The sequence below is a fragment of the Candidatus Planktophila sp. genome, assembly GCA_030681675.1.
Lineage (GTDB): Bacteria > Actinomycetota > Actinomycetes > Nanopelagicales > Nanopelagicaceae > Planktophila.
On the sequence record JAUXRP010000040.1, the window covers coordinates 230,687 to 288,357 of the forward strand.

At 45.2% G+C, this 57,671-nt stretch carries 60 protein-coding genes (2 of these 60 running past the window's edge); 48 read left to right on the forward strand and 12 right to left on the reverse strand.

Going from position 1 to position 57,671, the window contains the following annotated elements:
• The 10 genes from purL to Q8K48_08280 form a co-directional block, all read left to right on the forward strand.
• A protein-coding gene (purL, locus tag Q8K48_08235) for a phosphoribosylformylglycinamidine synthase subunit PurL (protein MDP1852381.1) crosses the window boundary here: on the forward strand, positions 1-308 show its end. Its footprint begins 1,924 nt before the window's first position; the window shows 308 of its 2,232 coding nt (coding positions 1,925-2,232); its start codon lies beyond the left edge, outside the window; the stop codon is at positions 306-308.
• A 5-nt stretch (positions 309-313) separates the two neighbouring features.
• Positions 314-610, forward strand: coding sequence for a sterol carrier family protein (locus tag Q8K48_08240; protein ID MDP1852382.1), 297 nt, complete (start codon positions 314-316; stop codon positions 608-610).
• Complete coding sequence (purF, locus tag Q8K48_08245) at positions 607-2,079, forward strand: amidophosphoribosyltransferase (GenBank protein MDP1852383.1); 1,473 nt, start codon at positions 607-609, stop codon at positions 2,077-2,079. Before Q8K48_08240 ends, purF begins: the two co-directional genes overlap by 4 nt.
• The gene (gene purM / locus Q8K48_08250) at positions 2,080-3,138 is read left to right on the forward strand and encodes a phosphoribosylformylglycinamidine cyclo-ligase (GenBank protein ID MDP1852384.1); all 1,059 of its coding nucleotides are present in this window, start codon (positions 2,080-2,082) and stop codon (positions 3,136-3,138) included.
• A 5-nt stretch (positions 3,139-3,143) separates the two neighbouring features.
• A complete protein-coding gene (locus Q8K48_08255) occupies positions 3,144-4,514 on the forward strand; it encodes a hypothetical protein (protein MDP1852385.1) in 1,371 nt (456 codons plus the stop codon).
• Between the two features lie 42 nt (positions 4,515-4,556).
• A complete protein-coding gene (locus tag Q8K48_08260; GenBank protein MDP1852386.1) occupies positions 4,557-4,733 on the forward strand; it encodes a DUF3073 family protein in 177 nt (58 codons plus the stop codon).
• Complete coding sequence (locus Q8K48_08265; GenBank protein MDP1852387.1) at positions 4,730-5,545, forward strand: hypothetical protein; 816 nt, start codon at positions 4,730-4,732, stop codon at positions 5,543-5,545. Before Q8K48_08260 ends, Q8K48_08265 begins: the two co-directional genes overlap by 4 nt.
• A 97-nt stretch (positions 5,546-5,642) precedes the next feature.
• Positions 5,643-5,846 (forward strand): BldC family transcriptional regulator, encoded by a 204-nt coding sequence (locus Q8K48_08270; protein ID MDP1852388.1) that lies wholly within the window; start codon positions 5,643-5,645, stop codon positions 5,844-5,846.
• 15 nt (positions 5,847-5,861) lie between these two features.
• Complete coding sequence (locus Q8K48_08275; protein MDP1852389.1) at positions 5,862-6,056, forward strand: DUF5302 domain-containing protein; 195 nt, start codon at positions 5,862-5,864, stop codon at positions 6,054-6,056.
• A complete protein-coding gene (locus Q8K48_08280) occupies positions 6,057-6,368 on the forward strand; it encodes a DUF167 domain-containing protein (GenBank protein ID MDP1852390.1) in 312 nt (103 codons plus the stop codon).
• On the opposite strand, the gene Q8K48_08285 is transcribed toward Q8K48_08280, so the two are convergent.
• Both Q8K48_08285 and Q8K48_08290 read right to left on the reverse strand, forming a co-directional pair.
• On the reverse strand, positions 6,327-8,366 hold the full coding sequence (locus Q8K48_08285) for a M3 family metallopeptidase (GenBank protein MDP1852391.1): 2,040 nt from the start codon (positions 8,364-8,366) through the stop codon (positions 6,327-6,329). The two genes, Q8K48_08280 and Q8K48_08285, sit on opposite strands and share 42 nt — an antisense overlap.
• Before the next feature lie 42 nt (positions 8,367-8,408).
• Positions 8,409-10,490 carry a DEAD/DEAH box helicase gene (locus Q8K48_08290; protein ID MDP1852392.1) on the reverse strand — a complete coding sequence of 694 codons (2,082 nt, stop codon included), beginning with the start codon at positions 10,488-10,490 and terminating at the stop codon, positions 8,409-8,411.
• A gap of 201 nt (positions 10,491-10,691) precedes the next feature.
• Between Q8K48_08290 and Q8K48_08295 the strand changes: the two genes are divergently transcribed.
• On the forward strand, positions 10,692-11,603 hold the full coding sequence (locus Q8K48_08295; GenBank protein ID MDP1852393.1) for an EamA family transporter: 912 nt from the start codon (positions 10,692-10,694) through the stop codon (positions 11,601-11,603).
• Here the strand turns inward: Q8K48_08295 and Q8K48_08300 are convergent.
• Positions 11,590-12,777, reverse strand: coding sequence for a HoxN/HupN/NixA family nickel/cobalt transporter (locus tag Q8K48_08300; GenBank protein MDP1852394.1), 1,188 nt, complete (start codon positions 12,775-12,777; stop codon positions 11,590-11,592). The genes Q8K48_08295 and Q8K48_08300 overlap by 14 nt on opposite strands.
• A 174-nt stretch (positions 12,778-12,951) precedes the next feature.
• Between Q8K48_08300 and Q8K48_08305 the strand changes: the two genes are divergently transcribed.
• Both Q8K48_08305 and Q8K48_08310 read left to right on the forward strand, forming a co-directional pair.
• Entirely contained in the window at positions 12,952-13,890 is a 939-nt protein-coding gene (locus Q8K48_08305) for a tetratricopeptide repeat protein (protein MDP1852395.1), read from the forward strand.
• A complete protein-coding gene (locus Q8K48_08310; GenBank protein MDP1852396.1) occupies positions 13,887-14,408 on the forward strand; it encodes a low molecular weight protein-tyrosine-phosphatase in 522 nt (173 codons plus the stop codon). The genes Q8K48_08305 and Q8K48_08310 overlap by 4 nt, the downstream gene beginning before the upstream one ends.
• Here Q8K48_08310 and Q8K48_08315 read toward each other — a convergent pair.
• A complete protein-coding gene (locus Q8K48_08315) occupies positions 14,356-15,519 on the reverse strand; it encodes an MFS transporter (protein MDP1852397.1) in 1,164 nt (387 codons plus the stop codon). The two genes, Q8K48_08310 and Q8K48_08315, sit on opposite strands and share 53 nt — an antisense overlap.
• On the reverse strand, positions 15,516-16,163 hold the full coding sequence (locus tag Q8K48_08320) for an RNA methyltransferase (protein ID MDP1852398.1): 648 nt from the start codon (positions 16,161-16,163) through the stop codon (positions 15,516-15,518). The genes Q8K48_08315 and Q8K48_08320 overlap by 4 nt, the downstream gene beginning before the upstream one ends.
• A gap of 22 nt (positions 16,164-16,185) precedes the next feature.
• On the opposite strand from Q8K48_08320, the gene Q8K48_08325 reads away from it, so the two are divergent.
• Both Q8K48_08325 and Q8K48_08330 read left to right on the forward strand, forming a co-directional pair.
• Positions 16,186-16,533 carry a hypothetical protein gene (locus Q8K48_08325; protein ID MDP1852399.1) on the forward strand — a complete coding sequence of 116 codons (348 nt, stop codon included), beginning with the start codon at positions 16,186-16,188 and terminating at the stop codon, positions 16,531-16,533.
• The gene (locus Q8K48_08330) at positions 16,527-17,720 is read left to right on the forward strand and encodes a D-alanyl-D-alanine carboxypeptidase (protein MDP1852400.1); all 1,194 of its coding nucleotides are present in this window, start codon (positions 16,527-16,529) and stop codon (positions 17,718-17,720) included. The genes Q8K48_08325 and Q8K48_08330 overlap by 7 nt, the downstream gene beginning before the upstream one ends.
• Here the strand turns inward: Q8K48_08330 and Q8K48_08335 are convergent, their stop codons facing one another.
• Complete coding sequence (locus Q8K48_08335) at positions 17,721-18,800, reverse strand: YncE family protein (GenBank protein ID MDP1852401.1); 1,080 nt, start codon at positions 18,798-18,800, stop codon at positions 17,721-17,723.
• A gap of 23 nt (positions 18,801-18,823) precedes the next feature.
• A complete protein-coding gene (locus Q8K48_08340; protein ID MDP1852402.1) occupies positions 18,824-19,240 on the reverse strand; it encodes a hypothetical protein in 417 nt (138 codons plus the stop codon).
• Positions 19,241-19,332: 92 nt separating this feature from the next.
• Between Q8K48_08340 and Q8K48_08345 the strand changes: the two genes are divergently transcribed.
• Entirely contained in the window at positions 19,333-20,199 is an 867-nt protein-coding gene (locus Q8K48_08345) for a heme o synthase (GenBank protein ID MDP1852403.1), read from the forward strand.
• On the opposite strand, the gene metZ is transcribed toward Q8K48_08345, so the two are convergent.
• A complete protein-coding gene (gene metZ, locus Q8K48_08350; protein MDP1852404.1) occupies positions 20,184-21,401 on the reverse strand; it encodes an O-succinylhomoserine sulfhydrylase in 1,218 nt (405 codons plus the stop codon). The two genes, Q8K48_08345 and metZ, sit on opposite strands and share 16 nt — an antisense overlap.
• A gap of 25 nt (positions 21,402-21,426) precedes the next feature.
• On the opposite strand from metZ, the gene Q8K48_08355 reads away from it, so the two are divergent.
• From Q8K48_08355 to Q8K48_08455, 21 genes are all read left to right on the forward strand, one after another.
• A complete protein-coding gene (locus tag Q8K48_08355) occupies positions 21,427-22,332 on the forward strand; it encodes an ABC transporter ATP-binding protein (GenBank protein ID MDP1852405.1) in 906 nt (301 codons plus the stop codon).
• Entirely contained in the window at positions 22,332-23,138 is an 807-nt protein-coding gene (locus Q8K48_08360) for an ABC transporter permease (protein ID MDP1852406.1), read from the forward strand. The genes Q8K48_08355 and Q8K48_08360 overlap by 1 nt, the downstream gene beginning before the upstream one ends.
• Positions 23,139-23,213: 75 nt before the next feature.
• Positions 23,214-24,416 (forward strand): NlpC/P60 family protein, encoded by a 1,203-nt coding sequence (locus Q8K48_08365; protein ID MDP1852407.1) that lies wholly within the window; start codon positions 23,214-23,216, stop codon positions 24,414-24,416.
• Positions 24,417-24,425: 9 nt separating this feature from the next.
• Positions 24,426-25,382, forward strand: coding sequence for a tRNA lysidine(34) synthetase TilS (tilS, locus tag Q8K48_08370; protein MDP1852408.1), 957 nt, complete (start codon positions 24,426-24,428; stop codon positions 25,380-25,382).
• 16 nt (positions 25,383-25,398) lie between these two features.
• Positions 25,399-25,950, forward strand: coding sequence for a hypoxanthine phosphoribosyltransferase (gene hpt / locus Q8K48_08375; protein MDP1852409.1), 552 nt, complete (start codon positions 25,399-25,401; stop codon positions 25,948-25,950).
• A 27-nt stretch (positions 25,951-25,977) separates the two neighbouring features.
• Positions 25,978-28,044, forward strand: a complete 2,067-nt coding sequence (gene ftsH, locus Q8K48_08380; protein MDP1852410.1) for an ATP-dependent zinc metalloprotease FtsH — start codon at positions 25,978-25,980, stop codon at positions 28,042-28,044.
• A complete protein-coding gene (gene folE, locus Q8K48_08385; protein ID MDP1852411.1) occupies positions 28,031-28,633 on the forward strand; it encodes a GTP cyclohydrolase I FolE in 603 nt (200 codons plus the stop codon). The genes ftsH and folE overlap by 14 nt, the downstream gene beginning before the upstream one ends.
• A 14-nt stretch (positions 28,634-28,647) precedes the next feature.
• The gene (gene folP, locus Q8K48_08390) at positions 28,648-29,394 is read left to right on the forward strand and encodes a dihydropteroate synthase (protein MDP1852412.1); all 747 of its coding nucleotides are present in this window, start codon (positions 28,648-28,650) and stop codon (positions 29,392-29,394) included.
• Positions 29,391-29,753, forward strand: a complete 363-nt coding sequence (folB, locus tag Q8K48_08395) for a dihydroneopterin aldolase (GenBank protein MDP1852413.1) — start codon at positions 29,391-29,393, stop codon at positions 29,751-29,753. Before folP ends, folB begins: the two co-directional genes overlap by 4 nt.
• On the forward strand, positions 29,750-30,205 hold the full coding sequence (gene folK / locus Q8K48_08400; GenBank protein ID MDP1852414.1) for a 2-amino-4-hydroxy-6-hydroxymethyldihydropteridine diphosphokinase: 456 nt from the start codon (positions 29,750-29,752) through the stop codon (positions 30,203-30,205). Before folB ends, folK begins: the two co-directional genes overlap by 4 nt.
• Positions 30,206-30,247: 42 nt before the next feature.
• A complete protein-coding gene (gene panC, locus Q8K48_08405; protein ID MDP1852415.1) occupies positions 30,248-30,997 on the forward strand; it encodes a pantoate--beta-alanine ligase in 750 nt (249 codons plus the stop codon).
• The gene (locus Q8K48_08410; protein MDP1852416.1) at positions 30,997-31,758 is read left to right on the forward strand and encodes a type III pantothenate kinase; all 762 of its coding nucleotides are present in this window, start codon (positions 30,997-30,999) and stop codon (positions 31,756-31,758) included. The genes panC and Q8K48_08410 overlap by 1 nt, the downstream gene beginning before the upstream one ends.
• A gap of 21 nt (positions 31,759-31,779) precedes the next feature.
• A complete protein-coding gene (gene lysS / locus Q8K48_08415) occupies positions 31,780-33,285 on the forward strand; it encodes a lysine--tRNA ligase (GenBank protein ID MDP1852417.1) in 1,506 nt (501 codons plus the stop codon).
• Between the two features lie 2 nt (positions 33,286-33,287).
• Positions 33,288-33,785: an amino-acid N-acetyltransferase gene (locus Q8K48_08420; protein MDP1852418.1), complete on the forward strand. Its 498-nt coding sequence runs from the start codon at positions 33,288-33,290 to the stop codon at positions 33,783-33,785.
• Positions 33,786-33,916: 131 nt separating this feature from the next.
• Positions 33,917-36,421 carry an ATP-dependent Clp protease ATP-binding subunit gene (locus Q8K48_08425; protein ID MDP1852419.1) on the forward strand — a complete coding sequence of 835 codons (2,505 nt, stop codon included), beginning with the start codon at positions 33,917-33,919 and terminating at the stop codon, positions 36,419-36,421.
• A gap of 251 nt (positions 36,422-36,672) precedes the next feature.
• Positions 36,673-37,773 (forward strand): methyltransferase domain-containing protein, encoded by a 1,101-nt coding sequence (locus Q8K48_08430; protein ID MDP1852420.1) that lies wholly within the window; start codon positions 36,673-36,675, stop codon positions 37,771-37,773.
• Entirely contained in the window at positions 37,770-38,048 is a 279-nt protein-coding gene (locus Q8K48_08435; protein MDP1852421.1) for a hypothetical protein, read from the forward strand. The genes Q8K48_08430 and Q8K48_08435 overlap by 4 nt, the downstream gene beginning before the upstream one ends.
• Before the next feature lie 33 nt (positions 38,049-38,081).
• Positions 38,082-38,831, forward strand: coding sequence for a hypothetical protein (locus tag Q8K48_08440; protein MDP1852422.1), 750 nt, complete (start codon positions 38,082-38,084; stop codon positions 38,829-38,831).
• The gene (locus Q8K48_08445) at positions 38,831-40,054 is read left to right on the forward strand and encodes an NAD(P)/FAD-dependent oxidoreductase (protein ID MDP1852423.1); all 1,224 of its coding nucleotides are present in this window, start codon (positions 38,831-38,833) and stop codon (positions 40,052-40,054) included. Before Q8K48_08440 ends, Q8K48_08445 begins: the two co-directional genes overlap by 1 nt.
• 11 nt (positions 40,055-40,065) lie before the next feature.
• Positions 40,066-41,475 carry an aldehyde dehydrogenase family protein gene (locus Q8K48_08450; protein MDP1852424.1) on the forward strand — a complete coding sequence of 470 codons (1,410 nt, stop codon included), beginning with the start codon at positions 40,066-40,068 and terminating at the stop codon, positions 41,473-41,475.
• A complete protein-coding gene (locus tag Q8K48_08455; GenBank protein MDP1852425.1) occupies positions 41,475-42,968 on the forward strand; it encodes an aldehyde dehydrogenase family protein in 1,494 nt (497 codons plus the stop codon). Before Q8K48_08450 ends, Q8K48_08455 begins: the two co-directional genes overlap by 1 nt.
• A gap of 15 nt (positions 42,969-42,983) precedes the next feature.
• On the opposite strand, the gene Q8K48_08460 is transcribed toward Q8K48_08455, so the two are convergent.
• The gene (locus Q8K48_08460) at positions 42,984-43,745 is read right to left on the reverse strand and encodes a hypothetical protein (protein MDP1852426.1); all 762 of its coding nucleotides are present in this window, start codon (positions 43,743-43,745) and stop codon (positions 42,984-42,986) included.
• Positions 43,746-43,986: 241 nt separating this feature from the next.
• Here Q8K48_08460 and Q8K48_08465 point away from each other — a divergent pair, with 241 nt between their 5' ends.
• From Q8K48_08465 to Q8K48_08515, 11 genes are all read left to right on the forward strand, one after another.
• The gene (locus tag Q8K48_08465; GenBank protein MDP1852427.1) at positions 43,987-45,510 is read left to right on the forward strand and encodes an ABC transporter substrate-binding protein; all 1,524 of its coding nucleotides are present in this window, start codon (positions 43,987-43,989) and stop codon (positions 45,508-45,510) included.
• A gap of 100 nt (positions 45,511-45,610) precedes the next feature.
• Positions 45,611-46,543: an ABC transporter permease gene (locus tag Q8K48_08470; protein ID MDP1852428.1), complete on the forward strand. Its 933-nt coding sequence runs from the start codon at positions 45,611-45,613 to the stop codon at positions 46,541-46,543.
• Positions 46,540-47,424: an ABC transporter permease gene (locus Q8K48_08475; GenBank protein MDP1852429.1), complete on the forward strand. Its 885-nt coding sequence runs from the start codon at positions 46,540-46,542 to the stop codon at positions 47,422-47,424. Before Q8K48_08470 ends, Q8K48_08475 begins: the two co-directional genes overlap by 4 nt.
• Complete coding sequence (locus Q8K48_08480) at positions 47,421-48,374, forward strand: ABC transporter ATP-binding protein (GenBank protein MDP1852430.1); 954 nt, start codon at positions 47,421-47,423, stop codon at positions 48,372-48,374. The genes Q8K48_08475 and Q8K48_08480 overlap by 4 nt, the downstream gene beginning before the upstream one ends.
• Positions 48,371-49,360 carry an ATP-binding cassette domain-containing protein gene (locus Q8K48_08485; GenBank protein MDP1852431.1) on the forward strand — a complete coding sequence of 330 codons (990 nt, stop codon included), beginning with the start codon at positions 48,371-48,373 and terminating at the stop codon, positions 49,358-49,360. The genes Q8K48_08480 and Q8K48_08485 overlap by 4 nt, the downstream gene beginning before the upstream one ends.
• Positions 49,361-49,381: 21 nt before the next feature.
• Positions 49,382-50,218 (forward strand): DUF4437 domain-containing protein, encoded by an 837-nt coding sequence (locus tag Q8K48_08490; protein ID MDP1852432.1) that lies wholly within the window; start codon positions 49,382-49,384, stop codon positions 50,216-50,218.
• A 35-nt stretch (positions 50,219-50,253) separates the two neighbouring features.
• Positions 50,254-51,327, forward strand: coding sequence for a class I SAM-dependent methyltransferase (locus Q8K48_08495; protein ID MDP1852433.1), 1,074 nt, complete (start codon positions 50,254-50,256; stop codon positions 51,325-51,327).
• Positions 51,327-51,653 (forward strand): hypothetical protein, encoded by a 327-nt coding sequence (locus tag Q8K48_08500; protein ID MDP1852434.1) that lies wholly within the window; start codon positions 51,327-51,329, stop codon positions 51,651-51,653. The genes Q8K48_08495 and Q8K48_08500 overlap by 1 nt, the downstream gene beginning before the upstream one ends.
• Positions 51,654-51,690: 37 nt before the next feature.
• Complete coding sequence (locus tag Q8K48_08505) at positions 51,691-53,052, forward strand: amidohydrolase family protein (GenBank protein MDP1852435.1); 1,362 nt, start codon at positions 51,691-51,693, stop codon at positions 53,050-53,052.
• Positions 53,053-53,084: 32 nt separating this feature from the next.
• Entirely contained in the window at positions 53,085-53,510 is a 426-nt protein-coding gene (locus tag Q8K48_08510) for a heme-binding protein (GenBank protein MDP1852436.1), read from the forward strand.
• A 107-nt stretch (positions 53,511-53,617) separates the two neighbouring features.
• Entirely contained in the window at positions 53,618-54,457 is an 840-nt protein-coding gene (locus Q8K48_08515) for a CoA ester lyase (GenBank protein MDP1852437.1), read from the forward strand.
• Between the two features lie 48 nt (positions 54,458-54,505).
• On the opposite strand, the gene Q8K48_08520 is transcribed toward Q8K48_08515, so the two are convergent.
• The 3 genes in view from Q8K48_08520 to Q8K48_08530 are tightly spaced (at most 4 nt apart) and all read right to left on the reverse strand, a layout consistent with a single transcriptional unit that may run on beyond the window.
• Complete coding sequence (locus Q8K48_08520; GenBank protein ID MDP1852438.1) at positions 54,506-55,939, reverse strand: MmgE/PrpD family protein; 1,434 nt, start codon at positions 55,937-55,939, stop codon at positions 54,506-54,508.
• Positions 55,939-56,742 (reverse strand): cyclase family protein, encoded by an 804-nt coding sequence (locus Q8K48_08525; GenBank protein ID MDP1852439.1) that lies wholly within the window; start codon positions 56,740-56,742, stop codon positions 55,939-55,941. The genes Q8K48_08520 and Q8K48_08525 overlap by 1 nt, the downstream gene beginning before the upstream one ends.
• Before the next feature lie 4 nt (positions 56,743-56,746).
• A protein-coding gene (locus Q8K48_08530) for a CoA transferase (GenBank protein MDP1852440.1) crosses the window boundary here: on the reverse strand, positions 56,747-57,671 show its 3' portion. Its footprint extends 305 nt past the window's final position; 925 of the gene's 1,230 nt are visible here — the last part of the coding sequence; its start codon lies beyond the right edge, outside the window; its stop codon occupies positions 56,747-56,749.

Here is a 57,671-nt window from a genome sequence, read left to right on the forward strand (position 1 = left end):
CTCATGATTTGAGTCAGGGTGGATTATCGGCTGGCTTAACAGAAATGGTTTTGCGCAACTTCGTTGGTGCAACAATCACATTGGGTAATGTTGGGATTGAATTACTAAGTGAATCACCAGGGCGAGTTGTCGTCGCGATAGATTCCAACACCGCTCTAGCGCTGAATGGATTGGCGGAAAAATATTCGATAACTCTTTCAAAATTAGGTACTACCGGTGGTGATTCGCTAATTATCAATGAGTGCATCATCCCTCTTAGTGAACTTCGCACTGCACATACCTCTACTTTTCCAACCTTGTTTGGGTGATGCAGATGCGAGATCCTAAAATATTAGACGAGGTAAAGAGCACTTTGGCGCTTCTTGCGGCTAAAGCACCTGGTCGTGCGATTGAAGTTCGAATCCCACCCTATGCAGCGATTCAATGTGGAGAAGGTCCAACACATACACGCGGTACACCAGCAAATGTCATCGAAATGGCAGCAGCGACGTGGATTGCCTTAGCTTCCGGTGAAATCTCGTGGAGCGAGGCTTTAAACAGCGGCGCAGTAACTGCTTCCGGCCTTCGTGCCGATTTAACACCGTACTTACCACTTAAGATGACGACATGAGCCGGCGCCCTGATGGGTTACTAAATCACGATATTTTAGATTCAGATAAAGGTCCACAAGATGCCTGTGGTGTATTTGGAGTGTGGGCACCCGGAGAAGAAGTTGCGAACTTAGCTTTTTACGGTTTATATGCGTTGCAACATCGAGGACAAGAGTCTGCAGGAATTGCAACAAGTGATGGAGAACGAATTCTTGTCTATAAAGATATGGGCTTAGTCTCACAGGTTTTTACCGAAAGCGATCTTGCGACATTACCGGGTGATTTAGCAATTGGACACTGTCGTTACAGTACGACCGGATCCAGTACATGGGTCAATGCTCAACCAACGCTACGCCCAACTAAGTACGGAACACTGGCTTTGGCACACAATGGTAATTTGACTAATACGGGAGAGCTCGCTGAGTTAGTCCAAAAACTAGAGCCAAGTACAGGCCGCGACCGCGGAGCAACTACAGATACAGAAATAATGACAGCGCTTATTTCACTTCAAAATGAAAAGAATGTTGAGGCAAGTGCGATTTCTGTTCTACCTCAATTAGAAGGCGCATTCTCAATAGTCTTTATGGATGAGCACACTTTATATGCAGCGCGAGATCGACATGGTGTGCGCCCGTTAGTTCTTGGCAAACTAGAAACCGGTTGGGTAGTTGCATCAGAGAGCGCTGCACTTGACATTGTCGGTGCCGCCTTTGTCCGTGAAATTGAACCTGGAGAATTTATTGCAATCGATATAAATGGTGTCCGCTCGCAACGTTGGGCGGTAGCAGAACCTAAAGGTTGCCTCTTCGAATACGTCTACTTAGCGCGACCAGATACATTGATCGCAGGACAAGGAATTCACGCAACTCGTGTTGCGATTGGAGTGCGTCTGGCTCAAGAGGCACCAGTAGAGGCGGATTTGGTAATTCCAGTTCCTGAATCTGGCACTCCGGCGGCAATTGGATATGCAAAAGGTTCAGGTATTCCATTTGGAATTGGTCTGGTTAAGAATTCATATGTAGGTCGCACATTTATTCAACCATCTCAAACTATTCGCCAACTTGGCATTCGTTTGAAACTCAACCCTTTACGCGAAATCATTGAAGGCAAACGTATTGTTGTTGTTGACGATTCAATCGTGCGTGGAAATACTCAACGCGCGATTGTTCGAATGCTTCGTGAAGCTGGTGCCCGCGAAATTCATGTGCGTATCTCATCGCCGCCAGTTAAATGGCCATGCTTTTATGGAATCGATTTTGCTACGCGGGCTGAACTCATTGCTAGCGGCTTAGAGATCGAAGAGATTCGACGTTCGATTGGTGCCGATTCTCTTGGATATGTCTCTCTCGAAGGACTCATTGAGTCGACACAAATTGATGAAAACAAGCTATGTTCTGCCTGCTTTACTGGCACATATCCGATTCGCATCCCTGCAGATATGTCTGAAGGAAAGATGCGCCTTGAAATTACCGAGGTACATGGTCACTAGATGAGTACATATAAAGATTCCGGTGTAGATATTGACGCGGGTGCTCGCGCAGTTGAGCTTATGAAGGCATCGATCGCAAAAGCTTCGCGGCCAGAGGCGATGGGTGGAATTGGCGGATTCGCCGGCCTCTTTGATGCAAGTGCGCTCAAGAGCATGAAGAAGCCTTTGCTGGCGACATCAACCGACGGAGTGGGAACTAAAACTGAGATTGCTCGCGCATTGGGTAAGTACGACACAATCGGAGAAGATTTAGTTGCCATGGTTGTCGATGATTTAGTTGTGTGTGGTGCAGAGCCTCTATTTATGACCGACTACATTGCTGTCGGCAAAGTTATACCCGAGCGCATTGCAGAAATTGTTGCAGGTATTGCGCGCGGTTGTGGGAAAGCAAATACCGCTCTCATAGGGGGAGAAACTGCTGAACATCCAGGCTTACTGGGCGAGGATGAGTTTGATATCGCAGGAGCTGCTACCGGAGTAGTTGATGCAGACAATCAACTTGGTGCACATCTAGTGCAAGCCGGGGATGTACTGATTGCAATGCCATCAAGTGGTTTTCACGCAAATGGTTTTTCACTTGTCCGCCAAATTATTAAAACTCAAAAACTGTCATTGGAAGCACATGTAAGTGAGTACGGCAAAACTTCAGGAGAAGTATTTTTAACTCCTACTGAAATCTATACTCTCGATTGCTTAGCTCTTATTAAATCCATGTCTGGTTCATTGCGTGGATTCACACACATCACCGGAGGTGGAATCGCAGAAAACACCGCACGCGTTATTCCTTCCCACCTCACCGCAATTTATGATCGCTCAACATGGTCCTTGCCGGTTGAAATGGAGTTCATGGCAAAAATTGGTGGAGTGCCGCAATCCGACATGGAGCGCACATGGAATGCAGGCATCGGCATGGTGGCTATCGTTTCGGCCGATGCGGCCGATTTAGCCCTAGCCTCGTTGGCTGCGCGAGGGATGAAAGCCTGGGTCGCAGGCCTTGTGGAGCCTTCTGGTAATAATGAAAATCGACGCTCATACTTGGTCTCTGACTTTAGGAGATAGGTCGTATGGCTAGTAAATCGAAGTTAGTTCGGCAGCAGGCAATAAAGAAGAGCAATAAAGATAATTTTTACCTAGTTGCCATTCCACTTTTAGCTTTTGCAATCAAATTGATCACGATGACAAACATCAGTGGTGGAGGATGGCTGGGATCTGATGGCGAAAGTTGGCTTGCTGGCGCTGATGGGCTTCTTAAGCAGGGTTATTACTCTGATGCAAGTGTACTTTCGTACATGCCCGCGGGTTATCCAATTTTAATTTGGTTGATTGCGAAAATTTCAGTAGTTCATGGAGTATGGCTACTCTCATTCGTGCAGAGCGCGTTTTATGCCTATGCAAGTTACTTCTTTGTGAAACAACTTCGCGATACAAAACTTCGTCCCTATATCTTTCTCATTGGAATTGCGATCGCTTTTAATCCGACGCTTTCTCTGAGCACGCTTGTGGTTGGATACGAAAGTTTGCTTTCTACAAGTATGTTGCTGATTGTTGGTTTTATTATTAAATCAAAAAATTTAGCGGGAGACGTTAAAATTGGAAAGTTCATTTTTGGAGTGGGAGCAATTTCAGCGCTTGCCACTTTTATACAACCTCGATGGATTTTAACAACAATAATAATTGCTATTACATGGGCACTCATGTTTAAGAATCATAAGGTTCAAGCTGCAATTCTTGTTGGCGTAATCGGAATTATGTCTATTGCGCCAGCCCTAATAGTTCAACGAAATATTCAATCTGTGAATAAGGCAGTGGTTGCATCCATTCTTGGCGGAAATATGGCCGTTGGCGCAGGCGATGAAACCTCTGGCGGATATCCTCATACAGGTGCGGTTGTGCCGTGTGAACCAACTCCTCCTGCGACTGCCGTATCTGATAGCGATATGTTTAAATGTGTAATTAAGTGGTATGCGGGACATCCAGTCAAGGGAGTTCGCTTATTCTTGAATAAAGGTTTTTTCTTCTGGTCCCCATGGTCTGGTCCTCTAGGAGAGGGAACGATGGCGCGTAACCCTTGGCTGAAAATAAATCCCTTAACCAGTATTGCCAAGGGAAGCCAAGAGGGAAGTGATTTAATTAATAAATTGCCAGGAAAAATAATCTCCTTCGCCTGGGTATTGGGCTGCATTTCAATGATGTTTATCGGCTTCTTCTGGCTCCGCTCCATGAAGGGGCTTTATGCCAATATTGCCTACCTGACACTCATTCCGGTCGCCATCTCGTGGTTAGTTACTTTAGGAACGGTGGGGGATCACAGATATCGCATCCCCACAATGCCGTTGAGCCTGTTTCTTCAAGTAATGGGCTATTTTGCCCTACGCCACAAGGCAAAAACTCGCTCATTTGCTATCACTTTGGAGCCTAGCGCCAAGGCACGGTAACCTACCTCTCTGGCAAACATATACAAGTAAGGAGGTCGCACTATGGGTCGCGGCCGATCAAAAGCTAAGCAGACAAAAGTTGCACGAGACTTAAAGTACAACGCCCAAGATATGGATCTCGATCGTCTTACGAAAGAGCTTCATGGCGAAATCGATACGTCGAATAAAAAAGAGGATGACGATCCCTTTGCTGAGGGCAATTACATCCCACGTGCGTGAGACCAACTCCGTACGTAGCCTCTCTTCGTATCTACGAGCCACTTTCGGCCTTCGAACCTGCTGATCGTTTACGTTGGCAGAATATTGATGTTAATTCCGCGAGCTATATTTCTGAAGAAGAGTTAGCACTTCGTCGTTTAGTTTTTCCGGAACCACCAGTGGGTCGACCAGATGGAGTTCACATTCTCGAGATTGATGGTGAACGCTTTGTTTCACCATGGGCAACTGCAACTCGTTGTTGGGCAGCACTTGATAACTTTAAGGAATCTCTACCAAGTACTGTTATTCCGTTTTTTATCACTCCGGCGATGGAAGATGTCATCACAGCTGGAGTTGACTTACTCGAAGACAAAGTCCCACATATTCTCAATGAGACCTGGGTTATTCCACCCCGCTGGTTCTTACTGTTTCAACCTAGCGAGCGGCATCGAGGTGAAAATGGCGACGGAGTATTTACAACTGCACGAACAACTATTGCACGTGCTAAGTCTCGAGCGCAGTCAGCTCACGAAACGGTTGTTAGTGCATTCGGTGAGGGACCAGTCGAACAAGATTTGGAAAATCTATTGGCATGGCTTGAAATGTTTCACCCAAACTCCTATGTTGAATTAGATTACGGCGGTTTAGCCACCTATTTAGAAAAATCACTTCGTGATAATGGTGAAGATGGATTGTCTGCAGATACATCTATTGAGGATGTTTTGCACTCACTATCGGGTTTAGCCGCCTCTGATCGCATGATGGCAGGCCAAGGGTATGAGCGCTTAATGTCACGATGGCGCTATGTTCAGGCTCTGGAATCGGCAAATTAATCGGTTTTTAACTCTTGCTTTAGGCGTGGTAAATCGCAATACTTCACGGCAATAAGGAACAAAGCGGACATGGTGCGATGGGCACAGAGGGGATCCAATGGAGTTAGACCGTGCGCCAGCCCCAGAGGTTTTATTAACCCCCAAAGAGGTAGCTCTGCGCTTTCACGTGAATCCAAAGACCGTCACACGCTGGGCAAAGGCCGGCAAACTTACAGCGATTCGCACTCTTGGTGGACATCGGCGCTATCGTGAATCAGAAGTATTAGAGCGACTTCGCGAGTATAAAGAGAGCTCGAACTAAAGATAGGATAGGTTCATGGCCGATGAAAAGAAACCCGCAGATGATGCCCGTGCGAAGTTTTTAGAGGCGTTGGAAAAAAAGAAGCACAAAAACTCATCACTTCCCGGTGGCGGAAATGCATCTGGCCCAAAGGTCGGTGGAACACAGGCAGGCGGCGCACCAGCACCACGTTTTCAACGCAAGTCAGGTCCTTCGGGCTCTGCAGGTTAAGTGTCCGGGCAGCTCCTTATTGATATTCGGGTCCGCCCTAATGCTTCGCGAAACAAAGTTGGTGGAACCGCAGGTGATCCTCCACGCTTAGTTGTTGCTGTTCAAGCCCCAGCGGTCGAGGGCAAAGCTAATGAAGCGGTAATAAAAGAACTTGCGAAGGCTTTTGATATTCGCGCTCGCGACCTCACAATCGTTTTCGGCGAACTTGCACGCGACAAAAGATTATTAGTGAGTGGGGATATCGACCGACTCTCGCAAAGATATTCGGAGTTACAACAGCCCGCGACGTTTCAACAGCGGCTCGATCTTTGAATCGCGACCTCTGAAGTTTCTAAACATCTGCATCGAATCAATTGAACCGCCACGCCCAAGAAGTGAATTTTTGAAATGCTCTCCATTTTCACGTGTCAATCCACCGTTATCCTTAAACCAATCAACAGTGTCGGCATCTAGAACTTCGGACCAGATATATCCGTAATAGCCGGCAGAATAACCACCAGCAAAGATATGGCTGAAATACGTTGAACGGTATCGCGTCGGAACTGGTTCAAAATCTAAGTCGTAATCTTTAATTGCTTGCGCTTCGAAGGCTTCGACATCAGTAACTCTTTTAGCTTGTTCACTTGAAAGGGAGTGCCAGGCTAAATCTAAAATCGCCGCTGCTAAATAACTTGTAGTCGCATATCCTTCATTGAATGTAGAGGCGGCCTTTAGGTTATCAATCCAATCTTGGGGCAGCCTCTCGCCAGTTTCAAAGTGGCGGGCATAATTTTCTACCACCTCCGGCCACAATATCCACATCTCATTTACTTGTGATGGGAACTCGACAAAGTCACGCTGGACATTTGTTCCTGAGACTCGTGGATATTTAACTTGGGAGAGAAGCCCATGAATTGCATGTCCAAACTCGTGGAACAACGTTGTGGTCTCATCGTAAGTAAGTAAAGTTGGTTTGCCAGCACCAGGTTTAGGGATGTTCAAGTTATTTACAACCACAGGGAGTTGACCAAATAAGAAGTTTTGATCGACAAGGTTATTCATCCACGCTCCGCCACGTTTTGAATCACGTGTGTAGAAATCACCGATAAATAAACCAACTCTTGATCCGTCTTCATTATTTACTTCAAAAGCGCGAGCCTCAGGGTGATACGTCACCAAATCTGGTCGCTCCTTAAATGAAATTCCGAACAGCTTATTGGCGGCGAAGAAGACCCCATCATGGAGAACTCGCTCTAACTCAAAGTAGGGACGCATTTTGGTTGTATCGATGTTGTACTTTTCAAGTCGAACTTTTTCGGTGTAATAACCCCAATCCCAGCTGTGAACTTCTGTGCCCGCTGAAGATTGAAGATCTTCAGCCTCGGCCTTAGCGTTACGAAGGGCTGCGGGAGCTATTTTTCGGAGCATCGCATGGACGTTGTCAGGATGCTCGGCAGTCTGGACGGCGATCACATGTTCTGCATGTGTCTTCTTTCCAAATAATTCGGCTCGCTCTGCACTCAATTTAACCATTTCAAGGAGCACGGGCTTATTGTCATGTGCATTTGGACGGTTAGCTTTAAGTTTTGACGCCTCCATAATTTTCTTACGGAGTTCGCGATTAGTAAGCGAATCCAACACGGGGTTACCAGTAAAATTCACCATTCCAATCAACCATTTATCAACTAGCCCTCGATCACGCGCAGCCGCTGCTGCTGCCTCAATTTCATTAGTGCTAAGGCCATCCAAATCTTGCAAAGAATCTACTATTACAGCTAGGTCATTTGTATCTGCCAAAACGTTTTTTGAAAACTGAGTTTCTAATTTTGAAAGCTGCTCATTGAGCTGCATTAGGCGTTCTCGCTGAGTAGTGGTCAAGTGAGCGCCTGCATAGAGTAAATCTTTGTAGTAGCGCTCAAGTAACCATGAATCTTCGCTATTTAATCCAAGTGATTCACGGTTCTCAAAAAGATCTTTGATTCGTTGAAAAAGGGCAGGATTTAAATTAATAGCATCTTGATGTGCGGCAAGCTTGGGTGCCATTTCCTCTTCAATTGCATCTATGGCATCGTCAGTATCGCTAGAAGATTTGTTGTAGAAAACCAAAAGCATACGTGTCAACATCTGCCCACTTTTTTCAAGCGCAACGATTGTGTTTTCGAATGTTGGAACACCCGGGGTATCGAGAATCGCCTGCACTTCTGCTAACTGTCGAGTACAGCCTTCATAAAAGGCAGGCAAATAATGCCCAACTTGAATTTCAGCAAATGGGGGTAGTTCAAAATCAAGTGTGCTGCGATTGGCAAATGGATTAGCTTCAATGTTGGTCATAGAGCTAATTCTAAGCAGCTACGGCGCTAGCCGTGGTCGTGATTAGTGAGGGCGGCGACGACGCTGACTTGAGTTGGGGCGTGGACGCTTATTGCCTCCATTACGTACCGACTTTTCAACGATAGGCACGATGTACGGGACACCGGATGGCTCCTGTGCGCCAGTAATCTTCATTAATTCAGTACTAAGTGGAGTTACCCCAACGAACCTCGGTGTAACACCAGCGCGAGAAGTGATCCCACCGATTGATTTCTGCTGCCTAGTTGTAGCAATAGTTACAACAGTTCCGGCTTCCCCAGCACGTGCAGTACGACCTGCGCGGTGTAAGTAATCCTTGTGATCTGTTGGAGCATCGACGTGAACAACTAATGAAATTCCATCAACATGGATACCACGAGCTGCAACATCGGTTGCAACAAGTGCGGCATTGGAAGATTCCTTGAAGAGTGCAAGTGTGCGAGTACGTACTGCTTGTGACTTACCACCGTGCAATGCACCAACTGCAACACCTGCGTGAGCAAGTTTATCAGCTAAGCGATCTGCGCCACGTTGTGTCTTAACAAACATAATTGTCTTACCATTACGGGCAGCGATTTGATTAGTGATGTCATCCTTATCACCTGGGTTCATCACAAGAACAAAGTGATCCATTGTTGATACAGAAGCACGATCATTTTGAAGTGAGTGAGTCTTTGGGTTCTTCAAGTATTGACGAACTAAGGAATCAACTCCGCGATCAAGGGTTGCCGAGAACAATAGGCGCTGTCCATCGAGCTTAGCTTGGTCCAAAATCTCTTTAACAACCGGTAAGAATCCCATATCGGCCATTTGATCGGCTTCATCAAGAACAGTTATCTCTAACTGGTCTAGTTGAATTTCACCCTTGTTGAGCAAGTCAATCAAACGGCCAGGAGTTGCAACCAAAATTGCCGTTCCACGACGCATTGCGGTGATCTGCTTTGCATAGGACATTCCTCCAGCGACAACAACTGATTCATGACCAATTGAGCGCGCTAACGGCATCAAGACTTCATCGATCTGCTGGGCTAGTTCGCGTGTTGGTGTAAGTACAAGCGCAAGTGGCTTATGTGGCTTTGCAACACGGCCATTTAAATTATTGAGAAGGGCTAGACCGAAGGCAAGAGTTTTACCAGAACCAGTCTGCCCACGACCCAAAATGTCGTAGCCCGCTAACGCATCAGGCAAAGTAGCGATTTGAATCGGGAAGGGATGAATAATTCCCTGTTTAGCAAGGGCATTAACTAATGGTGCTGCGATTCCTAAATCACTGAAAGTTGTAGTTATCTCAGTTAATGGAGTTGCATCAATTAAATTAGCGTCAGCTAAATTTGCCGAAATATAGTTATCATCTGCTCCAAAATCGACCGCGGCATTGGTGTGCGTCTTAGATGAATGCTTGAAATCATCACGGGCATATGCCGGTGATTCATTGCGACGATCACGAACTGGACGCTCTGCGCGAAAGTTTGCCGCGCGTGTATCTGGAGCTTCAGAGCGTTTCTTCGGGCGAGTTGGATCAAATTTTTCAACTTTGCGCGGAATAAAGTTAGGGCGGCCATCATCAGTGCGCGAAACCTTTGCAATTGCTGCATCGCGGCGATTTGTTGGACGTGTATCTGATTTTTTGTATTCGGTCTTTTTGAAATCTATTTTCTTATCCAATGGACGCTTAGCACGCTCAGTGCGCTCTGCAACAAACTTCTTTGCGCGGCTTTCGGGCTTTTGTGAAAGTTCAATACGGGCTTTGCGCTCTTCAGGCGCTTCAAGTGGGCGTGGACGAGAAGCTGTTTTTTTTTGGAAGCGCTGTGCGCGCAGTTTTGAACGGTCAGTCAAGCGAACCTCTTTTTTCGAAATTGTTGATGGATCGGAATCTGAATAGCGGCGCGTGGTGGCTGCCTTCTTTGATTTAGTCACAACAGATTTACCCACAGCGGATTTATTGAGGGCAGCTGCGCCTTTGCGCGCATTCTTTTGGGCAGTTGTGTGGCGAGCTTTTGGATCTACCGCGTTAAACTCAGCGGCCTTCTTCGTGCGCTTAGGTTTTCCTACAGATGCTGCCCGACGTGCTTTTCCGGGCGCGGTTGTACGTGGTTGTAGAGACATAGAAATGCATACCAATCGAGACGACAAGCGCGTCTCGGGTTTGACTGGCGCTCAAAGGGGCCGTCAAGATAGTGATAAGACTCGCAAGTAGCGCGGCTTCTGCTGCGCTTAGGGGAAGTTCCTTGATGCGGTTGCATCAACGTGGGCAATTCTACCGTGGATTATTGTTCATCTTTACCATCGATATCGAGTGTGATTCACATGTATCTTCACGTTGTGGATGGTGAGAAGAGGTCTTGGATCGGCCTCTATCTCGCTTTAGGCGTTGTTTGGGGCTGTTCCTTTATCTTCATCAAATTAGGTCTTGAGTTTTTAACACCCATCGGAGTTGCCTTTGGTCGAGTATCAATGGGGGCGCTGACCTTAGTTTTTTGGGCTCGATTTAAAAAAATCCCACTTCCAACAGGCAAAGAGATCTGGTTTCATCTTTGGATTGTTTCGCTGCTTCTCAATGTCATTCCGGGTGTTCTCTTTGCAGTTGCTGAAACTGAAGTTACTTCGATTTTGGCAGGGATTATCAATGCAGTAACTCCGCTAATGACTTTACTTGCAATCATGATTGTTTTTCGTGAAGAAAAGCTCAAGAACTATCAAGTGCTAGGTCTGCTTCTTGGCTTCATTGGTGTACTTACTGTCCTCGGCGCATGGAAGGGTCTCGGCGAAAATCCTATAGGGGCGGTGCTCGCACTTCTACTCGCGGTGACATGCTATGGATTCTCTTTTCCTTACTCACGTAAGTTTGTATTACCTAGAAAATTACAACCTGAAGCCTTAGCGGCGATGCAAGTTTCAGCCGGCGCTCTCACACTTCTACCTTTCTATTTAATAGATGGAATAGCCAAAGATGAATATCGGCCTGGTCCGGTGTTTGCCATGATCGCCCTCGGTGTATTTGGAAGTGGCTTTGCCTATATTTGGAACTTTAAAATTATGGAAGCTGCGGGAAGTGCAATCGCTAGCACCGTAACGTATGTAACACCAGTAGTGGCTGTGATAGTCGGAATAATTTTCCTTGGCGAAAAAGTTGCATGGTACGAACCTGTTGGTGCTGGAATCGTTTTATTAGGTGCAGCCATCGGGCAACAACGTTTAAAGATTTTTAGTCGATCTTAAATCCATCTTTAATCGGTCCAAGGTCTATGCCGGCCGCAGTGTGATTGCTTTGTTCTCCACGAGCTTGTTGAGCCTCATGAGCCTTATTGTGCCATCGCTCTTCGATATTGCCGTACTTCCAAAGCAGTAAAGCCACAGCCCAGACCACTACGAATGCCCCTACGATGAAGTAGCCAGCGCTATTTAAATTAAAAGCAAGTGCATAATCCCAAAGTCCACCCTTTAGATTCAACTGTTGGGCGACAATTTGGAGAATTTGAAGCCCGCCAACAAAAAGTGCAACGGCTACAGAGAGACCAGTAATAATAATGTTGTAGTACACCTTGCGAACAGGTTTTGAAAATGCCCAACCATAAGCAAAATTCATAAACGATCCATCAATAGTGTCAAGCAAACTCATTCCACCGGCAAAGAAAAATGGTAATGAAATCATCGCCCACCATGGCAGGCCTGCAATTGTTGATGATCCCGCTAGAATAAGTAGCCCTACTTCGGTTGCAGTGTCAAAACCCAGTCCAAATAAAATTCCAAGAGGATACATCTTCCATGATGTATCGATTCGCCGGGCGATTGGCCCGAAGAAACGCATTAATAACCCACGAGAGTCAAGATGTTTCTCTAACTCTTCCTCGCTATAAGCTCCTTTGCGCATCTGAATAAAGACGCCAACTATTGAAATTAAAACTATTAAATTTAAGATTCCGATTAGCATCAAGAAAGTACCACTGACTGAAATTCCAATTAACCCCGTATAGTGCTGCAGCGCCGAATTATCATCGTTTAGCTGTGATCCCAGAGTCTTAATTCCAAAGCCAAGTAATATAGTGAGTAGGAAAACTACTGATGAGTGACCCAGTGAGAAAAAGAAACCAACCGCCAATGGACGTTGGCCTTCAGACATTAACTTTCTAGTTGTGTTATCAATGGCACTGATGTGATCGGCATCGAATGCATGGCGCATGCCTAAAATGTAGGCAAGGGCAGCCGTACCCCAACCAAAGAGTGAACCGTCCCCGAGTCTGTAGTTGCCCGTCGTGGCCTTCCACATCAATAGCGCCCCAGCAATGTGTAAGAAGAGAATGACGCCAAACATTGCGCCCATTCGGCGCCATTCATCAGCGCTGAGGAGTTGGCGTAGAGGTGTGCGCTCACTCTTTTTAATGACGGCGTTCATGATCTCTCCTCTGCTGCCCCTCTGCTGCCCCAGGTCGCCCTAAATGGCCGCTAGATGCGAATCATTTGCAAGTAGAAAGCGTAAGGCCGCTTCTACCCCTTGTCTATTCGAACGAAGAATTAAGTATTTGCGTATAGAGTCGCGTAAAGAACCTGCACGGGAGAGGCGGTCTGCGTGAGCGAAGACGATGATATGGAAGATATAGTCACAGAAGAGATGCTCTGGGATCGGATTCCTGAAGTCGATGGCGAAGAGCGGGCTAGCACATATTACGAACTCAGCGCCAGAATCTATGCACGGGGACAGTATGACGAAGCCTTAGCTCTTGCTGAAACTGCACGGGATATCTATTCAACTTTAGGAGCTAGTGCATCAAGTGAAGGGTTAGCTCAAGCATATTCAGCTATTGGATATAACCTCAATCAATTAAAGCGTATGGATGAGGCTGCATCTGCAATGAGCAAGGCCGTTGAAATTTTGAGAGAGAATAAGTCGCCCATTGCATTGGAGCTTGCATGCACGTTAGGCGAATGGTGGTACACGTCTAAACAATATGAAAAAGTTGTATTGACTATGGGTGAGTGTGCTCAAGAACATTTAGTAGATGGAAATGAAATAGGTGCAGCTAACGATCTTCACTTAATTGGCTGTGCCGAGCGCGAGTTGAAGAACTATGAAAAAGCCATTGCTGCTTTCAAAGAGGCGAGAATTTTATTTAAACACAACAAAGAAGTTATTCACGTCGCTCGCTGTGATCAAAAAATGGCTTCTTGTCTTATTGAATTGAACGACGGTGAACTCGCACTTATAACAGCCCGAAAAGCACTTGATGTTTTTGAAACGGCTCATGATCATCGACGTGAAACCTTTGCACTTTTTGAGTATGGCAAAGCGCAAATTCTCTTAGAGAAGTTCGATGATGGTCTCGCAACACTCGAGCAAGTGCTCGCAGTTGTTAGCGATGACGAACCTAAGGATTTTGAATTCATCATTGATGTGGAATCCAGGATTGCAAAAATAGTACGTATGCAAGGACGCATTGACGAAGCCAACGAAATCGAACGGCGATTGAAGTCAGTACAAGAGATGCTAGAGGATGAGCCAGAGGTTTGATTTCGCACTTAAAAAGCCTGCCAGAGGTACGAATCACAATGGTCTGCATGGGAAATATCTGTCGTTCTCCAATGGCCGCAGCAGTTCTTGCTAACCGAACTTCCGAATGGAAAAGCCCTAAAATCATTGTCGAAAGCTCTGGCACTGGGGCTTGGCATATCGGTCAAGGCCCACACCCAACTTCAAAGAAAGTTTGGGAGAGCGCGGGCTATAGTTATAGACATACTGCGCGCCAATTTCAATCTAGTGATTTCCACGCATTCGACTTGATCCTCGTTATGGATTCAAGCAATTTCAGTAATGTAATTAAGCTCGCAGATAGTACTGAATCGGTAAACAAAGTATTTTATCTACGAAGTTTTGATGCTTCTCTCTCAGCAATTGACCCAGCATCAGAGCAGTTTTATAAGCTCGAAGTGCCAGATCCCTATAACCAAACGATTGCAGCGTACGAAGAAACTTTGATTATGATTGAGCGCGCCGTAGATGGTTTATTGCAAGAGTTATCGAACCCATAAGCGCTCCGACGGCGGCAATAATCAGAGGCCATTGAATATCTCCACTGCTCCATAAAGCACCACCCCAAATTCCAGCACCAAGCACGGCGAAATTCATTGAGGCTTGATACACGCCTTGCGCGCGACCGCGATGGTTGTCTTCACTCAACGAGGCTATCCATGCCTTACCTACACCGTCAGTAAAAGCAGGAAACAAACCATAAACAACGAGTGCGATTAAGGCGAGTGAGTGGTTTTGGGTTAATCCCAATGTTGCATATGCTGCGGCGAAAGCAAGCAGTCCAACAGCATAGACAACCCTAGGTGAAAACTTGTCGGCAATATAACCACCAGGAAAAGCTGCGAGAACGGTCACTCCGCTAAATAGCATGTATGAAAGAACTACGCCTTGTGTCGAAAAACCAATGTCATGCAGACGCAATAATAGAAGCAGGTCCGGAATGTTAGTCAATTGAATCAATACTAAAATTGCAATTGAACGTTTTAAGGTTTTGGGTAAGCGTGGGTGTTGCTTTTTCTCTGCTTTAACTCGTGGAACTTTTACAAAACTCTCCTTAAGCAAAAGAGTCAAAAACCCCGAAATAAGCGCTGGAATCAACGCCCATTTTGCTACAGCCCGGACATCGCCATCGAGCATAGCGAGCCCTATAAGCGCAATGGCCGGGCCAATCACCGCGCCGATATTGTCGCCAGTGCGATGGAAACCAAAGGCGCGTCCTAAGTGGGCTTTGCCTACTGAATCTGAAATCAAAGCATCCCGTGGTGCACTTCGGAGACCTTTGCCAATTCGATCCGTAACTCGACCTAAGAAAACCAATGGCCAGTTCGTTGCAACCACAACCAGAGCTTTACCTATTCCAGCCAATGTATATCCCGAGATGACGAAAGGCTTTCTACCTAAACGATCACTAGATGTGCCACTAATTAACTTAGTAAAACCCGCCGCAGCTTCAGCGCAACCCTCGATAAGTCCAAGTGCTAAGGGCGCAGCTCCAATAACACCTGTCAATAAAATCGGTAAGAGTGGGTACAACAACTCACTTGCTGCATCTTGGGCTAGCGAAACGAGCGTTAAGAGGATTAGATTTCGGGTGAGCCAGATTCTTTTCATTTAGGTAGGTGCTGCATTGCCCAGTGATACATAGCGATGGCACCGGCGGCAGAAGCATTCATTGAACGCGTAGATCCATATTGGTTAATTTCATACACAATTTCACAGATCCCAATCCCTTCTTCAGACATTCCCGCCCCTTCTTGCCCAAACAAAAGTACGCACCGTTCTGGCAGTTGTGCCCTCTCTAAACGTTCTGAACCAGGAACATTGTCGATTCCAATAATTGGCAAGTCATTTTCTGCACACCAGATTGCAAACTCTCTCACTGTTGGATGGTGATGGACGCTCAAGTATCTATCTGTCACCATGGCTCCACGCTTGTTCCAATCGCGTTTTCCTACGATATGTACGCCAGAGACGTTAAATGCATTCGCAGTCCGAACAATTGAGCCGATATTCAAATCATGTTGCCAGTTTTCAATGGCAATATGTAATTTATGCCGTTTTGTATTTAAATCGGCAACAATTGCATTAACACTCCAGTATCGGTAATGATCCAAAACATTGCGGCGGTCACCATTCAGTAATAACTCAGCATCGTATTGGGGGCCTTGCGGCCAGGGCTTTTCATGAGGTCCGACACCAACAACTGGAAAAAACTCACCCGGACCAATAGTGCCGGGCGTTGTTGGTGTAGACATGGATGCACTCTAAACTGATTCCATGGCCACTATCAATACAATCCTCTATATCCTGCATGTTCTCAGCGTTGTAGTGATACTTGTATTGCTTTTGCAGCAATGGAATAAGGATCCGCGAAAACTCAACCCGGGGATTTTACATGCAGGACTAACCGCTCTTATTGCCGGTTTAGCGATGGTGGGAATGTTTGCAACTGTTAACCCAGATGAAGATCTGAATCAAACAAAAATTGGAGTTAAACTTCTAATTCTGATTGCAATTCTCGTTATTGGTTTTCGCAAGGTAAAGAAACCCGTACTTGCAAAGAACACATGGTTAGCACTAATTGGATTAACGGTATTAAATATTCTCATTGCATCTCTATGGTAAAGACCTATGCAATGCGACACAAAGTAATTTTTATATTACTTGCTCTGGTTGTCGCACTAAACGTTGTTCCGAGCAATGCAGCTTTATCACCATCGGCAATACCTGCTGTTTTTGACAAACTCTTAGCAGTTCCTGCTCTATCCAATCCAGCGATGATTCTCATTGACGGAACTACCGGAGAGATTGTTTATCAGAGGAAAGCTTATTCACAACGCAAACCTGCCTCCGTTATGAAATTACTTTCAGGGGTTGCAACACTGAAGTATTTAGATCCAGAGTCGATTTTCTCAACTAATGTTTCAGTTGGAGTGGACAGCAGAACTCTAGTGATTCAAGGAAGCTACGACCCTTGGATCAGTACCAGTTACATCGCTGCTCGTAAAATGAATCGCGCATCTCTGCCTAGCCTTGCAAATAGATCCATGGCTATGCTCAAGAAGGCCAATGGAGGTTCTCTTGAGGAAATTACGGTCATATATTCGAAATTGTTTTCACAGGATGTTTCAAATTTTAAGAGTTTTTGGGCCCAGCGAGGTTTCAAACCAGAGATGAGGGCCGTGAGTAGTGCCGAAAGTTTAGCTGAAGCGAGCGAAATTACCGCAAGTGAAGAATCACCAAAGCTTTATGAGATTTTGGAATTCACACTTCTATGGAGTGATAATCTCTTGGCCGAACGTTTAGCTAGGCTCGCCTCTCGCGCTGCCGGGTATACCTTTAACATTGAAGGAGTAGCCCAAACTTTTGCTCAAGTGCTGACAGATTTAGAAATAGATCCCACTAAATTGAGGGTTTTGGATGGCAGTGGTTTATCTAAGCAGAATCGAGTAACAGCGTTAATGGTAGGTCAGTTACTTTTTAAACTCCGCCAGGACGAGAAGTTTAAATATATTTACGATTCTCTTCCAGTCGGTGGTATTTCCGGCACCTTGGAATCTAGATTTTTAACAACAGCACCAGTTGCGGTTGGTTTAGTTCGCGCTAAGACTGGAACTCTCAATGGAACGGTAACTTTGGCGGGTTTTGTAGAATCAGTTGACCGTGAATATGTTTTTGTAACTTTAGCTGATGACATCCAACGAGGCGTTCGAGCAAGCGACAAGGCTCGTGCTGCCATAGATCGAATCCTCGGACGAATTGCGGCTCCAAATATTCCAACTGAAATCTCTGAGGTTGAACCTACGCCTTAACTACTTATTATCAAAGACTTTAATTGAACCACCATAACAGGCAACCCATGTTCGTTGAGTCGGTACATCAAAGGTGACACCTATGGGTTCATTACACACCTTAATAGTTTGAATTAACTTCATATTGCTCGTACGAACTTTGGAAACTGTGTCACTCACAAAATTAACTACAAACAGTGCAGAACCATCACTTGATATAGCCAATGACCGTGCCGCTTTTCCAGTAGTTACAGACTTGCCTGGCTTATTGGTGAGTAAGTTCCAAGAAGCAACTTTGCCCGATAAGTTCATAGTTACGTACATTGTGGAGTTATCAGGTGAAAGGACAATCGCACGCGGATTTCTACCAATAGGAATATAAGAGCGTGAGAAATCTTCGAGGTCTATAACATGTATTCGGTTACCTCCCATTTCTGCAATGTAAGCATGTTTACTATCACTACTTACGGCAATTCCACGAGGATATCGCCCAATATTTATTGTTTTCATCGTTTTTTGAGTATCCACAGATATGACTTTTAGATCATATGAACACCAATTCGAAACAAGAACGTATTTATTATCCGGAGTCACTTCAACTACTTTTGGAACTGAACCCACTGGATAGACGGCATCAATTTCGTAACCGCTTAAGTTGATTCGATACAGAAAACTAGAATCGTAGCGAGAAGCTGGTGAGCACGTGTCGTGGCCCTCTCGTTTAAAACCCCTTCCATACATTGCATAGTTAGTGACATATAAATACTTTCCGTCAGGAGAATAAGCACCCTCTACTGGGGCACCTTTAAAGTAAGTTGAGTATTTTGATGCGCCAAACTTTGAAAGCTGGACTGAATCAGAGACTGTCTTTATGAGTTCAAAAGTATTGGAATCATAAATTGTGACACTATGCCGATACATCATATTGTGGGCGCTCACTAGACCAGTTCCCGAAGATCTAACTGATTTTGGTGAGATATCTCCAGTAATTGACTTGACTAGAACCATCTTGTTTTCACTAGTAAGAACGTCACTCTGTGCCGGTATAGAGATGGCACAGAGTGATGTTATTACTGCAAGAGATAGATAATTACGGCGCATATTCTAACTGTAATGCCTACGAGTTAGTCGTCGTCCTCTTCGTCATCATCTTCGTCGTCCTCATAGTCGTCGTCATCGTCGTCCTCATCGTCATCTTCATACTCGAGAACATCATCATCATCTTCTTCTTCTCCGAAGATAGGCAATGTCCCAATTGATGGGTTCTTCACTTCATCTGAATTTTGTGTTTCAATCGATTGAATGGCGACGGTTGCTGTAGTTGGCTCGGTTGCCTGCGAAATCGGAGCGGCAGGAGCAGTTATCTCGATAGCATTGGTCGGACTATCTTCCGCAGAATGCGCGAAGAGGTTGCCCACACCTAAAATCGAGGCAGTCACAACTAAGGCGATAACCGGCAGACCCTTGGAAACAGTGCGGGGAAATGTGGGAGTGTCCTGCTCGGCAATCTCAATCCATTCGGGCTTCTGTGGAGGTGTCATGTGAAGCTCCTTTCATTAGGAGAAAAGTAGCCTTTTACCTTGTGAAGCCTCTGTGAAGTGAGCCCTAGTTTGCTGAGTAATCTAGGCAGGTGATGAGCCTTGTGCGTGGATATGTAGATTTAATGAAACTTCGGGTCGTCGAGCTCCTATTGGTTTCCACTCTACCTGCCATGATTTTGGCGGCTAAAGGACTACCTTCTTTTTCACTGGTGGCCACAACGATTCTTGCAGGCACTTTATCTGCAGGTAGTGCCAATGCTTTCAATATGGTCATTGAAAGTGAGAGCGACAAATTAATGGCTCGAACTTCAAAGCGACCTATTGTCACTGGTGTACTAAGTAGAACCAATGCTGCGATCTTTGCATTCGTCATTGGTATTTTATCGCTCATCATTTTTTGGATTTTTACTACACCTCTTGCAACTTTCTTGTCATTTATTGCAATCACATATTATGTCCTTGTTTATACGATTGGTTTAAAAAGTAGAACTTCCCAGAATATTGTCTGGGGTGGTGCTGCCGGTTGTATGCCCGTATTTATTGGCTGGGCAGCAGTAACTAACTCACTTTCAATCACTGCACTTGCTTTCTTTATGGTGATCTTTTTTTGGACTCCACCGCATTTTTGGGCGTTAGCAATTAAGCACAAGGATGACTATTCGGCGGCAGGTATTCCGATGCTTCCAGTTGTAGCTACTAAGGCAAATGTCGCTCGCCAGATGTGGTTCCATACGGTTTTGATGATTGCATCATCAATTTGGCTAATAATCGCTGCAGATTTGCCAACTTGGTCTCTAATAGTAACCATTTTGCTTGGCTTGGTATTTTCAAGAGAATTAATATCGCTTAAGGAGAACTCTCCGGATTATGAAAAAACTGCGGGAAATATTTTTCAGTGGTCAATCACTTATTTGAGTTTACTCTCAGTTGTACTTGTTATCGCTCAACTCAATGCTTGAGTTATATCTTTAATTAAATCAGTTGAGTGTTCCAGACCTACCGATAATCTCAACACTGATGACGTAATACCCATTTCAGCTTGGACTTCTGGAGATAAACGTCGATGTGTGGAAGTTGCCGGATGTGTAATAAGTGATTTACTGTCACCCAAGTTATTAGAGATATCAATAATTCGAAGTTTATTCATGAAGGCAAACACGTATGCCTGATCCCCAAAAAACTCAATACCAACTGTTGTTCCGCCACCAGTCATTTGCTTCATAGCAAGCTCATAGTCTGGGTGTGACTTTAGACCTGGGAAACGCACTGATTTGATTTCGGGACGAGCTTCTAAAAATTCAGCGACAGTTTGAGCATTAGCCACCATTCTTTCTACGCGCATCTCCATTGTTTCCAAAGATTTAACGAGAACCCATGCGTTAAAGGGACTCAAAGATGGACCGCTATGTCTGGTAAATGGCATCAATTTTTCATGAATGTAAGAAGAGGAACCAAGAATTGCACCGGCAAGAACACGGCCTTGTCCGTCAATATGCTTAGTTGCAGAGTACATAACTACATCAGCACCCAACTGAAGTGGTTTCTGTAATACAGGTGAAGCCATGACGTTATCGACTATAACCGTTGCACCTACTTGATGGGCTAACTCGCTCACCATCGCGATATCGACTATTTCCATTAAAGGGTTGCTTGGCGTTTCAATAAAGACAGCTTTAGTTGGTTTGCTTAGCGCCTTTGCCCATGCTGTCGGATCATTGCCCTTTACTAATTCGAAAGTTACGCCCCACTTTGGTAAGAACTCTGTGATGACAACATGGCATGAAGAAAACATCGCCGCCGATGCAACAACATGGTCACCCTGTTCAACAATGCAGGCGAGGGAAGAAAACATCGCTGACATTCCAGAACCTGTAGCTACGCAGTAATCTGCGCCTTCAATTGCCGCCAAGCGCGCTTCAAACATGGCAATCGTTGGATTATGGAAACGGCTGTATAAAAAGTGATCTGTTTCTTCGGCAAAAGAGTCAAAGGCCTCTTCGGCAGTTGAATACGTGAATCCACTATTTAGATAAAGCGCCTCTGATGTTTCACCAAAGCCTGATCGGGTAAGTCCGGTACGCACGGCATGTGTTTGGGGATGCAGCTCCCATTGCGGAGCTTCGCGCTCATTTCGGGGGCGGTATCCCCATGGTGTACTCATGGTTAATTGTGGCAGAGTTAGGCTTATGTCTAACACTGCGATTTCTGTTACAGATTTAAGTAAGAAATACGGAGAGCGTATGGCCGTCTCTCATGCAACTTTTGAGGTTCCATTGGGCACGATTTGTGGCTTTGTAGGTCCAAATGGTTCAGGCAAAACAACAACCATGAGAATGCTCTTGGGGCTGATCACACCTACAGGCGGCACCGGCGAGATTTTGGGTGAGTCGATAAAACATCCTGAGAAATACCTACCGCGAGTCGGGGCGATGATTGAGGGTCCAGCCTTTTATCCAGCACTTAGTGGAAAAGAGAATTTGAACTACTTAGCAAATCTCGGTGGATTTTCAACCGATCGAGTCCAACACCTGCTCGAACTGGTCGGTCTGGGGGACCGTGCTAAATCTAAGTACAAGACTTACTCATTAGGAATGAAACAGCGTTTGGGTATTGCAGCTGCATTGTTGCCTAATCCAAAGTTATTAATGTTGGATGAGCCAACTAATGGTTTGGACCCCGAGGGCATTCAAGAAGTGCGCGCTTTATTGCGCTCGCTTGCAAATGATGGAACCTCAGTCTTTGTATCTTCGCACCTCTTATCCGAACTCGAACTCATTAGTGATTACTTAGTTATGTTGCGCAAAGGTGAAGTTGTCTTTACCGGCAAAATGACGGATTTAATGCTGAGCCAGCAACCTGTCATCATCGCTAGAGGCGCAAACGAAGACGACCTAGAAGTCCTTCTTTCAATTGCAAAGGCTGCTGAACATCGGGCTGTAATTCGTGATGGAGCAGTGCACGTAGAAGGGCCCTCCAGTTGGGCGGGTGAATTTAACCGGGCGGCATTCAATGCTGGAATAACACTTTCACAATTAACGCCGCAACTTCCTAATCTTGAAGAGACTTTCTTTGAAATGACAGGTGAAAAATAATGTGGAATATTGTCTTTTCTGAACTTCGCAAATTACGTCGTCCAACTCTATTTCTTGGCACTATGGGTGCCGTCGTATTTTTCAGCGCTTTATTCTCATCACTCTTGTTCCTTCTAATAGATTCACCTCAAGGAAACTCTGATCGTGGTCGCGTGGTGACTCGCGAAGTTCTCTCCCTTGCTACAGGTGGAGTTCAAGGCTTTAGCAGTGTTGGTGGGTTTTTGGGAATAATCGCACTCTGTGTTTTTGCTGCACAAACGGCGCAGGAGTACACCTATGGCACTCTAAGAAATATCTTGGTTCGCCAGCCGGGTCGCTTGCGTGTGCTTGCTGGAAAATTTATAGCGATGGGTTTATTTGCTTTTGTAATGATTATTCTTTCAGCCATTATCAGTGTGTCTGCATCGGTGATATTGGCGCCGCGTGCAAAAGTCTCAACCGACCTTTGGTTTGGCGCTGATGGTCGACATGCGTTATTGACGACCTTCATCAACATAATCATCTCCGTCATTGGATTTGGAACAATTGGCATGGTTTTAGGTTTGCTATTGCGTTCTCCAATCAGTGCGATCTCTTTCGGAGTTTTATGGCTACTTATCGTTGAAAATCTTCTGATTGCCGTCAAAAACTCGCTAGAAGAGTGGATGCCAGGGGCACAACTTGCTGCGATCGCATCTGGTGGGGCACCTAGCGGCATTGGAACCGGAGTTGAGTACTCTCATGCTCTAACGGTCGGAGGCTTATACGTGGCCTTTGGAGCTGTAATCGCATCAATCTTGTTCGTACGCCGTGATGTATCTAATTGAGGACACCAGCACTGATTACCCCTCTTTTTTAAGAGAGTTCATTTATTCTTAAGGTCTTCCCCCGGAGGTTTTGATTTGAAAAGAAATAGGGCGATTTCACTTGCTCTGATTGCCGTACTGACCATGGCATCTGCGCCAGCTTTTGCAAAGAGCCCAAAACCATCTCTTGCTCAAATTGAAGCGGCTAAAAAGATTGAAGACGAACGAAAAAAAGCAGCGGAAGTTCAGGCCGAAAAATTGGCAGCTGCAAATCAAAACCTACGGACATTAACCGCAAAAGCAAATGTCGCCGCAACCTCATATGTTAAAGCACAAAAAGAGTTAGCAAAAGCAGAATCAGCTGCACTTGCGGAGGCAAAAAATGCAGCCAAGACTGCAACCGCAGTTGAAGAAGCACATAGTGTTATTGGACGACTTGCGTCGAATGCATATATTTTGGGCGGAAGCATGAGTGATATTCAACCATTGCTCAGTGCTAATGGCCCACAGGATCTAATAGATCAACTCAATACCTTAAGTACTTTAGGTTCTAAAAATACAGTTGCATTGGAGCGATTCAAAGCGGCAGAAGTAATTGCACGAGCAGCAAAGTTAGCCGCCGATGATGCAGCGGCTGAACAACAAAGAGCAACGGCTAAAGTTGCGGCAGCTAAAAGAGTTGCCGATGATGCGAAAGCTGAGCAAGCAAAAGAAGTTGCTAAGTTACAGAAAGTCCAAGATGAACTAATGAAAGAGTTGCTAAGTGCTCGGAAAGTACGAACTACTCTGGAACAACAGCGTCAGTTAGCACTCTTAGAAGAAGCGCAAGCTAATCAAGCAACACAGACCTCGGGGCAGTCAAAGATTTGGCCAGATAGAGGTTTTAAAGGGCGATCAACTTTTCGAACGACAGAGGCACAACGCCTTAAAGCCGTTGAGTATGCAAAGAAACAAGTTCTAGCGCGCAAACCTTATGTTTGGGGTGATGAGGGACCAAATGCTTTTGACTGCTCAGGTCTTGTTTATGCCGCGTATAAATCCGCTGGACTAGCATGGCCTAATTGGGATCGACTTAACTCAGCGCTTTATTCGGGTTATACGATGCATGTTTCGCTCAATGCTCTAGTGCCTGGGGATCTCTTGTTTTATTCATACAAGGGAACAATTTCAACTATTCACCACATGGCGATCTATGCCGGAAACGGAATGATGTGGGAGGCAAATTCAAAGAGTGCCGGCTTGTTGTACTCAAGTATTTATAGCGTTAAGGGACTTATGCCTTTTGGTGGTCGGGTCTAGTCTTAACGTATGGATTCAAGCGCACCAGCGATCAGAAGCGCAGTTAGAGGCGCGCTCGAAACCTTTGAGGCCGGTGATTTAATAATTGTTGCGGTTTCAGGTGGGGCGGACTCATTAGCACTTGCGTACGCACTCACGCTTGAAGCTCCAAAGTTTGCAATCCAACTTCACGCAGTAACCATAGATCACCAGCTTCAATCTGGATCTGGGGTTCAAGCTCTCAAAGTAGTTGAACAAATGAATTCTCTTGGTATCGAAATCACAATTGAAAAGGTTTCAGTCGAAGTCACCGATGGGTTAGAAGCATCGGCGCGCAAAGCAAGATATGCCGCACTTGATTCAATTGGCACCACGTTGAATGCAGCTGCAATCTTTTTGGGGCATACCCGCGATGATCAAGCCGAAGGCGTTTTACTTGGTCTAGCACGTGGCTCAGGTACTCGTTCACTCTCTGGTATGGCGGTGAGGAATGGAAAATATATTCGACCACTACTTTCTATTACACGCGAACAAACCGTAGGCTTGTGCCAAGAGGTTGGTTTATTTGCATGGACCGATCCCCATAATTCGGATTTAAGCTTTGCGCGCGTTCGTGTCCGAATGCAAGCGATCCCAATCCTTGAAAAGACGATCGGACCTGGAATTTCTGATGCGCTTGCTCGGACTGCCGACCTTTTACGCCAAGATGCAGATGCCCTTGATGCCTGGGCGGAGCGAGAAATCCAGCAGATTGATTTGAGCGATTTAGCTTGTGATTACTTAGCTCACCTGCCTCGGGCTATCCGAAGTCGGGTTATTCGCGCGGCAATTTATGCTGCAGGTGCCCCATCTGGCTCGATTTCAGCTGAGCATGTGGGCTCAATTGAGGCGTTAGTCACGGCCTGGAGCGGGCAGGGGGCTGCTCACCTGCCAGGTGGTGTGAAGGTTGAGCGTTTTTCGGGCAGACTTTCGCTCTTACGTAACTGAACCAAAGGGAGCCTTCGTGGATTTAGCTGGAGTTGCACATGAGATCGAACGGGTTGTCGTCACTGAGGATGAGTTGCAAGCAAAAATAAAAGAACTTGCGGCGCGAGTTGATAAAGATTATGAGGGAAGAGATCTTCTATTGATCGGTGTTCTAAAGGGTGCAGTAATGGCTGTGGCCGATATTTCACGTGCAATGCAACGCCACATCGAGATAGATTGGATGGCGGTTTCATCCTACGGCTCTGGAACAAAATCTAGTGGAGTAGTTCGTATTCTAAAAGATTTAGATCGTGACATAACAGGAAGAAATGTTTTAATCATTGAAGACATAGTTGATTCGGGATTAACTCTCTCATGGCTCAAGGCAAACCTTGAATCGCGCGGAGTCGGGAGTGTTGAAATTCTTTCAATTTTACGTAAACCTGAGGCGGCTAAAGTTGAAGTGAATGTTAAATATGTCGGATTTGAAATTCCACCTGATTTTGTTGTTGGGTATGGTCTCGATTTTGATGAAAAATATCGCAACCTTCCATTCATAGGTGTGCTTGCTAAGCACATGTATTCGTAGATCCTGAAGAAACGAGAAATACATAAAATGTCAGCGACTAAGCCGCCAGCAAAAAAGAGGGAAAAAAATAGCCCACTGAAAAAAAGTTTTACAGGAGGCACATCTGTTAAGAAACCTACTACCCGCACCAGTCGAATATTTCGGGGACCACTTTTTTGGATTCTGGTCGCTATTTTTGCAGTTTCCATCTTCGGCCAAATAACATCTGCGGGAAATCGTTACACACAAATTGAAACATCTCAAGCGTTAGATGCAATTGCGCAGTCAAATGTGGAGTCTGCCGAAGTTGTTGATAAAGATCAAAAGATTCGCTTAATCTTAAAGCCCGGCTCAACAATTGAAGGAGTTAGCAAAGTAGAGGCTTCGTATGTTGCTAGGCAAGAGCCAACTATTATTGATGCGCTTACATCTAATCCGCCCTCAAAAGGTTGGAATGTACGCGTACCATCTCAATCCCTCCTTGTTTCATTTCTCTTTTCAATCATCCCATTTTTATTAATAGGTTTTCTCTTTTTTTGGATGATGAGCCAAGCGCAAGGTGGCAATAAAGTCTTCCAATTTGGTAAATCTCGAGCAAAACTTCAGAATAATGATGTACCACAAACTACCTTCAAAGATGTTGCAGGTGCCGAAGAAGCAATTGCTGAGCTCCAGGAGATTAAGGATTTTCTAGCAAATCCCGATAAATACGGTGCACTCGGTGCGAAAATTCCAAAGGGCGTATTGCTTTTTGGCCCTCCAGGAACTGGAAAGACTTTGCTTGCTCGTGCTGTTGCAGGAGAAGCGGGAGTTCCTTTCTACTCAATTTCAGGCTCCGACTTTGTAGAAATGTTTGTTGGTGTGGGTGCTGCACGAGTACGCGACTTATTTACCCAGGCAAAATTAAATACTCCAGCAATAGTTTTTGTTGACGAGATCGATGCAGTTGGACGCCAGCGCGGTGCTGGTATGGGTGGTGGCCATGATGAGCGTGAGCAGACACTTAACCAACTCTTAGTTGAGATGGATGGCTTTGAAGAAAATACTAAGGTAATTCTGATTGCTGCAACCAATAGGCCAGATGTTTTAGATCCCGCACTGCTTCGCCCTGGGCGTTTTGATCGCCAAATTGCCGTCGATCGGCCGGATTTAAAGGGAAGAGAAGCTATCTTGGCCGTTCATGCGAAAAATAAACCGCTAAGTGGTGATGTCAAACTTATTGATTATGCACGTCGAACTCCAGGTTTTACTGGTGCCGATCTTGCAAATGTACTCAACGAAGCTGCGCTCTTAACTGCTCGCGAAGAAAAGAAAGTAATTTCAAATACCGAGCTTGACGAAGCCATTGATCGAGTAATGGCCGGACCGCAACGCAAGTCACGCATTATGAGTGATGATGAACGTCGAGTGACGGCGTATCACGAGGGCGGACATGCATTAGTCGCACATGCTCTTCCGCACACAGATCCGGTCCATAAAATTACTATCATGCCGCGTGGTCGGGCACTTGGTTACACAATGATTCTCCCCGATGAGGATCGATACTCAACTACCCGTAATCAACTTCTAGATCAATTGGCCTATTCTCTTGGCGGTCGTGCAGCCGAAGAATTGATTTTTCATGATCCGTCAACAGGTGCTTCAAACGACATTGAAAAGGCAACGGCATTGGCACGCGCTATGGTCACTCAATATGGAATGACCGAAGCAATTGGTGCTATTAAGTTGGGTGCCAATAGTGATGCACCATTTATGGGTCGTGATTATGGACACCAGCGTGATTATTCAGAGAGTATTGCCGGTTTAGTTGATAGTGAGATCCGCAAACTCATTGAAAATGCACATCAAGAGGCCTTTGATATTTTGGTGGCAAATCGCGAGATTTTGGATAAAATGGTCTTAGAACTACTTGAAAAAGAGACACTCAATAAGGACGAGATTACTGAAATATTTAAGAAAGTTAAGTCAGTTACCGCTCGCCCAGCTTGGACTGGTTCGATTACACGCCTACCATCGGATCAACCACCAGTGGAGGTTCCAATGCGCATAGATGAACCTGTTGAAGAAGTGAAAAAAACTACACGTCGTAAGAAGGCCGCACGTGTCGATAAGTAAAGTCTCTATTAATGATGGGCGCGCATCTGGACCTTATGATCAGGCAAGAGCTGAACGTGCAGTGCGCGAACTCTTATTAGCTTTAGGTGAAGATCCAGATAGGGAAGGGTTAATAGATACTCCGGCACGCGTTGCTCGTGCGATGAAAGAAAATTTTGGTGGCCTTTGGCAAGCCCCTGAAGAAGTGCTGACAACAACTTTTGATATCGGTCATGAAGAGTTAGTGATAGTTAGAGATATAGAAGTATTTTCACATTGCGAACACCACTTGACGCCATTTCATGGTGTTGCACATATTGGATACATTCCGAGCGGCAAGATTACCGGTCTTTCAAAGTTAGCCCGGCTCGTCGATGTTTATGCAAAGCGCCCTCAAGTACAAGAGCGTTTAACAACTCAAATCGCCGATGCTCTTGTTGAAATTCTCGATCCGTTGGGTGTTATTGTCATTATCGACTGCGAGCATTTGTGTATGTCGATGCGTGGAGTTAAAAAGTCTCAGGCTAGAACAACCACTAGCGCGGTTCGTGGCGCGTTATTAAATGCTGCTACACGCGCAGAGGCAATTAGTCTTATTACAAATCGGTAAACACGATGTTAGTTATGGGAATTCTCAATATAACCCCCGACTCATTTGCCGATGGTGGACGATATAACTCTTTTAAAAAAGCAGTACTGCATGCACGTGAAATGATCGCTCAGGGCGTGGACATCATCGATATCGGAGGCGAATCAACGCGTCCTGGCGCTGATCGCGTGAGTGAGACAGAAGAGTTAGATCGCGTGATTCCTGTGATAACTGAACTCGCTAAGGATGGAGTACAACTCAGCATCGACACCATGCGTGCGAGCACAGCAAGAGCTGCGATAGCCGCCGGAGCACACATTATTAATGATGTAAGCGGGGGATTAGCAGATCCAGAGATGCTCACAACTGCCGCAGAGCTTAAAACTCCTTACATTGCAATGCACTGGCGAGGACAATCCAAGGAGATGAACTCAATGGCCATTTACCGCAATGTTATTCAGGATGTTATTGCTGAACTTCAGGGAAGAATTGCTGCGGCGTTAGATGCAGGAATCAGTAATGACAAACTAATAATTGATCCGGGCATTGGATTTGCTAAAGATGCGCACCATAACTGGGAGATTATTGATCACATCGATGAGTTTGTAGCCCTTGGATACCCTGTATTAATCGGTGCATCACGTAAACGTTTTTTGGGCGGGGATACGCCCGATGAACGCGAAACGGCAAGTATCGCCCTAACAAAGCGCCTGAGCGCATCAGGTATTTGGGGAGTTAGAGTTCATTCTGTGAAGCCTCACAAAGAAGTGATGTCAATATGAGCGATCAGATTCTACTTACAGGAGTCTATGGCTTTGGATACCACGGCCTCTTTGAGCATGAGCGCACGAATGGTCAAGATTTCTTTGTGGATGTAGTTTTAAATATTGACCTTCAAGCGGTGTCACAGAGTGATTCAATTGATGAGACCGTTAACTACGCCGAGATTACCGATTTGGTAGTCACCGAAATCACAACTAATCCAGTTTCTCTCATTGAAAAACTTGCCGGCCGCATTGCTGAGCGAATTCTAAATTTATATTCAAGAGTTAATTCTGTTTCGGTTACAGTCCACAAACCACAAGCTCCAGTATCTGCCTCACTAAAAGATATTGCGGTGCAGATCACTCGCAGTCGATGAAAGCGGTTATTGCTTTAGGTGCCAACATAGGCAATCCGCTAGAGAATTTAGAGATAGCTTTATCACTTTTGCGAGAGTCCACAGAAGTTATTAGTGTTTCTTCGTTCTACAAAACTGCACCAGTTGGTGGACCTGCACAACCCGATTATCTAAATGCAGTATGCATTATTGAGAGCGAACTTCCCGCTTTAGATTTGCTCTCCCTCTTGCAAGGCATCGAAAAGAGCTTAGGTCGTGAGCGGAGTGAACATTGGGGACCACGAACAATAGATTTAGATCTCATCCAATTTGGTGGGCTTTTGAGTAAGAGCAATGAGTTAGAGCTCCCGCACCCCCGTGCGCACAAGCGCAGATTTGTTTTGGAGCCGTGGCTTGAAATTGATGCCGATGCAGTTCTACTTTCGCATGGCCGCGTCGATCAACTTTTGGCGCAATTGCCGCTTAACCCGTAAACTTTTATTACCTCGCCCGGTACCTGAAAGGACTGGAGCTATATGAGCGTATTAGTGCCAACGATGGGCGCCCTGCACAAGGGTCACCAAGCGTTGATTAAACGCGCACGAAGCATGAGCAAGGATGTTGTAGTTAGCATATTTATAAATCCCCTTCAGTTTGAAAGCGCCGATGACCTTGCCGCATATCCTCGTAGCCCCGAGCGTGATATTCAATTGGCAACGCTTGCTGGGGCGACCGAGATTTGGATGCCAGATTACGAAGAGATTTATCCAAGCCAGATTAACCTCTTGAAGGCTGGCGCAATCGCCGAACTCTATGAAGGAAAATCTCGACCTGGTCATTTTGATGGCGTGGTAACCGTTGTAAGCCGTTTATTTGACATCGTAAAGCCAGAAGCAGCGGTCTTTGGCGAGAAAGATTTCCAGCAGCTGCAAATTATTAGAGCGATGGAAAGTGGAGTTAAAATAATTGGTGTTCCAACCGTGCGCGAATTTGATGGCTTAGCGCTCTCTTCTCGAAATATACGCTTAAGTGAAACCGGCCGAGCAAGTGCAAATGTAATTTACCGCGCAATGGCAGCAGCTCGATTGGCACCGACCATTGCAATCGCTCAAGAGATAATTGATACAACAATTGCTACTGATGTCGGTTTTAGATGTGATTATGCAACAATTATCGATGAGGAGAATTTCTCTCTGGCATCGGATTTAACACAACACAAGCGTGCAATTATTGCCGGTTGGATTGATGGTGTGCGCTTAATAGATAATATGAGAATGGGTGCCTGATGCTATTAACAATCGATGTGGGAAATACAAACACTGTTCTTGGAATTTTTGATGAAGATTTAATTCGTTCATGGCGGGTAAAGACTGATCCTCGAAGTACTGCCGATGAGCTTTGGCTGCAGTATCGCTCTTTAGTTGAGGATTTTTCGGTTACAGGCCTATCTATATGCTCAACTGTGCCAGCAACGCTTCGCGAACTTCGAAGCATGATTAGTGATTACTTTTCCGATGTTCGAACAACAATCGTTGAGCCAGGTATAAAAACTGGGGTCCCACTTCTAGTTGATAATCCAAAAGAAATTGGCGCAGATCGAATTGTAAATACGTTAGCAGCTCATACAATTTTTGGGGGTCCGGCTATCGTTGTGGATTTTGGAACATCAACAAATCTCGATGTTGTATCACCTAAAGGAGAGTTCCTGGGCGGTGCACTTGCACCCGGAATAGAGATCTCAGTAGATGCATTAGCGGCTCGCGCAGCACAGTTACGCAAAGTCGAGTTAGTGCGACCCAAAAATGTGATCGGTAAAAATACTGTGGAAGCCTTACAGTCGGGCACTATTTTCGGTTTTGCTGGCCAAGTTGATGGCCTAGTTGACCGCATATGCACTGAGTTAGCCCAGTCATATTCCGGTAAACCAAAAGTTATTGCGACGGGCGGATTAGCGCCATTGATTATTGGGGTTTCAGAAACTATTACCGATCACGAACCAGATTTAACACTTATTGGTCTTCGCCTAATTCACGAACGAAATGCATGAACCGTTAGACTCCACCCCATTATGAGCGAAGAAAATCTAACCCCCGAAGAGGATTTGCCTGAGCAATTGCGTATTCGTCGGGAAAAGAGGGCGGCACTAATTGAAAGCGGCACTGAGCCATACCCCGTCTCCGTGCCTCGGACAAAATCTTTGTTAGAAATACGAGAATTGCATGCCGGACTAGACATTGATTGTGCAACGGGAATCATTGAAAGCTTAACTGGACGCATAATATTTAAACGTGATGCAGGGAAGCTTTGTTTTGCAACACTTCGTGAAGGTGATGGCACCGAACTTCAAGCAATGTTTTCCCTGGATAAAATTGGACAAGAATCGATTGACTCCTGGAAATCTGATATTGATTTAGGTGACATAGTGTCCGTTACTGGCGAAATTATTACATCCAAACGTGGCGAACTTTCAATTCTTGCTAATTCATGGAAATTGGCATCTAAATCTTTGCGGCCCCTACCTAACGATCACAAACCAATGTCAGAAGAAACGCGTGTTCGTATGCGGTATGTGGATTTAATTGTTCGTCCTGAGGCGCGCGCGAATGCGCGTTTAAGGCCAGCAGTTATGACGTCTCTGCGGGATACTTTTGCGAAGGCGAATTTCATCGAAGTTGAAACACCAATGCTTCAAGTAATGCATGGAGGTGCAACAGCTCGACCTTTTAAATCATTCTCGAATGCTTACGACATGGATCTTTATTTACGTATTGCCCCCGAACTATTTCTAAAACGCTGCGTTGTTGGTGGAATTGAACGCGTATTTGAAATCAATCGTAATTTCCGCAATGAGGGCGCGGATTCATCGCATTCGCCAGAATTTGCAATGATCGAGAGTTATCAAGCCTATGGCGACTGGAAATCAATAGCCGATTTAACACGAACCTTGGTTCAGAACGCTGCAATGGCAGTTGCTGGTTCTCACGTTGTTACGCATCATGATGGACGTCAAGCCGATCTGGGCGGAAAGTGGCGTGAAATCTCGCTGTATGAAGCAATCTCTGAAGCTGTTGGACAGAACGTTACAGCTCTTACTTCACGTGTGGAGCTAAAAACTATTGCAGCACAGCTTGGAATAAAAATTGACCCTAAGTGGATTACAGGCAAGATAGCTGAAGAGATTTTCGAGCATGTAGCCAAGGACAAGTTAATTGCACCTACTTTCGTTATGGGTTTCCCTGTTGACACCTCGCCACTTGTCCGAGCACATCGCGAGCTTCCAGGTGTTGCCGAAAAATGGGATTTATATATCGATGGATTTGAATTAGCCACTGGATATTCCGAACTTATTGATCCCGTCATTCAGCGAGAACGGTTAGTCGAACAGTCATCTTTAGGTGCTAACGGTGACCTTGAAGCGATGCACGTGGATGAAGATTTTCTACGGGCGATGGAGTTTGGAATGCCTCCAATGGGCGGAATGGGAATGGGAGTAGATCGTTTACTTATGGCACTCACCGGTCTTGGAATTCGCGAAACCATTTTATTTCCACTTGTTAAACCCGAGGCTGATTGAAGATGCTGGTAATTAGACCTGCCAAAACTAAAGATGTAAAGGAAATTCGCAAACTTGTAGATTCATACGCTGCTCCTGGTCAAATGCTTTCAAAGGAGACCGTGACGCTTTATGAGAGCGTTCAAGAGTTTGTTGTCGCCGAACACGATGGAGTTTTAGTCGGATGCGGAGCCTTACATATTCTTTGGGAGGATTTAGCGGAAGTGCGAACCGTTGCAGTTCAAGAGGGTTTACACAAACAGGGAATTGGCCATCAAATATTGGAGTCAATTATTGAACGCGCACGTGAAGTTGGAGTTGAAAAAATCTTCTGTCTTACATTTCAAACAGAGTTCTTTGGCCGTCACGGTTTCGAAGTAATTGAGGGCACGCCAGTTGCTCCTGAAGTCTATGCGGAGCTTCTTCGCTCCTATGATGCCGGAGTGGCCGAATTCTTAGATCTTGAATCGGCTAAGCCAAACACTCTCGGAAACACGAGAATGTTGAAGATTCTGACCTAGATATAGGGCTAATGTGGGCATAAAAACCCTACTGCTGGGGTTATACCTATCAAATCCAATCCGCCTTGCGGCCATGCGCCATGCGCCATCAGGCGTTAGGCTTAGTGAATTGAACAAGAAGGAGTAGGCCAATGTTTGAGCGCTTTACAGATAGAGCTCGCCGAGTGGTTGTGCTGGCCCAAGAAGAGGCTCGCATGCTCAACCATAACTACATCGGCACTGAGCACATTCTGCTTGGGCTTATCCACGAAGGCGAAGGCGTAGCAGCTAAGGGACTTGAGTCTCTAGGAATCTCACTTGAAGGCGTCCGTGCACAGGTAGAAGAGATCATCGGACAGGGCCAACAGGCACCAAGCGGTCATATTCCATTTACTCCACGTGCCAAGAAAGTCCTTGAGCTCTCACTTCGTGAAGCGCTTCAGTTAGGTCATAATTACATTGGTACAGAACATATTTTGTTAGGACTCATCCGCGAAGGTGAAGGCGTCGCAGCACAAGTTCTTGTAAAACTTGGCGCTGATTTAAATCGTGTGCGTCAACAGGTAATTCAACTGCTCTCTGGTTACCAAGGAAAAGAGGCGGTCACACAGGGCGGACCTGCAGAAGGCGTTCCATCGACTTCATTGGTTCTAGATCAATTCGGCCGAAATCTCACACAGGCTGCCCGTGAGGGAAAGTTAGATCCAGTAATCGGACGCGAAAATGAGATTGAGCGAGTGATGCAGGTTTTGTCTCGCCGTACTAAAAATAATCCAGTATTAATCGGCGAGCCAGGTGTAGGTAAAACTGCCGTTGTCGAAGGTCTTGCACAAGCTATTTTCAAGAATGATGTTCCAGAGACTTTGAAAGATAAGCAGTTGTACTCACTTGATTTGGGTGCACTCGTTGCCGGTAGTCGATACCGTGGAGATTTCGAAGAGCGCTTAAAGAAAGTTCTCAAAGAGATTAAAACTCGTGGCGACATCATTCTCTTTATCGATGAGATTCATACACTCGTTGGCGCAGGTGCTGCAGAAGGTGCAATCGATGCGGCCAGCATTCTCAAGCCAATGCTTGCCCGAGGTGAGTTACAAACAATCGGTGCAACCACACTTGATGAGTATCGTAAGCATGTTGAAAAAGATGCTGCCCTTGAGCGCCGTTTCCAACCGATTCAAGTTAAAGAGCCATCAGTTGCGCAGACTATTGAAATTTTGAAAGGTCTTCGCGACCGCTATGAGACTCACCACCGCGTCTCTATTACTGATGGGGCACTTGCAGCAGCGGCAAATCTTGCCGATCGATATGTTTCCGATCGTTTCTTGCCAGATAAGGCGATCGATCTAATCGATGAGGCTGGTTCACGTCTTCGCATTAAACGCATGACCGCCCCGGCTGAACTACGAGCATTCGATGACAAGATCGCTGATGCTCGCAAGGAAAAAGAGTCGGCAATCGATGGTCAGGACTTTGAAAAGGCCGCGGCACTTCGCGATAAAGAAAAAGCACTAATCACTGAAAAGCATGAGGCAGAAAAGAATTGGAAGGCTACTGATTTAGATAAGGTCACAGAAGTTGATGAAGAGCTTATCGCGCAAGTTCTTTCGATATCTACCGGTATCCCAGTATTTAAGTTGACTGAAGAAGAGACTGCACGTTTATTGCATATGGAGGACGAACTTCATAATCGTGTGATCGGTCAGGAACAGGCAATCAAAGCGCTCTCGCAAGCGATTCGTCGTACGCGTGCAGGGCTTAAAGATCCACGTCGCCCAGGCGGCTCATTTATCTTTGCCGGTCCATCAGGTGTTGGTAAAACAGAACTCTCCCGCACCTTGGCAGCCTTCTTATTCGGAGATCAAGATGCATTGATTCAACTCGATATGTCTGAATATTCAGAGCGTCATACCGCATCCCGTTTATTCGGTGCGCCTCCAGGCTACGTTGGTTATGACGAGGGCGGACAGCTCACTGAAAAGGTGCGCCGTCGTCCGTTCTCAGTTGTTCTCTTCGATGAAATCGAGAAAGCACACCCAGATATTTTTAACTCACTCCTTCAAGTTCTAGAAGATGGACACCTAACTGATTCACAGGGACGTACCGTTGACTTTAAGAACACTGTCATCATCATGACCACAAATCTCGGTACTCGCGATATTTCAAAGAGCCTCGGTCTTGGTTTTGCGAATAGCGATGACGAACAGACTAATTATGAGCGAATGAAGGGCAAAGTAAATGATGAACTCAAGACTCATTTCCGCCCAGAGTTCCTGAACCGTATCGATGATGTAATTGTCTTCCACCAGTTGACTAAGGATCAGATTGTTCAAATCGTAGACTTAATGATTAAGAATCTTGATGATCGCTTGCAAGCAAAAGATATGGGAATTGAGTTAACTCAAACGGCTAAGGATCTTCTTGCCGCTCGTGGCTACGATCCACTTCTTGGTGCCCGACCACTGCGCCGTACAATTCAACGCGAAATTGAAGATGCACTTTCAGAGCGCATCTTGTTCGGCGAACTCAAAGCCGGCGAAATAATCGTTGTAGATGTTGAGGGTGAAGGCGCTGAGGCAATCTTTACCTTTAAAGGCGCTCCAAAAGTTGAAACTCCTGACACACCTGGTGACCTGACTGAAGAGGCACCTACCGCTTAAATCCTCCATTGTCGTGAAGTAATAATGAGGGCATTTTGAGTTGTGCTCTGATCGTGGGATTGCTTGTGCCATCGATTTCCCCAGCACTCTCATCCGTGAAAGCGGGAGCTACTTAGCTTTAGGTATCCGGTTAATCTCGATTATGCGCAAGTGGAACTCCTCTTGCTCGCGTACCTGCCGGATGATAATTTGCGCCAATGGCAAGTTAGGTTCAGCACCAATTTTGTAATGAGCGAAAATGGGGTTAAGAGATGGCCAACCAAGCTTCAAGTGCAAACAGTGCGATCAAGGGTGGTCCTACCGGTCGCGGCTTTATTGGAACTATGGCTGCAATGTCATCTTACGATGATGAAAGCTATCTAGATTTTATTGAAGGATTGCGTATGTTTGCATTGCGATCGATGAACGCATCATCTGCAAGAGCTCTTAAAAGTGAAATTGATGCTGGAAAAATCAAATCAGAAAATCCGAAAATTGAAGAGACTCGCTCAGTTGCCGATTCAATTCCAGTAATAGGTATTCGCAACAGAATATTGCACAGCACCCAAGGTCTAAACTGGGCCAGAGTTCTAGATTCATACGAGAAGAATCGCGCTGCCCTCGAACAAGAATTAACTGATGCCGAAAAAGATGGTCCCGGAACTCTGCGTTGGGATCCAAATTTTATTTACCCCGATTACTTCACAGTTATTCCTTATCACCGTCAACCAGGTAGCTATCATGCTGATCCATTAAGCGGACATGTTTACCATTACGGTACAAAAGTTTTCCATGGTGGCTCAAACGATAAAGACGAAGCAAAGATTGAAAGAATTGCCCAGCTACCTGAACCATCTGACGGGGTAGTAGATAAATTCTTAGATATTGCCTGCGCAATCGGGTCTGGCACAGTAGCTGCGAAATTGCGTTGGCCAAAAGCGCAAGTTTATGGAATTGAATTAGCTGGCCCACTCGTGCGTTATGCGCATATGCGTGCAACCAGACTTAATTCCGAAGTTCACTTCTCACAGCAGTTAGCAGAGAAGTTGGATTTTGCCGATAACACTTTTGACCTAATTTATATGAGCACATTGCTCCATGAAATGCCGCTCGCCGAAGGTCGAATTGCTGTGAAAGAAGCCAAGCGGGTGTTACGTCCAGGCGGAATATTGGTTATAAATGACATGCTACAAGCTACAAAACCGCTGAATATCTGGAGCGATTACGACCGATATTTCGATCATCGCTTCAATAATGAGCCATATGCCTACAACTATGTACATTCTGATTTAGATTCATTCTTAACTGAAGAATTTGCTTCCGTTAAAAACACAATTCAAGGTAAGACATCCACTTGGGAGTGCACCAAATGAGCGATCGTAAGCGCGAACCCTTAGGCAAATTTGCGCCCGAAAATATTAATGATCATATATTGCACGTTATCTTTGAGCTTGCGGCCGAACTTTGGGTAGTAAAGCGCAGACTAGCTGAAATAGAGGGCTCTGCAATTGCCAGCGGCACCATCACCAACCCTGATTCGATAATTCGGGATGAGTCATTTGCTTTCGACAATTCTGAACGTGATGCCTTTGTTGAAAGAATCTTTCGCTCCCTGAAAGATATCGGCGTAAAGCTCGATACTCAGTAGCAATCGATTAAACCCTAACTAAGATTTCTGAACATGCAGAAGAAAATAGGCGTCGTAGTTCCGTGCGCTAATCCTGCGGTCGAGCCCGAAGTACACGCACTAATTCCAAGTAGCTATTTTCCATATATAACTAGATTACCTAATTATCCAGATTTTAATTTGAAAGAACGTTTAGCCAAGTATGTTTTTGATTTACCAAATTCCATAGACACACTTAAGGGACTAAATCTTGAAGGAGTACTTGTTGCATGTACAGGTTCTTCTTACCAACTTGGATTAGCCGGCGATAAGAAATGGACAGATGCTGCTAGTGAGCAACTAGGTAAACCGGTAGTTTCTGCCGCGGGTTCAGTTTACAAAGTGTTGCAATCACTTAAAGTTAAAGAACTAGTCCTGGTTTCGCCTTATCCATCCTGGCTTACAGATGAGTTAACAATTTTTTGGAGCAAAGCCGGATACAATATCGCAGAGTTGATTGAGATAAATAAATCGGGGACTATCTATGACCTCACTAAAGGAGAAATATCCAAGGCGTTAAGGCAAGCCATAAGTCGTAGCAAAAAAAGGAGCCCAAATCAGGCGCTTTTAGTTGCCGGCACGGGGGTTCCAAGCCTAGAACCGATTGAAGAAATGGTTAGTTCAGTAGAGATGCCTATTATTACTAGCCAAATTGCGGGTACTTGGAATCTTTTTAGTCAGATGAATAGATTGGATCTGATTCCTGATAGTCAGAGCGCTGCATTAAATAAGCTGCATAATCAAATTGTCATGAGCAGCAATTAATGAACGAAACTCAGGTAGATGTAATTGTTATCGGAGCTGGTCCAGTTGGTTTGGTTGTGGCCCTAGGTCTGGCTCAAAATGGCGTTAGAGTTTTAGTAGTAGAGAAGAATTCAATTGAAGTTCCATCACAGTGGCGCGGTTCAACAATTCATCCGCCCACGCTAGAGATTTTTGATGAGCTGGGGCTAGCTGATGAAATTATCTCAGGTGCCATCAAAGTTGAAGTATTGCAGTATCGTGATTTAGAAATAGACGAAGTAGTTAATTTTGACTATAACTGTTTAAATGATCAAGTTAAGTTTCCGTTTAGATTGCAGTTCGAGCAATATAAAGTTTTGAAATTGCTACGCTCTGCGGCTGCACTGCATCCGCTCATTGAAATTCAATACGAATCAGTCCTGGAATCGGTATCCCAAGATGCGCTAAGGGTATGTGCAAAAGTCTTAAATCGTAACTCTCTAACTGAAATATATTCAGATTGGCTCGTTGCTGCAGATGGCAGTCACAGTTCAGTACGAAAATCTCTCGGAATTGAACTCGATGGCTTTACCTATCCATATCCAACTACAGTAGTAGCAACTCCATTTACATTTGAAAAATACTTGCCTGATTTAGCTCCGGTGACCTATTGGTCTGGTCCAACCGGACGGTTATCAATGATTCGAACCCCAGATATTTGGCGTATTGCAATGACAACCCCGCTAGAAGGAGTTGATATTTTCAGCGATGACAAAGGTTCAGTATCTGAACCCAGCGCTGACTTTAAGGCGGCAATTGAGTTATTATTAAACCGCCTGCCAGGTGTTACCTTGTCGAATTTAAGGCTAAAGCAATACGAGGTTTACCGCTCGCATCAACGAATCGCACGCGAATTTAGTGTAGGCCGGATCGCCCTAGCCGGCGATGCTGCGCATCTGACAACTACCAATGGTGGAATGGGCTTAAATTCTGGCGTACAGGATGGCGCTGCACTTGTTAAAGCACTTATAGACGCAATTGCTCAAAATAGTTCACTTCCGATAGCGAAGTATGCGAAAGAGCGCAAAGAGTTTTGTATCGATTTTCTGCAGCCGACTACTACAACAAACCATAAAACAGTGGATAATCCCGATTATGAGGCTAGGTATTCTCGCTTAAGTGAATTGTCGGCCGATTCAAAGAGGCCAGAAATTGTCCGCCAAGTTATTGGCAGAGCTAGCATGATTGCTAAATTAGTTAAGTAAGAAAGGGAATAATGAGTAAGATATATACACCAATTACCGGTGAGGAGATTGGTGATGTCCCTGATTTTTCAGATTCTGAAGTAGATGCCGCTTTAGATCTTGCAACACAAAGTTTTACCACATGGCGCAAAATCCCAGCGAGTGAACGTGGCCGGATCTTGTTTAAAGCGGGTCAAATTATGCGCGAGCGAGCAGATGAAATCTCAGAATTAGAAACGCTAAATACAGGTAAGCGTCTTGCAGATACCAAGCGCGAGGCAATTAGAGCCGCTGAATGTTTTGAATATTACGGTGGTTATGCAGATAAATTAGTAGGAACGGTAGTTCCAGTTCCAAATGATTTTCATGCTTATACTGAACGCGAACCTTATGGTGTTGTCGTCGGAATTATTCCGTGGAATGTGCCATATTTCTTTGCGGCTAAGAAAATTGCCCCAGCTCTGGCATTCGGAAATGTTTCAATTCTTAAGCCAGCAGCTGAAACTCCTCTAACTGCGTTAAGACTGCAAGAGATTTTAATTGAAGCTGGCGTACCAAAAGGCGTAGTTCAAGTTTTAACAGGTGGGTCTGAGGTAGGCAAGAAGTTAGTTGCTGATTCGCGCACCAAGTTGGTGGTATTTACTGGATCAGATAAGAGTGGAGCTGCAGTCGGCTCGGCAGCAGCTGCACATTTTGCCCCAGCCGCCCTCGAATTAGGCGGAAAATCACCTCAATTAGTTTTTGCTGATGCTGATTTAGCGGCAGCGCTTGATGGGGTTGTCGAAGGAGTCACTGGTTCTTGTGGCCAAATGTGCATAGCTGGGTCAAGGTTATTTATTGAAGATAGTATTTCAGCAAAATTTATTGCAGACCTTAAAGTTAGATTTGAAAACCTTCTGGTCGGAGATCCTCGTGATGCGGCAACTCAAGTTGGCCCGCAAGTTACAAAGCTGCAGGCCCAAAAAACTTTAAATTACATTGATATTGCCAAGAAGGATGGCGGTAAAATTATTGCTTCGGCGAAAGTTCCTACCGAGACTAAGTTAGCGGGTGGTTTTTTTGTTCCACCTACCGTATTTATAGATATTCCTACTTCATCATCTGCCATACAAGAGGAGATCTTTGGACCGGTACTGAGTATCGCTACTTTTAAAAATGAAATAGATGCCATTGCGAAAGCTCACGATAGCGACTATGGGTTGGCTGCAGGAGTATGGACCAGTGATGTAAGTAAAGCCCATCGCATAGCCAGTGAATTAAGAGTCGGAAACATTTGGGTAAATACCTACCGGGTTCTCTCAGATCTAATGCCATTTGGCGGAGTCGGGAATTCAGGTTATGGCCGCGAAGGCGGAACTGATGCACCAAATCTTTATACCTGGACAAAGAGCGTCTGGATTTCCAGGTCACCAGGGCTACCTAAGAACTATAGGGTGCAATAATGATTTCGACCGAAGTAAAGAATTTATATTTAGATTCCTACCATCGAAGTAATTTCTTTATCGGAGGAGAATGGGTAAAACCAAATTCTAAGAATCTAATTGAAATCATTAGCCCCAGTACTGAAGAGATAATTGGCCAAGTACCAGATGCCAATTCTTTAGATATAGATTTAGCAGTTAAGGCTGCGAGCAGTGCATTTGCAGCAAAGTCTGGCTGGAGTTCATGGTCAGTTACAGATCGAGCAAATTTGATGCGTAAGTTTGCCAGTATCTTGGAATTAAAGCATCAAGAACTATCTGTTCTGTACGCACATGAATTAGGCCGACCATTTAAGCCGACATTCTCAAGACCAAGTCGACCGGCAGAGCTTCTGATGTATTACGCGAATTTAGCTGAGCAGATTGAGCTTGATCAGATGCGTCCAATTCCCTCACTTCAAAACCCAGGTAGCGTTAAACGTACTTCGGTTAAATTGGAATCACGAGGTGTAACTGCCGTGATTGTGCCCTTCAACGGCACTCTTGAAATGGGGATGTTCAAGATTGGCCCGACCCTGGCTCTGGGTGGAACTGTAGTTTTAAAACCCAGTCCACAATCTCCGCTAGAGGGTTATATATTTGCCGAGGCGGCAATTGAAGCTGGTTTCCCTGCAGGTGTAATTAATGTTCTTCCCGGTTCGCGCGAAGCAGGTGAAGCGTTAGTCGCTAATAAAAAGGTAGGAATTGTTGGTTTTACCGGTTCAACTGCAACTGGCAAGGCAATTGCTAAGACGTGCGCGGATTCTTTTACGCCGACAGTTCTCGAGCTAGGTGGAAAATCTGCAGCCGTGTTGCTCGATGATGTAGATATAACAACATTTTCCAAGAATCTGCCATATTTGGGTTTTACTTTTACTGGTCAAAATTGTTTTATTCATTCGCGAATTATTGTTACTAAAAATCGCTATGCAGAAGTTATGGATGCCATCTGCGAATCAGTGGCGAGAATAAAAGTTGGTGACCCATTTGAGGACGAGACGCAAAATGGACCGCTAATTAGTCAGGCTCATCGAGAGAAAGTTGAAAGCTATATTCAATCGGGAATTATCGAAGGTGCCCATATTGCATTTGGCGGAAATCGGCCGAAAGATTTAGATAAAGGTTGGTACTTGAATCCCACGATATTTGCCGATGCAACAAATCAAATGCGCATTAGCCGGGAGGAAATCTTTGGCCCGGTAATTTCAGTTATCAGAGCCGAGAATGATCAAGATGCAGTAGCTATTGCCAACGATTCCGAATTTGGCTTAGCTGGTTCGGTATGGGCAAATGATGAGACTCACGCGCGCGAGGTAGCCGATCAAATGGATATTGGCTCGGTCGGAATAAATTGCTTTGGATTTAACACGGCAGCGCCATTCGGTGGCCGAAAAAATAGTGGAATCGGTACTGAACTAGGTATCGAAGGATTCCTCGCCTACTCAAAATATAAATCAACGCATTATTCGCATTGATTGATAATTCTTAAATCAGTAGGGCAAAATCTCTAAAAGCGCGTGATCTGGAAGCCTTAAGATTCTTGGCTCGCTAACTGACCCACGAACAGTTACAACACTTATTCCTGGTGGCAAAGATTGGAAAAGAATTTCTCGGTTAGTAGCCTCAATTGGCAATTGGTCAATTTCAATAGCATTTCGGCCAGCTAGTTGCAGAGAACTTAATCTGTGTAAAGTTGTAAGTGGTTTCTTAAAAACCCGATTAATTACCTTAATAGCTACTTCACGATCACTTGCCCGCCGAACTTCGAAGTTAGCTTCAATTACTTCTCTAGATTTTTCTATATCAGATGCACCCAGGACACAAATAAAAATACTGCCGGATTCTTTTGAAACATCGGGTAATTCAAAGTTTGGAACTTCGCCCAAAATTTGCGTTATGTAAACAACCTCACCATTTACTCCAGCAAGTTGCGCTGCAATCAGAGGTAGGGGTTTCTCGGTTCCAGCTAGAGGAACAGCATCATTTAGGACTTTGAAACCAGCGCTAACTGCTCGCTTAACGTAACGGTGAACATCGTTGACACAAATTTCTAGTGCTGTCCAGCCAAACGTTTCCAGTGGCATTGGATTTTGATAACTTGAAGATTCGATAAATCTAACGCCGCCATTTACTCCGCTAACTTCAACCACTAGAGCACCGACCAGATTTGCCGCCTCCCATCTATTAGCTTCGTCAGCTCCTAATTGGTATTCGGCTCCCTTAATCTGCCATCCAAATGCTGAGATATACATGGACGCTGAAGTCTCCAGATTATTGGTCAGGATTGTCACAGTCTCTATCGGGCCAATTTTCACGCTTTAACCTTATAACTCACAGTTGATATTGGCTCCATAAATTTATTCCAAAATGTTATATATCTTTCCTGTTAAGTAGAAATTAATTGTGTTCTGCATAATGGAATTTCGTTGACTTTCGGAGCTGACTATAGCAAAGTACCCGCAACGGTACGTAGGTCTGACCTAAGGAGAACAAATGAGTCATAAGAAAATATTGAGCGTCACACTTTCAATTGCCATGGTGGCCTTGCTGGTTGGCGTGGGCCAGACACCTGTGAGTGCGGCCGTAAGCACTATTACTGTTGCAGTACCTGGACTTCCACCAAGCCAGGGCAATCCATTTAAAGAAGGTCCAGGAACTCCTGGTATTCACACCTACGCAGCAATCTTCGACGCGCTAACCCGTGTAGATCATAAAGGAATTGTTCGCCCACGTCTTGCCAAATATTGGAAGCTTATGGATCCAACTACTTGGCGCTTTACTTTGCGCCAAGGAGTTAAGTTCTCAAATGGTGAAGCATTTAACGCCGCTGCTGTAAAAGCAACTGTTGACTTCATCGTAAGCGCAGACGGACGCAAATTGGTTATCGGTTCAACAGAATTAATTTCATTAACTGGCGCAAATGTTGTTAACGATTATGTAATAGATCTTAAGACCAAAGATATAAATGCGACCTTACCGGCTCAATTAGCTGCTCTCTACATTGTTGCTCCAAAGGCTTGGGCTACAGCAGGTCAGGATGTATTTTCAAAAGCGCCAATCGGAACTGGTCCCTATAAGGTTGATTCAATCTCAACAACTCGAATTGAAATGAGCGCTTTCACAGATTCATGGCGCACACCTAAGGCTGACAAGCTAGTAATTATTCCGTTAGCTGATGCCGCATCACGTCTACAAGCCTTACAATCTGGTCAAGTAAATATGGTTGCAGGCATAAACCCAGATCAAATTGCTACAGCAAAGAAAACTAGGGCAAGAGTGATTTCAGTTCCAGCACCTCAAGTTATGTCATTGGCATTTAACGTAGTAGGTGGCGGTCCAGTTAAAGATGTTCGTGTTCGCCAAGCCCTTAATTACGCAGTAAATAAGGTAGCAATTGCGAACGGTCTTCTTGCTGGCAAAGGCAAAGCAGCTACTCAGGGTACAACTCCTTCAGTCTTGGGTTATAACAAGGCGGTAACTGGTTACCCATATGACCCTGCAAAGGCTAAGGAACTACTAACTGCTGCTGGCTATGAAAATGGATTAACTCTTGCAGCTGATATCACTGTTGGTTCATTCCCGTCAGATAATTTGATTTATCAATCTGTTAAGGCAGATCTTGCCAAAGTTGGCGTAACTTTGAATTACACCACTATTACTTTTGCTCAGTGGTTACCTCAATATAACGCAAATAGCTGGAAGGGTGATGCATTCGGACTTTCTTGGAACTCTGCCCCACGTGGAGATGCCTCTCGTCCGTATGCAATCTTCGTATGTAAGCCAGTTGGTGCTTTCTACTGCAACGCAGAAGAAGATGCCTTAATAAAGTCGGCTTCTATACAACTTAATGCAGCTAAGCGACTTGCGATTCTAAAGGAAGTAGCAGTTAAGGTAACTGCTAGTGCGCCTGCACTTTATATCGTTGAGCAAATCGATCTTTATGCTATTGGTAAGGGCGTGTACGGATTCTCCGCAGGAAACCGCGCTATCGCTTACGAAAATATCTACGTACGCTAATTAAGGTATTTAGAACTAACACAAAATATCGTTTTAAAGTTATAAATGCGAGCCGGGCTTTCATCCGAGAGCCCGGCTCGCATAATAGAAAGGCTAAATTTTGAAGGTTAGATTGCTAGTAGTTGGATCACGACTACTTCAGTTATTAATTCTGCTTGGGACTATCTCAACAACTCTCTTTTTATTGCTGCGCCTTTCCGGTGACCCAGCCATCTTGATGGCAGGTGAAGGAGCAAGCCCAGAGACAATCGCTGCCATTTCTGACGAATATGGTTTTGATAAATCGCTAATAGAGCAATACTTAATTTTTATTTGGGATATCGCGCGACTTGATTTTGGAAAATCTCTTGTAAATTTGCAGCCAGCTCTTGGTTTCGTACTCCAGTACCTACCTTCAACTCTAAAACTTACATTCTTGGCGGTCTTCTTTAATTCAATTATGGCTATTCCAGTAGGCGTATGGCTTGGAGCAAAGCCAACTCAGCGTCGCCGCAAGATTCTAAGCACTTTAGTGAGCGTGGCACAGGGCACGCCAGCCTATGTAATCGGACTTGTACTTATTCAAATCTTCTCAGTTTGGCTTGGTTGGCTGCCTTCGATTGCCGGTACCGGGACTTGGTCATGGGTGCTGCCGACTGCAACTCTTTCCCTTGCACTTTCACCTAACTTAATTCGAGTAGTAGCAGCAAGTATCGAAGATACAACACACCAAGATTATTTCCGAACCGCCAAAGCCAACGGTGCGTCTCCGAGAGATCTATTAATCAAGCATTCTCTACCTAATGCTCTGCTTTCAACAGCATCTTTACTTGGCGCACAATTTGCTTTCCTATTATCAGGTGCGCTTATCACCGAATATATCTTTGCTTGGCCAGGACTAGGTCTAATTTTGGTGCAGTCAATAACGAATTTGGATTTTCCTACGATCCAAGCAACTGTATTTGTAGTTGCCTATTTAGTTTTTATTGTTAATTTAGTCATGGATCAAGTCTTCAGATTAGCTGACCCAAGATTGCGCAGGAGCCAGCTATGAACCAAGAATTACAAAAACCAGTTATGCCAATTACCAGACGGAAAATTTTTAAGAGTAAGAATAAATCGCTATTAACATTGAAAATAAGTGCCATCCTTTTCATGCTCCTGTTTGTGATTGCAATCTTTCAACCCTATTTTTATCGAGTCGACCCTGCACTCTCAGATCTGACGCTGCGATTACAGTCACCGAGTCTCAAAGGAGCATGGCTTGGAACTGATGCGCTGGGCCAAGATGTTTACTCGCGTGTTATAGCTGGTTTCAGATGGTCACTCGGTATAGGAACTGTCGGAACCACGCTAGGTAGCTTTATCGGAATCTCACTTGGGGTCAGCGCGGCATGGAGTCGAAAGCATCTGCGAATTATTTTGAGCCGAGTAATTGATATTGGAATTTCGTTCCCTTATTTAATTATCGCAGTCACCATCGTTACTGTTATTGGCCGCGGTTTTTGGCCGCTAGCTCTAACTTTAGGCTTAGTTAGCTGGCCCACTATCGCTCGAATTGTTTATGCCGAGACCCTCACTTTGCGCGAACGCGAGTATGTAACAGCTGCCCGCTTATTTGGAATTGGCGGCATTCGATCTATCTTCACTCATATTCTTCCGGCGCTGCGTCCAACAATTCAGGTAGTCGCCGCATTCACCTTTGCTGAACTTCTGATAGCTGAGAGCGGCCTTTCCTTTCTCGGTTTGGGTGCGCCACTTGGTACTCCGACTTGGGGAAATATGCTCAACGAGAGTCGGTTATATATGGAAACCGCACCTTGGATGATGTTTGGTCCCGTTACTGCCATTATCATTACCATCTTTACCGCCAATCTTTTGGGCGAAGGCTTAAATGCACGTGAACACTCTAGAAGTACGCGAGTTTCGCAATGAGTAATGCCATCGAGATTAAGAATTTGGTTGTTAGTTTTCCAACTCCAGCGGGGTATTCGGCAGTCGTCCGTGGCATAAACCTAACTATTAATCCAGGCGAGCGTATTGCGATTGTGGGCGAGTCCGGTTCTGGTAAAACAATGATGGGCCTTAGCATGTTAGGCATTCAGCCATCGGCGGCTAAAGTTGAAGGTGAAATACTAATTGGGGATACTAATATGGTTACCGCACCAGATACTGTGGCGCGAAAATTGCGCGGAAATTACATCTCCATGGTCTTCCAGGAGCCACTCACATCGCTAAACCCAGTTCGCACTATTTCAAGTCAGCTTTCTGAATCTGTCAGACGTCACAATCAGATTAGTAAGAAAGAAGCCAGAGCTAGAGTTCTAGATGTCTTAACTGCAGTTGGAATTCCGGCACCGAAAGAGCGAATGAAGTCATATCCGCATCAACTATCAGGTGGATTAAGACAGCGCGTAATGATCGCGTTAGCATTGATCAATAAGCCTCAATTAGTTGTTGCTGATGAGCCGACCACCGCCCTTGACGCCACGATTCAGGCTCAAATATTGGACTTATTGCGCAGCGGAATGGGTGATGCAGCCTTGATGCTTATTACTCACGATTTAGCTGTTGCAGCTGATGTTTGTAATCGTATTGTGGTTATGTACGCTGGAAATATCGTTGAACAAGGCCCAGTTTCAGAAATTCTAAGTAATCCTAAGCATCCATATACACGTGGTTTGTTATCTGCAATCCCTAAGTTTGATCAGGCGAGACCAGCGCTTAACCCAATTCCGGGATCTCCGCCAACCATCTCCGAAGTTGTGCCTGGCTGTCGCTTTGCATCTCGCTGTTCCTTTGCAGACGCGGAATGCAACGCAGCAGAGCCTACCTTTATCGACAACATTGCTTGCTTTCACCCAGTGACAGGAACGACTAAATGAGCTCAGCTAAGAGACTTATAGATGCGGTAGATCTTTCGGTAACTTTTAGAGTTCCAGCCGGTTCACTTCGCGCAGTCGATAAAGTTTCATTTTATGTAAATGCAGGTGAGACAGTTGCGATCGTCGGTGAATCTGGTTCCGGTAAAACTACCTTAGCGCTTTCCCTCATGCGAGCTTATGCACCAACTTCAGGGCAAATATTCTTTGAAGAGCAAGAGATAACTAATTTATCTGAAAAAGCACTAAAGGATTTTCGCAAGAAAGTGCAGATGGTGTTTCAAGATCCATACTCAAGTTTGGATCCACGCATGACAGTTTCGCAGGTAATAAGCGAACCACTACGTGCGCACTTTAAGTTAAGCGCTAAAGAGCGAGATGAAAAAGCTGGTGAATCACTTAGGGCTGTTGGGCTAAGTGCAGATTTCTTAAACCGTCGGGCTAGCCAATTTTCAGGTGGTCAACGCCAAAGAATCGCAATTGCCCGTGCGCTAACTTTAGATCCCAAAGTATTGGTTGCCGATGAACCAGTTTCTGCTCTAGATGTATCGACACAAGCCCAGATAGTTAATCTCCTGCAAAGTATTCAAGAAGAGCGCGATATCTCTTATATTTTAGTTTCACATGATCTACGCCTTGTTTATCACTTAGCCACGCGAGTTGTAGTTATGTACTTAGGCAAAGTTGTCGAAGAAGGCGCCTGCGACGATGTTGTAGCAAACCCTCAGCATCCATATACCGCTGCCTTGCTCTCGGCAGTGCCTGCTCTTGATGAGGCATCTCGCCGCGACCGCATTGTTTTAAATGGTGCACCTCCATCTCCGATAGCACGGCCAACAGGTTGCTCGTTCCACCCACGGTGCCCAATCGCCAGACTAGAATGCAGTTCTAATACTCCAGATTTACAAATTTTGCCGAATGGTCGCAAAGTTGCCTGTTTCTATCCAGGTGAGTTGCAACCAAATATCAGTTTCATCTCATCAAAATAACTGAGTACTTAGGAGAAACAAATGGGCAGACCGTTTATTGAGTTCATACAATCTCAACAACTACCATGGCTTGAAAAAGCATATGTAACCAAGGTTCGTCCAGGAATTTTGATTCGTGAGTTGAGTTTGGATATCGAAAGTGGTGGTTGTTCGCTACTCCTTAAATATCCCGAGGGTTATAAATATTCTGATAGCCACTATTTAAGTGCAGATGAAGAATTCTTTGTAATCGATGGCGAAATAACTATTGATGGCCAAAAGTACGCTCGTTATAACTATGGCCACTTTCCAAGGGGATATCACACAAAAGAAATTTCAAGCAATGGTGCCATAGTCCTGACATTTTTTAGCGTTGCTCCAATTGCAATCACCGCTGATTCAAATAGCCCAGACCTTGAGGTAGAGCGAGTAATCAAACATATCGATGCACTTACAGGCGAATGGGGCGGAAACTTCAATCCTGATTTCCCACCTGGCGCCGGTCGCAAATGGATGCGCCGTGATCCGGTAACTCAAGATGAAACTTGGGTACTTGGAACTATGCCGCTGCGATATGGAATGCGTTCTGAGAAACACCCAGTTGTTGAGGAGGCATACCTACTATCAGGTGAGTTAGTTGGCCACTTAGGCACAATGACTCCTGGAGCCTATTTCTGGCGCCCACCTGAGGAACCACATGGCCCTTTTGGATCAATGACCGGCAATCTTTATTTATTTAGAACGGTAGGCGGTCCACTTAGCACTATTTACGAACCAGATTCAAGAGAGTTCAATTGGAAGCCTAAGTATGATCCAATCTTGCCTACCGAAATGGCTTTACTGCCAGCATTTGATGGGTGTGCTTGTCAGGCTTATTAAGTTTTAGAAATTGGATAGAGAGAAGAGGAAAAGATATGCGCGATATAGAAGAGATGTTGACTCTAGATGAACGAGCCAGCGCTGACTTCATTCTTTCTCTAAGAAAGCAATGGTCGGCAACAGTATATCCAGCCTTCGTCAATGAGTTTAAGAACTCTGGTGAAAAAATTTCCTCGCCTCAAGAGGGCGAAATTAAAATGAAGAATATGTCACTTTATTCTTGGTTTAGCCATCTCGAGCGGATTGGCCAGAAAATGATGTGGCGGTTAGGTAGTGATGTAGTTTTCCGTTGTAGCGATGAACTACTTGCGCAATTAAATGCAGCACCCGTAGTAGGCAAAGGTTCGCTTAAATTGGATCCGGAACTTAATCTACCTAACTGGTACACCGAAACTGATATTCACATGCAGCCGGGTAGTTTCTATTCAAATGATTTATCGGGTTATGTCTACCAATTCGGAGCCCGAATCGTAATGTTGCGTGATAACGATGGCTATAAGTTCCATAAGTTATTTGCTAACACTGCGCTTCCAGATCTTCCAGAAAATGCTCGTATAGTAGATATCGCCTGCGGTTTTGGTAAGAGTACGCGGCCATTAGTTCATCGATATCCAGGTGCTGAGGTAATCGGTGTTGACTTAGCTGCACCAGGTTTGAAATTGGCTCATGCTGAAGCCGAAGCCGAAGGTCTACCAATTCACTACCGCCAGGAGGATGGCCGTAAAGTTGGGCTGCCTGATGCTTCAGTCGACTTAGTTACCGGTACCATGATTCTCCATGAGATGCCACAAACTGCAATCATTGAAGCTATCGGCGAAGCTGCCCGATTATTAAAGCCTGGTGGCGTAATACGATTCCTCGAATTCCAACCAACTGGCGATCCAGTGCGAGATGCCACTGTATACGAGCATGCCGAACGCAATAACGAACCATATTTCCGCGCATTATTTGCAACTGACTTGGTTAAAGAATGTGAAAAGTTTGGTTTGAAAGATGTCAAATGGGTTGCCTTTGATGAACGCGCTGATGGTTTGCGTCCACAAGGTTGGCCAGAACGATCTGACTGGCACTTCCCATGGTGCGTTCTACAAGCAACGAAGGTGGCCTAATGTCTAAAGAATTTGATTTCTTCGGTAACCCTCAAGTTTCTAAGTTATTCGATTTAATTCTTCAACTGGGCATGGATTTACATGTTGCTAATACTCGAATTAGAGCACTTGAAATGCAGCTCGTTCGCAACGGCGAACTTAAGCCAGGCGATATTGATTTGTTCAAACCAACTGATTCTGAAAAATTAGTTCTTGATAAGACTCGCGATGAGTTTATGGATCGCATAATGCGAATTATCACCGAGGTCGGCCCATCAGAATATCCATTGCGCGAACAATGGGATGAAGCTATTGCAAAACGTGAGGCTGCCCAGAAAAACTCCTAGTTTTAGAGTCAATTAAGTGAATTTCGAGAGGCATATCATGACTAATAGCAATGCGCAGTTAATTTATGCCGCGGCTGTTATAACCATGAATGATGCCGGTGATATTTACTCTCCGGGTTTTCTGCGCATTAAAGATAACCTGATCACCGAAGTTGGCCCGGGTAGGCCAGAATTGCAGAACGGTGAAACCCTGCTCGATTTTGCAGATGACATCTTGTTACCTTCATTTGTAAATACTCATCATCACATTGCCAGCTCACTGCTTCAAGGAACAGAACCAAAACGTAAGATGGCCGTTGGCACGGTTAGCGAGGGGGCTTGGCTAAAATTGTCAGTTGGCTTTGATCGTGATCAATGTGAGGCTGGAGCTTCGCTTGGATACTTGCAATTATTGGAAAGTGGCATAACCACCACAACTGATTCACAATCGACCTGGAAAGGTCTCTCGAAACTAGATGGCTCCATTTCTGCTGCGGTTAAATCAGGTCTTCGCGTAATTTTCTGCGCGGCTTTTGTCAATAAGACCGAACTAGTCCCAAGTGAGTATCAATTAACGGTTTCCGAGTCTGTCGCAGAATTAGCGCGCTTACGCGCTACTTATCAAAATGAACGTGTAACGATTGAGCCTGAGCCGCTCTCGTTGCCTCGCGTCACAGATAAATTGATAAAAGCACTCCATGCTGAGCGCAACTATTTAATGGCTATGCATCTGACTTACTCAGAGGAATTCGATCAATGGGCTCGCAAGGAATTCGGATATCCGGCTCTAGTTCATTTAGACAAACTTGGCGTACTCGATGATAAGTCATTACTTGCGCACCCAGTCCACTTCGATGATGAAGAAGTTGAATTAGTTATCCAAAGTGGAGCATCTGCTGCATATTGCGCAGTTAGCAATATGCATATGGGCTTAGTGGTTCCGGACTTACGTAGATATAGCGAGAAAGGAATTGCCGTCGGTCTTGGTTTAGATCATCCAAATGGTTCCCATGATTTCTTTGAAACGATGAAAACTACAGTTTTAGCGCAACGAAGTCTCAACCGCGACCAAGAATCTTTCACGCCGCTTAGAGCCTTAGAGATGGCCACGCGAGATGGTGCTAAGGCTTTAAAGTTATTTGACCAAATTGGTTCTCTTGAAAAGGGCAAAAGAGCAGATTTACTAGTAATTGATGGCAACTCGCCTGAGCTGCAGCCACCTGCCGGCCTAATTTCTCAAGTTGTAATGGCAGCTAAATCCAAATGTGTTAAGCACGTTGCAATGGATGGCAAGTGGTATATATTCGATTACAAACATCAAAGCATGAATCCGCAGGAAATCTTCGCTAACGCCCGTGAAGTTCAGAAGCGACTACTTGAATCGGCCGGAATTTATTATGGAGTTCGCGGTGCTCGTTAAATTAATTAACCTAGAAGCAGGGGAGTATCGCAATGAGTGCACATATTCATAAACCAGAGCTTTCGCAACAAGTTGTTTTAGCCGGTATTAATTTCGCAAAAGAACTTGGCTTAGAGATGACCGTGGCTTTGGTCGATGCCAGTGGAAATCTGGTCTCATTCGCTCGAACTGAGCGCGCTTCGATGGCAGCGATTGAGTCGGTTGCAGCAAAAGCTCGCACTGCTATCTGGTTTGGCAGACCAACTGCGAAAACGGTTGAAGCTGCTGAAAAGAGGCCAGTTGTTTATACGAGCATTATGGGAACAAGTCCCAATAAATTGGTTCTCTCCATGGGCGGCGAGTTGCTCTATCTAGATGGTGAAATTGTTGGCGCAATTGCAAGTGCAGGCGCCTCAGGGGTAGAAGATATTCAAGTTTCTCAAAAATGTGTTGAAATTTGGAAATCGCTAAATAGCTAACTCTTCTATTTGAATATGTTATTGTGTTTCTATGCACAAAGAACTATTCATATCCTAGATATGTCCACTTCTAAATCACTGTTTAGTGGAAGGACACGAATCGGATAATGAGCGCACGTAGCCATCTATATGTGCCTGCCAATGATTTAGAGCGATTAACTAAAGCCCTTGGCCGTGGTGCGGATGCGCTAATTGTTGACCTCGAAGATGGTGTCTCGCCAACCGATAAAGGTACCGCTCGCGAAAACCTAACTTCTTTTCTCAATGATCTCGATTCTTCGGTAGAGATTTGGGTGCGCGTCAATCCAGAAAAAGGTGTCCTCGAGTCTGATTTAGCGGCTGCAGTTCACCAGAATTGTTGTGGAATTGTTTTAGCTAAAGCATCAACTTTGGCAGAAATTGAAAGCCTAAATTCAATTCTAACTGGGCTCGAAAGCTCTCGTGGCATTTCTAAGCCGCTGGAAGTTTCTGCATTAATCGAATCGGCAGCTGGCGTTTTCAATGCGCAAGCGATCGCAACTGGCCCACGTGTAACTCGCTTGCAATTGGGCGAAGCTGATTTACGCGCTGATTTACGCGTTTCCGACGCTGCTGGTGAAACCACCACACAATTCGCTCGCAGCATGGCAGTATTCGCGAGTGCTGCAGCAGGAATTAATCCACCAGTTGCTGCGGTATCGACTAACTTTAAAGATCTAGTTGCTTATCGCAAGAGCTCGCAAGATTTTAAAAAGTGGGGTTACTTCGGTCGTGCATGTATTCACCCAGCACAGATTGAAATTGCTAACGAGGTATTTACACCTAATGCTGAAGAACTTGCTGCGGCACAAGATATTCTCGATCGCCTAGCTGCGGCAGGAGGTGGTGTTGCACTCGATGCCAAAGGCCGCATGATTGATGAAGCGATTGCCAAAATTGCTCGTCGTACCTTAGTTACAGGAAAGTAGATAAACGTCTTAGATTTTCTAATGCAGCAAACTTTAAATACCTTCTGTTTATATGTTCTTAGTTGATAAGAGTTTCATTAATGAGGCTAGGTCACCTTGGTTTTCAAAATTCACAAATTTGGAGACTTGCGCAATTGAATCAGTGGTCAAGTAACGCGAAGCATTTAAATTAAATTTCTGCATAATCTGCGCTTTGGTAAGTGGCGCTTCTTTACTTCCTAAACTGGCATCTACTCGGTGGGAATGAGTTTTGCCATCTTTAGTTTTAACAGTCAGCACTGCGGCGAAGGCATTTGGGAAAATTTGTGTAGCTCGATCATCAGCAACGACAGTTACTTTTGCTGCCAGTTCTAACCGCTCTGGTTGATCCCAATTGCTTTCCGAGAAATCATCGAGGTAGATACCTAACCCACCACCACCGAGAAATGCTGTTGCTATCGTGTATGGCGCAGAAAATTTTCCGTGATAACCAGATTTAGGATGAATTTTTTCTTCTCGAGGTTCGCCAATGGTGCGAATCACAGGCGCTGCAACTCCTAGCTCAATATTTTCCACATCCGATGCTTTGATGCCTTGCGCCCGAAGCGCCAAAGCGCAATCAATACCTGGGTGAGTGAAATGGTTAGTTGGGTATGGTTTGTAGGCAGTCTTTAAGAGTTCCCAACGATCGCCTAAGCCATCTAACAGTGCGTTGGCATTGTATTGACCATCTAAATATGCATTGAAAAATCCAAAGCGACCCTCAAGAATAGTTGGTGGACCAGTAATACCTTCGCGTGCCATGCTTGCGGCGACTACGCCACCGTGAGCTGCCCATCCGCAGTGAACTCGCTTTACCGTGCCGCCAGTGCGATTAGCCTCAATGATTCCGGCACCCATACTTGCTGCGATTCCCATGGCATCAGCGATTTTCGCTTCTTCAAGACCATACAAAATCGCAGCAGTTACTGAGGCACCGATGGTTCCACAGATCGAAGTAGCATGGAATCCTTTTTCGAAGAAGATTGAATTGCCGGCACTTGGAATGTATGACGCCATGCCAAGACGGTTGGTAATTTCGATACCGATAGCAACTGATCGCAGAATTTGATCAGGCGACGCACCAACCTCTTCGGCAACTGCCAATGCGGTCGGAACTATCGAAGCCGAAGGATGTAGAACCGAAGGCAAGTGAGTGTCATCAAAATCGAGAATATGGGCCAAGGTGCCATTGACTAACGCCGCACTTGCAGATGGCAACTTTAATTGTGAGCCAATTACACTCGAAGTTGGATTTCCGCCCCATACCGCTACGACTCGTTCGACAGCGCGATCAGGGTCTGTTTCATGGATCGATTCCGCGCGGCCAGCCAAACTATTTCCAAGTACATCAAGAATTCGTTCGCAGGCATCAGCGGTAATTTCAGATGAGAGAACTTTGGTATTTGCAGCGAACTCAGCCAGAAGCTGAACGCTAGTTTTTTCGCTGCTCGTAAGATTCATTAAACCAATACAGCCAATGGGCGAGTGGGTGATCCGGTAGCACCTTGCAAATTAAGTGGTGCCAGAATAAAGAGAAATTCTGAAGCGCCGCTTTCAGCCAGCTCAGTTAGCTTCATGGTTTCAATAATATGAATTGCGGACTCCACTAAAAAGACGCGGTGAACAGGTAGTTCACGGTGACCAGCACCAGCTGGAATATGTTCGAAGGCAATTGTTTCGCCACCGCATGCACTTGGCTTCTTTGCAGCTAACCATTTAGCAGCAGCTTGGCCAATTCCAGGAGTACCAAGTGTTTGGCCTTGGAAAAGTTCTTTCTCGCCCCAGTTCTTTGCCCAGCCAGTTCCAATTAATACAACGTCACCCTCGTTTACTTCAACTCCCCCTAATTTCTGCGCGGCTTCAAGGTCGGCAATTGTGACTTCGTAATCTGGGCCGAGAACCTCTTTATTTAAGGCCTTTGCCACGTTTAGAAAAACGCCACGGCATAAAAATGGTTTTACCGATTCGATTCCGTGCTTGCTAAACCCCATATGGTTCATTACCGATTGCGCATCTATACCGCCGAATAGTTTTCCTTGGAATGAGACATGTGCAAGTGCATCAATATGAGTACCAACATGTGCACCAGTAACAATAATTTCATTTGAAGCAGAACCACCAGCTGTAGAAACTACATCGCCATGTCGTCGGTCAAGCACCATGCGAAACGGAGTGTGATTAGGGGATTGCGGCATGCCACGAAACATTGGCTGTGAAAGATCAATAACTCGAGCATCTTTTAGCTGATCCCAGATTTTGGTCATAGCGTCACTTTCCCTTGGCTGATTCGGCTTGCGAGATGATTCCCACGGCTTCGAGTTCGGCAATTTTACTTTCTGACAGACCTATCGTTTCTGCCAGAATTTCATAGGTATCTTGTCCTTTAGCGCGACCTGTCCAGTTAATTGCACCTGGCGTTTCACTTAAGCGATAAAGAACATTTTGCATTTTTACTGGTCCTAATTGCGGGTCTTCAACGGTAGTGATCGTGTTGAGGGCTTGGAATTGTTTGTCGGCCATGATGTCCCGAATATCGTAAATTTGAGCAACCGCTGCTTCAGCTTCTTCGAAAGCGCAAACAACTTCAGCAGTATCTCGTTCAGCAATCCAGGAGGAAACATAGCCATCGAGTAAGTCGGCATGCTTGGCACGTTCGCCACCGGAAGCAAACCATGGTTCGGAGATAACTTCAGGATGACCAACTAAGTGCATTACTCGTTCCGCAATCGACTGAGCCGATGTCGAGATGGCTACCCATTTAGCATCTTTAGTTCTATAAGTATTGCGAGGGGCATTATTTACCGAACGATTTCCAGAACGTGGCTGCACGATTCCGAGTTGATCATAAACAGTTGGTTGAGGTCCTAAAATCGCCAAGATCGGCTCGATAATTGCCAAATCAATTACTTGGCCTTTTCCGAAAGCTTCACTAAGTGGGTTCTGCTGCGCTGCCAAAGCAGTTAAAACTGCCTGCGAGGTAGCTAATGCAGCTATGCCATCGGCTAAACCAAATGGTGGCAAAGTCGGTGGCCCACCTACTTCGCCAGTCATTGCGGCGAAGCCGCTCATCGATTCCGCCAAAGTTCCAAAGCCGGCACGATTTGAGTAAGGACCAAACTGACCGAAACCAGTTACGCGAGCAATAATAATTTTCGGATTGATCGCTAATAAAACTTCTGGGCCAATTCCCCAA

Excerpts from the sequence above, each read along its gene's own strand:
- Q8K48_08240 (MDP1852382.1), top strand. The coding sequence starts at position 314 with ATGCGAGATCCTAAAATATTAGACGAGGTAAAGAGCACTTTGGCGCTT.
- purF (MDP1852383.1), top strand. The coding sequence starts at position 607 with ATGAGCCGGCGCCCTGATGGGTTACTAAATCACGATATTTTAGATTCA.
- purM (MDP1852384.1), top strand. The coding sequence starts at position 2,080 with ATGAGTACATATAAAGATTCCGGTGTAGATATTGACGCGGGTGCTCGC.
- Q8K48_08255 (MDP1852385.1), top strand. The coding sequence starts at position 3,144 with ATGGCTAGTAAATCGAAGTTAGTTCGGCAGCAGGCAATAAAGAAGAGC.
- Q8K48_08260 (MDP1852386.1), top strand. The coding sequence starts at position 4,557 with ATGGGTCGCGGCCGATCAAAAGCTAAGCAGACAAAAGTTGCACGAGAC.
- Q8K48_08270 (MDP1852388.1), top strand. The coding sequence starts at position 5,643 with ATGGAGTTAGACCGTGCGCCAGCCCCAGAGGTTTTATTAACCCCCAAA.
- Q8K48_08275 (MDP1852389.1), top strand. The coding sequence starts at position 5,862 with ATGGCCGATGAAAAGAAACCCGCAGATGATGCCCGTGCGAAGTTTTTA.
- Q8K48_08285 (MDP1852391.1), bottom strand. The coding sequence starts at position 8,366 with ATGACCAACATTGAAGCTAATCCATTTGCCAATCGCAGCACACTTGAT.
- Q8K48_08290 (MDP1852392.1), bottom strand. The coding sequence starts at position 10,490 with ATGTCTCTACAACCACGTACAACCGCGCCCGGAAAAGCACGTCGGGCA.
- Q8K48_08295 (MDP1852393.1), top strand. The coding sequence starts at position 10,692 with ATGTATCTTCACGTTGTGGATGGTGAGAAGAGGTCTTGGATCGGCCTC.
- Q8K48_08300 (MDP1852394.1), bottom strand. The coding sequence starts at position 12,777 with ATGAACGCCGTCATTAAAAAGAGTGAGCGCACACCTCTACGCCAACTC.
- Q8K48_08315 (MDP1852397.1), bottom strand. The coding sequence starts at position 15,519 with ATGAAAAGAATCTGGCTCACCCGAAATCTAATCCTCTTAACGCTCGTT.
- Q8K48_08320 (MDP1852398.1), bottom strand. The coding sequence starts at position 16,163 with ATGTCTACACCAACAACGCCCGGCACTATTGGTCCGGGTGAGTTTTTT.
- Q8K48_08325 (MDP1852399.1), top strand. The coding sequence starts at position 16,186 with ATGGCCACTATCAATACAATCCTCTATATCCTGCATGTTCTCAGCGTT.
- Q8K48_08330 (MDP1852400.1), top strand. The coding sequence starts at position 16,527 with ATGGTAAAGACCTATGCAATGCGACACAAAGTAATTTTTATATTACTT.
- Q8K48_08335 (MDP1852401.1), bottom strand. The coding sequence starts at position 18,800 with ATGCGCCGTAATTATCTATCTCTTGCAGTAATAACATCACTCTGTGCC.
- Q8K48_08340 (MDP1852402.1), bottom strand. The coding sequence starts at position 19,240 with ATGACACCTCCACAGAAGCCCGAATGGATTGAGATTGCCGAGCAGGAC.
- Q8K48_08345 (MDP1852403.1), top strand. The coding sequence starts at position 19,333 with ATGAGCCTTGTGCGTGGATATGTAGATTTAATGAAACTTCGGGTCGTC.
- metZ (MDP1852404.1), bottom strand. The coding sequence starts at position 21,401 with ATGAGTACACCATGGGGATACCGCCCCCGAAATGAGCGCGAAGCTCCG.
- Q8K48_08355 (MDP1852405.1), top strand. The coding sequence starts at position 21,427 with ATGTCTAACACTGCGATTTCTGTTACAGATTTAAGTAAGAAATACGGA.
- Q8K48_08360 (MDP1852406.1), top strand. The coding sequence starts at position 22,332 with ATGTGGAATATTGTCTTTTCTGAACTTCGCAAATTACGTCGTCCAACT.
- tilS (MDP1852408.1), top strand. The coding sequence starts at position 24,426 with ATGGATTCAAGCGCACCAGCGATCAGAAGCGCAGTTAGAGGCGCGCTC.
- ftsH (MDP1852410.1), top strand. The coding sequence starts at position 25,978 with ATGTCAGCGACTAAGCCGCCAGCAAAAAAGAGGGAAAAAAATAGCCCA.
- folP (MDP1852412.1), top strand. The coding sequence starts at position 28,648 with ATGGGAATTCTCAATATAACCCCCGACTCATTTGCCGATGGTGGACGA.
- folB (MDP1852413.1), top strand. The coding sequence starts at position 29,391 with ATGAGCGATCAGATTCTACTTACAGGAGTCTATGGCTTTGGATACCAC.
- folK (MDP1852414.1), top strand. The coding sequence starts at position 29,750 with ATGAAAGCGGTTATTGCTTTAGGTGCCAACATAGGCAATCCGCTAGAG.
- panC (MDP1852415.1), top strand. The coding sequence starts at position 30,248 with ATGAGCGTATTAGTGCCAACGATGGGCGCCCTGCACAAGGGTCACCAA.
- Q8K48_08410 (MDP1852416.1), top strand. The coding sequence starts at position 30,997 with ATGCTATTAACAATCGATGTGGGAAATACAAACACTGTTCTTGGAATT.
- lysS (MDP1852417.1), top strand. The coding sequence starts at position 31,780 with ATGAGCGAAGAAAATCTAACCCCCGAAGAGGATTTGCCTGAGCAATTG.
- Q8K48_08420 (MDP1852418.1), top strand. The coding sequence starts at position 33,288 with ATGCTGGTAATTAGACCTGCCAAAACTAAAGATGTAAAGGAAATTCGC.
- Q8K48_08425 (MDP1852419.1), top strand. The coding sequence starts at position 33,917 with ATGTTTGAGCGCTTTACAGATAGAGCTCGCCGAGTGGTTGTGCTGGCC.
- Q8K48_08430 (MDP1852420.1), top strand. The coding sequence starts at position 36,673 with ATGGCCAACCAAGCTTCAAGTGCAAACAGTGCGATCAAGGGTGGTCCT.
- Q8K48_08435 (MDP1852421.1), top strand. The coding sequence starts at position 37,770 with ATGAGCGATCGTAAGCGCGAACCCTTAGGCAAATTTGCGCCCGAAAAT.
- Q8K48_08440 (MDP1852422.1), top strand. The coding sequence starts at position 38,082 with ATGCAGAAGAAAATAGGCGTCGTAGTTCCGTGCGCTAATCCTGCGGTC.
- Q8K48_08445 (MDP1852423.1), top strand. The coding sequence starts at position 38,831 with ATGAACGAAACTCAGGTAGATGTAATTGTTATCGGAGCTGGTCCAGTT.
- Q8K48_08450 (MDP1852424.1), top strand. The coding sequence starts at position 40,066 with ATGAGTAAGATATATACACCAATTACCGGTGAGGAGATTGGTGATGTC.
- Q8K48_08455 (MDP1852425.1), top strand. The coding sequence starts at position 41,475 with ATGATTTCGACCGAAGTAAAGAATTTATATTTAGATTCCTACCATCGA.
- Q8K48_08460 (MDP1852426.1), bottom strand. The coding sequence starts at position 43,745 with ATGTATATCTCAGCATTTGGATGGCAGATTAAGGGAGCCGAATACCAA.
- Q8K48_08465 (MDP1852427.1), top strand. The coding sequence starts at position 43,987 with ATGAGTCATAAGAAAATATTGAGCGTCACACTTTCAATTGCCATGGTG.
- Q8K48_08475 (MDP1852429.1), top strand. The coding sequence starts at position 46,540 with ATGAACCAAGAATTACAAAAACCAGTTATGCCAATTACCAGACGGAAA.
- Q8K48_08480 (MDP1852430.1), top strand. The coding sequence starts at position 47,421 with ATGAGTAATGCCATCGAGATTAAGAATTTGGTTGTTAGTTTTCCAACT.
- Q8K48_08485 (MDP1852431.1), top strand. The coding sequence starts at position 48,371 with ATGAGCTCAGCTAAGAGACTTATAGATGCGGTAGATCTTTCGGTAACT.
- Q8K48_08490 (MDP1852432.1), top strand. The coding sequence starts at position 49,382 with ATGGGCAGACCGTTTATTGAGTTCATACAATCTCAACAACTACCATGG.
- Q8K48_08495 (MDP1852433.1), top strand. The coding sequence starts at position 50,254 with ATGCGCGATATAGAAGAGATGTTGACTCTAGATGAACGAGCCAGCGCT.
- Q8K48_08500 (MDP1852434.1), top strand. The coding sequence starts at position 51,327 with ATGTCTAAAGAATTTGATTTCTTCGGTAACCCTCAAGTTTCTAAGTTA.
- Q8K48_08505 (MDP1852435.1), top strand. The coding sequence starts at position 51,691 with ATGACTAATAGCAATGCGCAGTTAATTTATGCCGCGGCTGTTATAACC.
- Q8K48_08510 (MDP1852436.1), top strand. The coding sequence starts at position 53,085 with ATGAGTGCACATATTCATAAACCAGAGCTTTCGCAACAAGTTGTTTTA.
- Q8K48_08515 (MDP1852437.1), top strand. The coding sequence starts at position 53,618 with ATGAGCGCACGTAGCCATCTATATGTGCCTGCCAATGATTTAGAGCGA.
- Q8K48_08520 (MDP1852438.1), bottom strand. The coding sequence starts at position 55,939 with ATGAATCTTACGAGCAGCGAAAAAACTAGCGTTCAGCTTCTGGCTGAG.
- Q8K48_08525 (MDP1852439.1), bottom strand. The coding sequence starts at position 56,742 with ATGACCAAAATCTGGGATCAGCTAAAAGATGCTCGAGTTATTGATCTT.